The following is a 48,899-nucleotide window of genomic DNA, read 5'->3' on the forward strand; positions in this document are numbered from 1 at the left end:
TAGAAAATCAGCAGCAGCGGCAGGAAGATGGCGATGGCGGCCAGCGTCACCACGACGCCGCGCGTCCAGTTGATGCTGCGCCGGCCCGAGCCCGGGAGAGTCAGAGTTTGCATAGTATTTCCGATGAGGCGGATGGGATGTTGCGGCCCGCGCGGCGCGCGGCGAATGCGCGCGGCGTGCGGGCTGGCCTGTCAGCGATTACTTCTTGCCTGCGGTTTCTTTCCACTGCTTGAGGAAGGCCATGCGCTTGGCCGGCCCCAGGAACTGCAGCACGATAGGATGGACCGGCACCGGCTTGACGTTGTCCTTGCCGATCTGCTTGATCAAGTCGGCCGACGTGGTCTCGCCGGTGACGTCGGCGCGGATCGCGAACAGCTTGGAGTCGTTGGCGATGATGGTCTGGCCGCGGTGCGACAGCATGTAGTCCAGCCACAGCTTGGCGGCGTTGACGTTCTTGGCGGCCTTGTTGATGAAGAAGACGCGCGACATAATCAGCGTGTAATCCTTGGGCAGCACCACGCCGATCGACGGATCGGCCTTGGCGCGCACCAGCGCGTAGGAACCCAGCACGTTGTAGCCGATCAGGTTTTCGCCCGAGGAGATACGCTCCATCATGGTGCCGGTGGACGACTGCACGCGCACCTTGGCTTCGCCGAAGGCGTTTTCCAGTTCCAGGAACTTCGGATTCTCGCGCGCGTCCTGGGTCATGAACATGAAGCCGACGCCGGATTTCTCGATGTCGTAGGTGGTGACCTTGTCCTTGAATTTAGGCTGCGTTATCAGCTTGGCGAAGTCGGCGTGCGTCTGCGGCACTTCCTTGGCGTCCACCAGGCGCTTGTTATAGACAATGGCGGCCGGCTCGAACGTGGTGCCGTAGGCCTGGTCGTCCCAGATCGCCCAGCCGGGGATCTTGGACGCTTCAACCGATTTGTATTTGAGCGCGTAGCCGTCGGAGGCCAGGCGCATTTGCAGGTCCATCGCGGACGACCACATGGCGTCGGCCGTATTGCCGCCGGCCGCCACTTCGGAGATGAAGCGGTTGTACACCTCGGTGGAGTTCATGTCGTTGTATTCGACGGTGATGCCCGGGTACAGCGCGTTGAAGTCCTTGATCAGCGGCTGCGTGGCCTTGCTGTCGGTGGCGCCGTACATCACCAGCTTGCCTTCCTTCTTGGCGGCGTCGATGATCTTCTGGTAGTCGGCGGGATAACCGGCGGGAACCTGTGCAAAGGCCGCGCCGGCAAACAGGGTGGCGCATGCAGCGGCCAAGGTGGTTTTCAACATCATAATTGTCTCCGTCGTTATTGATATATTGGTGTTCAGCGCACCAGACCGAGTTCGGCGGCGCGCCTGCCGTAATCGTCTACGGCCTTTTTTACATATGCTGCCAGCGCATCGCCGGTCAGTCCGAATGGGAACAGGCCCGACGCCGCGCGCATCTGTGCAAACTGAGGACTGGCCAGCACGCGGTCGAAGTTCGACACCCAGTGCTGGTAATCCGCATCCGACACCTGTGGCCCCATCCATACGCCGCGGATGATGGGCCACACCACATCGATGCCCTGCTCGCGCGCCGTCGGCACATTGGCCAACACGCCCGGCAGGCGGTGCTCGGCCAGTATCGCCAGCACCCGTGTATTGCCGCCCGCCGCGTACAGCGTCGCCTCGCTGGCGTCGCCGGACACCACCTGCACGTAGTTCGCGTGCATCGCGGTGAAGGCTTCGCCGCCGCCTTCCAGCGCCACGAAGCGCAGCACCTTGGGATCGACGCCGGCGGTCTTGACCACCATCGCCATCTTCAGCCAGTCCTGGCTGCCGATGGTGCCGGAGACGCCGATCAGCACTTTTTCCGGGTGATCCTTCAGCGCCGCCACCAGCTCGCCCAGTGTCTTGTAGGGCGAATCGGCGCGCACCGCGATCATGCCGTAGTCGGCGCCCAGCGCCGCCACCCAGCGCACATCGGAAGACTTGGCCTTGCCGAACTTGCCCTGCGCCAGATTAAGCAGCGAGCCGCCCGAAAAAGCCACCAGCGTGTTCGGTTCCGCGCGCCGCTGCGACACCAGCGAATGCCAGGCCACCGCGCCGATGCCGCCCGGCAGATAGCTGATGTGCATATCCGACGGCGGCGGCTTCGGCGTGCCGCGCAAGCCCTGCAAACCCTTTTGCGCCAGCTTGCAAGTGAGGTCCATCGCGCCGCCCGGCTTGGACGGTACGATGCACTCCAGGCTTGCGGCCTGCGCTGCCGCGCACAAAAGGAGCGCGGCAATCAAAGCCAGCAAAACTTTAGTCATCTTGTGAGGTATCTTAGAACGGTGAAGCTTTCAAAGCGCTTTCAGAACGCGGCATTTTTTTACAAAATGCCGCGTTCCATTCTTCGGCTTAGAAGCGGTGCTGCATGCCGACGGTCACGCCGCGCTGGGTGTCGCCGTAGCCGGCGTCGTCACGCGACAAACCGGTCAGCTGGCCATTCTTGGCCTTGGCATAGGCAGCCGACACATGCAGGTCGGTGCGTTTGGACAGAGCGTAGCGATAGCGCGCCACGTACATGGTTGGATCGGCGTCCTTGCCGGCGGCGACGTTCTTGACGTTGACGTGGTAGATCGCGCCGGTCAGCGTGGTCACGTCGTTGGTCTTGTAGGCGATGCCGGCCCAGGTGGTGGTGGCCTGAACGTCCGGGGTCAGCGCCTTGCCGGCCACCAGTTTGTAGTCGCGAATCACGCCCCACAGTTTGACAGGACCGTCTTCATAGTTCGCGCCCAGGTGCCAGACGGTGTTCTTGTCGCGATTGCCGGTGGCCGGCACGGTGTTGCCGTTGTTGCGCTCCCAGGTCGCCATCAGATTGGCAGGGCCGATCTTGTAGACGCCTGTGAAGCCGACCTTGGCGCTGTCCTGCGCGCCGGTGGTCTGTTCGCCGGCGGCGTAGTTGGCGCCGAACTTGAAGTCGCCGGTGGAGCCGGAGTACTTGATGATGTTGTCGTACTGGGTGGTGAAGCCGTACTTGCTAGGACCGGTGGCCGGGCCCGAAGTCGCCCACGAATAGTAAGGCGCAAAGCCCATCGGGTCGAACGAGATCACGGTGTCGTACACGCTGGTGAACGAGCGGCCGATGATGACGCGGCCGAAGGCGCCTTCCAGGCCGACGTTGGCCTGGCGCTTGAACAGCACGCCGTCCTGAGCGCCGGTGTCCATCAGGATGCCGCCTTCCAGGTTGAACACGGCTTTCAGGCCGCCGCCCAGGTCTTCGGTGCCGCGCAGGCCCCAGCGCGAAGTGTTCATGCCGCCGGAGATCACACTGGTCATGCTGCCGCCGGTCGGCGTCTTGTGGTTGGCGGTTTCCACACCGACGTCCAGCAAACCGTAGACCTGCACGTTCGATTGGGCGTGGGCGGCGCCGCCGGCGGCTGCCGCCAATGCCATGATAGCGAGGGTCAACGAGGATTTTTTCATGTAGGTCTCCAGAGGATGTAGTTATTTGTGATGCCTGATCTTTGCGATCAGGCTGTCACTATAGGAGTCGCTTCCTTTCAATTGCCTTTCATTGCGTTCATTGCCACTGCGCGGCACGGATTCCTGTCGCCCATGCACCACAAATCAGGTAAGGGCTTCCCTTTTGGGGCGGCTGAGACCATGATTCTGGCCTTACACTGAACTTATTTCATATTGTTGGCAAGAATTTATGCGCATTCTGTTAGTTGAAGACCACACCGAGCTATCACATTGGCTGTCCAAAGCCCTGCGCGACGCCAATCTGACGGTGGAATGCGCCGACAACGGCGCCGATGCGGACGCCCTGCTGCACACCCAGGACTACGCGCTGCTGATCCTCGATCTGACCTTGCCGCGCATGGACGGGCTGGAAGTGCTCAAGCGCCTGCGCGCACGCGGCGGCCCGCGCGGCCAGACTCCCGTGCTGATACTGACCGCGCGCGGCGGCCTGGAAGACCGCGTGCAGGGCCTGAACCTGGGCGCCGACGATTACCTGGCCAAGCCCTTCGAACTGGCCGAACTGGAGGCGCGCGTCAAGGCCCTGCTGCGCCGCAGCGTCGGCAACGAGGCGCTGGTGCACAGCTGCGGCGCGCTCAGTTTCGACACCGTCACCCGCATGTTCACCTACGCCGGCACCGCGCTGGCGCTGACGCCGCGCGAACACGCGGTGCTGGAGACGCTGATTACCCGCTCCGGCCGCGCCGTCTCCAAGGAGAAGCTGTTCGACGAAGTGTTCGCGCTGGCGGACGACGCCAACCTCGATGCGATCGAGCTGTATATCCACCGCGTGCGCAAGAAGCTCGACATCGCTGCGCCCGATGCCGCCGTCATCACCACGCTGCGCGGCATCGGCTATCTGCTGCAACCGCGGCCCGCGTCCGCGCCTGCGCCGGCCGGCGCCAAAGGCGGCTGACGTTGGCCGAGGCGCCGCGCCGCCTGCCGCTGCTGAGCCGACTGGCGCGCCGCTTCGGGCCAAGCGCGCCGCTGGGCAGCCTGCGCGGCCAGCTGCTGCGCTGGCTGCTGGGGCCTTTGCTGGTGCTGGTCGCGCTCAACACCATCTCGGTCTACCGCAATGCGCTGGACGCGGCCGATGTCGCCTACGACCGTTCGCTGCTGGCCTCCACGCGGGCGCTGGCCGAACGCGTGTCCATCGTCGACGGCAAGGTGGTGGCGGACGTGCCTTACGTGGCGCTGGACAGCTTCGAGACCGATACGCTGGGCCGCATCTACTACAAAGTCACCGGCATCAAGGGCGAGACCGTGTCCGGCTATGCCGACCTGCCGCCGGTGCCGGCCAACGTGCCGCGCTCGGAGGCCTATCCGGCGCTGGTGCGCTTCTATCACGCCAACTACAACGGCCAGCCGGTGCGCATCGCCGCGCTGCTGCAACCGGTGTACGACGATTCGATGCGCGGCATCGCGCTGATCCAGGTCGGCGAAACGCTGGAGGCCAGGCGCGGGCTGTCGAACCAGATCCTGTTCGATACGCTGGCGTGGCAGGCCTTGCTGCTGCTGGCGTTGACGCTACTGGTGTGGTTCGCCGTGCGGCTGGTGCTGCAACCGCTGATGCGGCTGAAGATCGCGGTAGAGACGCGCAAGCTGAACGACTCCTCCGATGTCGATCCGACGCTGGTGCACAAGGAAGTGAGGCCGCTGGTGGCGGCGATGAACAGCTCGCGCTCGCGCTTGCAGATTTTGATCAGCAGCCAGCGCCGCTTCATCGCCGACGCCTCGCATCAATTGCGCACGCCGCTGACCGTGCTCAAGACCCAGGCCGAACTGGCGCTGCGCGAATGCGACCGGCCGAACGCCGATCCGCAAGCCACGCGGGCGGCGCTGCGCGAGATCGTCCACAGCATCGCCGCCACCACCGATTCCACCGTCAACCTGGCCAACCGCCTGCTGACATTGGCGCGCATCGAGCATGGCGGCGACGCCGACGGCGCGGCGGCCCAGTCGGAACCGGCCTCGCTGCGCGACATCGCGCGCCAGGTGGGGCTGGAGATGGCGATGGCGGCGGTGGCCAAGCAGATCGACCTGTCGCTGGAGGCGGACAGCGAATGCGTGGTGCAGGGCCAGGCCCTGCTGCTGCATGAGATGATCGCCAACCTGGTGGACAACGCGCTGCGCTACACGCCGCAGGACGGCACGGTGACGCTGCGGGTGCGGCCTGGCGCGGGCGCGGGCAAGGGCGGCGTGGTGCTGGAAGTGGAAGACAGCGGCCATGGCATCGCCGCCGCCGAGCGTGAGCGGGTCTTCGCGCCCTTCTACCGGGCCGCCGCGACGCTGGAGCGCAATCCCGGCGGCGCGGGCCTGGGCCTGGCCATCGTCCGCGACATCGCCACCCTGCACGGCGCCAGCATCACGCTGGACGAAGCGACCGGCGGCCAGGGCCTGAAAGTCACCGTAGCCTTCCCCCATACCTGACCCACCCCGCCGCTGCGGTAAAATACGCGCAACCGCATTAGCGCTACAGCACCAACCAAGGATAAGTACATGATTACCAAAGAAGACATGGTCGAGCTGTTTGCCGACATGAAGCAGAACGCACCGTGGGATATTTCGAAGCCGCTGTTGTGGGGCTACTTTTTCGCCGACCCGACCAAGAGCAAACTGGAAGGCGTCTCGGCGCTGCTGAAGGCCAAGGGCTATCAGATCGTCGGCATCTACGACTCCAAGCCGGAAGCCAGCGTACCGGCACTGTGGTGGCTGCACGTTGAGAAAGTCGAGCACCACACCGCCGATACGCTGCACGTCCGCAACCAGGAACTCTACAAGTTCGCCGAAGAGCACCAGCTCGAATCCTACGACGGCATGGACGTCGGCCCAGCCGTCTGATTCCCGCCGCCCGGCGCCTCCGCGACAGCCCTCCTGTCCATCGGCCAGCTGCTTCTGCTGCGCGGCGAAGCTACAGAGTGCGCAACGCTACCGCAGGCACCAGCCGGCTCGCCTTGACGGTCTGAGTCAACGTCGCCCCCAGCGCAACGACCAGGATCACGAGCAGCGCGGCCGCCAGCGGCAGCATGCCCAGCGGCGCCAGTTCGACAAACGTCGCCAGGTAGACGCGGCTCGCATACCAGGCGACGGGCAGGCCTGCCGCCGCGCCTGTCGCCGTCAACAGCGCGAACTCGCGCGCGATCAGCAGGCCGATGGCGCGCGCGTTGGCCCCGTGCAACTTACGGATGACGATTTCGCGCTCGCGGCGTTGCACCGTGCAGGCGGCAAGCACATAGATGCCGAAAGCAGCGATAGCAATCGCCATCACACTGCCAACCCCAAGTAATTTGACGAAGCGGACATCCTCGGCATAGCCCTGCGCATAGTGGCCATAGGCGCGGCGCACGTCTATCACGTCGTTCGGAAAATACTGCCGCAGCAAGCCGTTGGCGGTTTCCGCCAGCGCGGCCACGTCGCCGCTGGTGCGCGCCGTCAGCACCCCGACCTCCGTGCTGGTGGAATAGATGACGGCGCGAGTAGCCTTGTGCAGTCCCTCAAGCTTGATGTCCGGCGCCACGCCGACGATGGTGGCGCTGTTCGCGCCCAGCCTGACGCTCTTGCCGATGGCTGCTTCCGGCGAGGCGAAGTGCAAGGGCCGCAGCGCGGCGGCGCTGATCACGATGTTGTCCTGCGCGTCGGCCTGGTCGCGGCGGCTGTCGAACAGGCGGCCGGCAAGCGGAGCTATGCCATACACATCGAAGAAATTCGGCGTCACCGGCCGTGCGACGATGCTGGCGGAAGTGCCGTCGTCACGCGTGACCGTGTAAAAGCGCCCCGTGAAACCTACGCCAAGCGGGCTCTGTGCGCCAGCCACGCCGTCAACGCCAGGCGCCTGCGACAGCGCAGCGCGAAAGCCGGCCGCCTCACGCGTCGACAGATTGGCCGGCAGATTCACGACCAGCAATGGATCGGCGTTGAAGCCGGGATCGGACTGCATGGCAAACCGGGTTTGGTAGGCGATGGTCAGCGTCACGCCAGTCAGGCCGATGGCCGCCGCAAACTGCAGCACCGTCAGCAGGCGACGCATCGACGAGGCGCCGACCGTCTCGCCTGCGCCCCGGCTGGCCATCGCCTCCGGCGGACGCACCCGCAGCGCCACCCACAGCGGATAGAGGGCGGCAACCAGTCCCACCACCACGCCCAGCGCCAAACTCCACATCAGCATCGGCAGCGTGAACAGTTGGTCCACCTTGCGGTCGACGAGCGCGATGAACACCGGTTGCAGCAAGTAGGCCATCAGCAGTCCCAAAGCGGTCGCCAGCAGCGCGACGAGCAGCGACTCCGCCAGGAACTGCGCCGCCACCCGGCCGACGCCCGCACCCAATACCTTGCGCACCGCGACCTCACGCCTGCGCTGCAAGGTGCGCACCGTGGCGAGATTGACGTAGTTGATCGTCGCCAGCAGCAGGATCAGCAACGCGATGCCGGCCAGTCCATAGACGGCGCGAATGTCGCCATGCTCGCTGCTGTCGGGCGAGCCGGCAGTATCGGCATCGAAATACATGCCGGACAAGGCGCCAAGGCGGATCTCGGCCACGGCCTGGCGTCCCATGCGCGCCTGGTCTTCGGCCGACATCTCGTGCACCAGCGGCGACTTGGCGGCCGCGTCCTGCATGATGCGGCCCAGCACCGCCGCCGAGGCGTTGGGCTTGAGCTTCACGTAGATCTTGGCATAGATAAAGGACCATGACTGGAACAGCATCTTGCGCTCCTCGGCCGGCCACAGCGTCGTTTCAATGCCCACCAGGCCGTTATAGCTCACCGTGGAATTGGACGGCGGATCGGGCAGCACGGCGGCCACCGTCAGCGTTTTTCCGGTCACCTGCAAGGTCCGGCCCAGCACATGCTCCCGTCCAAACAGCTTGAGCGCCATGCCACGCGTGAGCGCCACCATATCCGGCTGCGTCAACGCCTTGTGCAGATCGCCTTCCAGCGCCGCGACGCCAAAGATCTGTTCAAAGCCGGGATGCGCCGCCGCCAGTTCCACCGCCTCGGCCAAGGGGCCGACCTTGGCCGTCACCTTCATCGCGTTCAGGGCGGTCGCGCTCTCGACCTGGCCACTGCGCAGCGCCACCTCCATCAACGGCAAGGGCGCAAGTTCGAACCACTGCGGCTTGGGAATCAGGTTGTATTTGTACTTGACCAGAAATATGCGGTCGGCATCCGGCACCGAGGCGTCATAGCTCGATACATAGCGCACATACGCGAGCATCAGCAGGCACACGCCAAAGCCGATCGACAATCCCAGGATGATGACGGCCGAGTAGCCGGGCTCCTTGGCGAGCAGACGCAGGCCGATACGAAAATCGCGCAGGTTGATCATGAGCGCTTGCACATGGAGATTTTCCTTGGATTGAGGTGACGGAAGCTATTCAGCAAATCCTGTGCCAACCAATTAGCGACGATTTCGCGCGTTTGCAACGGCATACGTTCGCCAGCTGTCCATTATCGAACATCTACCGCTGTCCGATAACGGACATTTACGCCGCCAGCGCCAGAGCGTATGACGCATCGTTGGCGCATGCCTGCAAGCGGCGCGAAGCCAGCACCGACACCGGCTGTTCATCGCCGAGCAGCAGCATCATCGCCGGCACGTCCAGGCCGTTGATCGCGGCCTGGAAACGGCGCAGCAGTTCGCGACAAAGTTTTTCTCCCGGCGGCACGTCGTCCTCGCGCAAGCGCCTGCGTGCGCGCGCCAGGTGCTGGCGGGCGCTCACCGTCTTGATGCCCAGTCTGGCCGCAATCTCCGCATGCTCGCATTCGAACACATCATGCAGCACCACCGCCAGCCGCTCGGACGGCGACAGGCACGCCAGCAGGCGCTCCAGCGCCTCGCCCAGTTCGGCGCGCCGCAGCAAGCCTTCTTCCGGCGTCTCGGCCGCCACATCGGACGTCAGCTCCATGGCCGCGTGCGCGGCCGCCGCATCGCGGGCGCGCCTGCGCAGCCGGTCGATCGACTGGTGCTGCACCACGGTGGTCAGCCAGGCGGCCGGCGTCGCCAGCGCGCTCTGCTCGGCGACCCGCCATTTGAGAAAACAATCCTGCACGATGTCCTCGGCTTCGGCCTCGCTGCCGACGATGCGACAGCTGATCGCTTTCAGGCGCGGACGCAGCCGCTCGAACAGGGCGCCATCGGTGTCGGCAATGCTGGGCATGGGAATCTCCTTGTATGAGGCTGGTGCCACTTGACGCTCGGCGCGGCCCAGGTGTGACACGCCGGCGATATATTTTTTTATTGTCACACAGCGCCGGTCCGCAAACGTCAAGCGATACCCAACTCTATCGCAAAAGGACCATCATGACTTCGCATTCTCCTCAGGCGCTCGGCCTGGTCCCCACCGTCATCGAACACACGGCGCGCGGCGAGCGCGCGTTCGACATCTACTCGCGCCTGCTGAAGGAGCGGGTGATCTTCCTGGTGGGAGAAGTGACCGAGCAATCGGCCAACCTGATCGTCGCGCAACTGCTGTTCCTGGAATCGGACGATCCCGGCAAGGATATTTCGCTGTACATCAATTCGCCTGGCGGCTCGGTGTACGCCGGCATGGCGGTGTACGACACGATGCAGTTCATCAAACCGGACGTGTCGACACTGTGCACAGGATTTGCCGCCAGCATGGGTTCCTTCCTGCTGACGGCGGGCGCCATCGGCAAGCGCTACGCCTTGCCCAACGCCCGCATCATGATGCACCAGCCGCACGGCGGATCGCAGGGCGTGGCGGCCGACATCGAGATCCAGGCGCGCGAAGTGCTGTATCAGCGCCACCGCCTCAACAGCATCTACGCCGAACGCACCGGCCAGCCGCTGGCGCGGATCGAAAAGGATTCGGACCGCGACAACTACATGTCGGCCCAGCAGGGCGCGGAATACGGCCTGATCGACCGCGTGCTCACGTCCCGCGATCAGGCCTAGGTTCCACTCAGCGCAGCGCCAACCGCGACGATGGCGCGGCGCGCGTCGCCTCCTCCAGCTTGAACACGCTGACCACTTCCGCCAGGTTGGCGGCCTGCTCCTGCAAGGAGCCCGCCGCCGCAGCGGCTTCCTCCACCAGCGCGGCATTCTGCTGCGTGGTGCTGTCGATTTCCGTCACCGCCAGGTTGACCTGGGCGATGCCTTCGCTCTGCTCGTGGCTGGCGGCGACGATCTCGCCCATGATGCTGGTCACTTGCTCGACCGACGAGACGATCTTGCTCATCGTGACGCCCGCTTCGTCCACCAGCACGCTGCCCGCATCGACCTTCACCACCGAATCGCTGATCAGTTCCTTGATTTCCTTGGCCGCGCTGGCCGAGCGCTGCGCCAGGTTGCGCACCTCGGACGCCACCACCGCGAAGCCGCGCCCCTGCTCGCCGGCGCGCGCCGCTTCCACCGCGGCGTTCAAGGCCAGGATATTGGTCTGGAAAGCGATGCCATCGATCACGCCGATGATGTCGACAATCTTGCGCGAGCTGTCCTTGATCGACACCATGGTCTGCACCACGCGGCCCACCACTTCGCCGCCCTCGGTCGCATAACCGGAGGCCGACTGCACCAACTGGTTGGCGTGCTTGGCGCTTTCGGCGTTCTGCGTCACGGTCGCGGTCAGCTCTTCCATCGCCGATGCCGTCTCTTCCAGGCTGGACGCCTGCGCCTCGGTGCGCGACGACAAGTCCAGGTTGCCGCTGGCGATTTCACTCGATGCCGTGGCGATGGTTTCCGTACTGTCGCGCACCTTGCGTATCGTCGCGTTCAGCGATGACACGAAGCGGTTGAAGCCATCGGCCAGCGCGCCCACCTCGTCCTCGCTCTCGACCGGCATGCGGCGGCTCAGGTCGCCATTGCCGTCGGCGATTTCGCCCAGCATCTGCGCGGCGCGCGCCACCGGCGCGGCGATCGCGCGGCTGACCAGGAAGACAACGAACAAGCCAATGCCGCCGCCCACCAGGCCGCCCACCAGCGCCGAGATCGTCACCGAGCGCGTCACCGCGCCCAGCACTTCGGACTCCGGCACTTCGGCGATCACGTACATATTCAACTCAGGCACGAAGGACGAGGCCACCAGGCGCTTGCCGCCCGGCGCCGAGTAACTGGCGCTGGCGTAGTTCTGGCCGCCCAGCAGCTTGGTGCTGAGCTCGGCGCTGAAGCCCGGCAAATCTTTCATGAAATGCTGGCCGTCCGCCAGCGCGGTCTCGCGGTGCACAATCAGCATGCCGTTCGGCCGCACCAGATAGACGAAGCCGGACTCGCCGACCTTGTAGCTGCGGATGTTCTCGGCCAGCTTGTTGACCGACAGCCCCAGGCTGGCCACGCCGATCTTGCCGTCGCCGGTATCGAAGCGGGTATTGATGAAGACGTTGTAAGTGCTCGCGCCCGGCTCCTTGTCCAGGTTCAGCGAATACGGCTTGCCGCTGGCGAGGAAGCCGTAGAACCACTGGTCGCCCGCCGCGCCCTTGTCCAGCGTGCGGTTGTAGCCCTTGTCGTCGAAATACTTGCCGGTGCTGCCGGAGACCCACGAGACGGCGGCCGCCTTCATGGTCTTGCGGATGCTGGCCGAATACGCGATCCAGGCCGGCACGCCGCTGTCCGGCAAGCCGGCCTTTTCCCAGTCCAGCAGGAAGGTATTGCCACTGACCGACAAGGTGGCCGCCAGCGGCTCGCCGATCTGGCGCAGGATGTCGTTGCGGATTTCACCCACCTCGGCCGGCAGCTCCTGGTTGACCACCCGCTCGCGGATGCTGTTGCCCGTCATGACCACGCTCAGCGTGGCTGAAATCGCCAGGAACAGCAGCAGGCAGGCCGCCATGCTGAGCATTAGTTTTTGCTGGATCGACAAACGCCGCAGAAGACTAGCCATGACACTCCCCAAAGGTTAAATCAGCACAACTACATTTGTAAATCAGCGTAATCGAAGAGTGTTGCCGTGCGCAACATAATATTCCGCTTCCGTGCCGAACAACAACGCAACCAATCGAACAGGCCGTAAGGCCGCTTTCACCATATCATTCAAACCATATAGAGACTAATTAACGACGATGCTAACGAAACTTTCGTTTCGCCAGCTGCTGCTGGGCGTCTTCCTGCTGATCGCCGTGCTGCTGAGCGCGGCCTCGCTGCACGCGTTGTGGACCCTGGACCGGCTCGCCGCCCACAGCCGCGACAGCGGACGCCACGCCCTGGCACTGACCGAAAACACCCAACAACTTGCCGAGCGCAGCGTCGCGATGGCGCGCAGCGCGCGCCAATTCCTGGTGCTGGACGATCCCGCCTTCCGCACGCGTTACGCCGACGCCTGGCGCGAGGCGCGCGCGGCGCTGGACGCGGTGGCCGCCGCCCTGCCCTACACGCCGCCCGGCACCTTCGACCGTTGGCGCCGAGCCGGCGAACAGGCCTGGGACATCCTGCAAGCACCGGCGCGGCCGCGTTCCAGCGCGCGCCAGCAGGCGCTGGAGAAAGTGCTGGCGCCGCTGCCGTCGGTGAACGCCGAGCTAGCCGACGAGGTCAAGCTGGAAGTGGAGCGCCGCAACAGCGTGCTGTTGAGCGAGCTGGACCAGCGGCGCGGCGTGCTGAAGGGGCAAGTGATGGCGTCCATCGTGCTGGCGGCGCTGCTGGCGGGCGGCTTCGGGCTGTGGCTGTCGCGCCCGCTCGCGCAGATCGAATCGGCCATCGACCGGCTCGGCGAGAACCGCTACGACCAGCCCATCGCCGTGCGCGGCCCCAGCGATTTGCAACGCGTGGGCCAGCAGCTGAACTGGCTGCGCCAGCGGCTGTCGGACCTGGAGGCGGACAAGGCGCGCTTCCTGCGCCACATCTCGCACGAACTGAAGACGCCGCTGGCCGCGCTGCGCGAAGGCGTGGCCTTGCTGGAGGATGGCGTGGCCGGCGCGCTGTCGCCCAACCAGCGCGAGATCGCCGGCATCCTCAACCAGAACACGGCGGCGCTGCAATCGCAGATCGAAGCGCTGCTGCGCTATAACGCCGCCACCTTCGACGCCCACCACCTGCAACGCGAACCGACCGACGTGGCGGCGCTGCTGGCCCAGGCCATCGCCACCCAGCGCCTGCAAACGCAGGCCGCCGGCTTGAGCGTCACGGTCGAGGGCACGGCCCGGACCATCGCCGTCGACGCCGAGAAACTGGCGGTCGCGGTCGGCAACCTGCTGTCGAACGCGGTGCGCTTCAGCCCGCACGGCGGACAGGTGGCCTTCCATCTCGCCGAGGCCGGCGGCAAGCTGCGCATCGACTGCATCGACCAGGGACCGGGCGTGGCGCCCGACGACGCGGCCCGCATCTTCGAACCGTTTTACCAGGGCGCGCGCCAGCCGCCCGGTGCGCGCCGGGGCAATGGCATCGGCCTGTCCATCGTGTACGAATACGTTGCCGCCCATGGCGGCGCCCTGCAACTGCTGCCCTCCGAACGGGGCGCGCATTTCCGAATCGAATTGCCTTATGACCTATGATTTAACTTCCGTTGCGGGACGCCGCTGGCTGCTGCTGATGCTCAGCCTGTCGCTGGCCGCCTGCACGCTGAACCCGCCCCGCCCCACGCTGCCGACGCCGGCCGAGGTGACGCTGCCTCCGCCACCGGTCATCGTCGAACTGCCGCCGCCGCCACCGCCGGACGAGGTCGGGCCGCTGCTCAGCTATCACCAGCAACTGCGCAAGATGACGCAGGGCGATATGCTGAAAGAGTTGAGCGGCCTGGGCCTGCAACAACGCAGCCCACGCGTGGCGATCCAGATGGGCATGGTGCTGATGCTGACGCGCGGCAGCGGCGACCTGGCGCGCGCGCAGGCGCTGCTCGACAGCGTGGCCACCGCCACCGAGACCGAGGCGCAGCCGTTCAAGGCGCTGGCGCAACTATTGTCCAGCAATTGCGCCGAGACGCGGCGGCTGGCCGAGCATGCCGACAAGCTGGCCTCGCAGCAAAAGGATAGCCAGCGCCGCATCGACCAGCTCAACGAGATGCTGGAAGGCTTGAAGACCATCGAGCGCACGCTGCCGGCCCGCCCGGCGGTAGGGCCACAGGCGGTGATCAAATGAGCGCCCGGGCCGATGACATGGCGACCGGCGCCGATCCGGCGGCGGACGGCCAGCGGCGCGAACCCGCCGCACTGCCCCGCGAGCCCGGCACGCTGACCCGCGAGCGCGACAACGGCGCCCCGCGCAGCGCAGCCGCCGGCCAGGGCGCCCATCTGCTGCTGGTCGACGACGACGCCGACCTGCTGCGCCTGCTGTCCATGCGCCTGACCGCCAACGGCTACCGCGTCACCGCCGTCGGCAGCGCCGAGGCCGCACTGGCGCGCATGTCGATCGAGCTGCCGCGCCTGGTCATCAGCGACATCCGCCTGCCCGACCGCGACGGCATGTCGCTATTCCAGGAAATCCGCAGCACCTACCCGGCCCTGCCGGTGATCCTGCTGACGGCCCACGGCACCATCCCCGACGCGGTCGAAGCCACCACGCTGGGCGCCTACGCCTATCTGACCAAACCGTTCGACGCCAAGACGCTGCTGGAACGCATCGTCCAGGCGCTGAGCCTGTCCGCGCCCGAGCCCGGCCCCGCCAGCGGCGACCACGCCTGGCGCGCCGGCCTGATCAGCCGCAGCCAGTGCATGGACGAGCTGCTGGCCGAGGCGCGGCTGGTGGCCGCCTCCGACGCCAGCATCCTGATCCGCGGCGAAAGCGGCACCGGCAAGGAGTTGCTGGCCAACGCCATCCACCGCGCCAGCCGGCGCAGCAAGGCGCCCTTCATCGCCGTCAATTGCGGCGCGATACCGGAGGCGCTGCTGGAGTCCGAACTGTTCGGCCACGTCAAGGGCGCCTACACCGGCGCGGTCGCCAGCCGCGAAGGCTTGCTGCAGGCGGCAGACGGCGGCACGCTGTTCCTCGACGAGATCGGCGACATGCCGCTGCTGCTGCAAGTAAAACTGCTGCGCGTGCTGCAGGAGCGCGTGGTGCGCCAGCTGGGTTCGGATATCGCGCGCCCGGTGGACGTGCGCATCCTGTCGGCCACCCACCGCGACCTCGACGTGGCGATGCAGGAAGGCCAGTTCCGCGAAGACTTGTACTACCGCCTGAACGTCATCACGCTGACCTTGCCGCCGCTGTCGCAACGCCGCGAAGACATCGCGCCGATGGCGACCCAGTTCCTGCAGACGCTGGCCGCCAAGTATGGCAAGACCGTGCGCGGCTATGCGCCCGGCGCGCTGGAGGCGCTGACCACGGCCGCCTGGCCCGGCAACGTGCGGCAGCTGTACAACGTGGTCGAACACGTGTGCGCGCTGGCGACGGCGCCGCTGGTGCCCTTGTCGCTGGTGCAGCGGGCGCTGCGGGTGCCGTCGCTGGAGGTGCTGAGCTACACCGAGGCCAAGCAGCGCTTCGAGCGCAACTACCTGGTCCAGCTGCTGAAACTGACCGACGGCAACGTGGCCGACGCCGCCCGCCTGGCCGAACGCAACCGCACGGAGTTCTACCGTCTGCTGCAAAAACACGACCTGGACGCCAGCCTGTTCCGCGCCGACGGCGCCGCTGTCGCCGCAGAGCGACAGGAATAATCCCTTACAAATCAGCCACTTGCGGAATGGCGACGGAAGCTTGTCGCCATCTCCCGACAAAACCCAGGCAATATGGCCTGAAATACCACGGGCAGACGATTTCCAATAGGAAAATCACGCATAAGTCATTGATTTCAATCTAATTTTCAGAGCTGGCACGGGCTTTGCAAAGGAGAGGATAACGTCACTGACGTTTCACCCTCAAACTGAAAAAAGGAAGCAAATCATGATGACTACCAAACTGATCGCCCGCCTGATGGTTGCCGCCACCCTGACCGCCGCTGCCGCCACCGGCACCGCGTTTGCCGCCGGCCAGACCGAAGCCGCCATGGCTGGCGCCGCCAAGACCGGCACCGCCACCAATGACGAAGCCATCACCAGCAAAATCAAGGCTTCCCTGGCAGATCAAAAACAAATTGGCGTGACCACCACCGACGGGGTGGTTGTGCTGAGCGGCTCGGTAGCGAGCACCGACATCGGCACCAAGGCGATTCAGGTCGCTTCGGCCGTGCCTGGCGTGAAAGAAGTGAAAAGCGAACTGACCGTCGCTTCGAAGTAAGCAGTACCGCAGTACCGTAGTAGCAGCAACCCCGTGTAACTAGGAGAAACCCTTCACCGGACAGCGTGCGTAGACGCCGTCCGGTTTTTTTTCGTCTACAGCGCTGGGGTCAAGTCTGACATTCGGACACGAGCTCTACCGTAACGCTGGTTACGGTAGAGCTCGTGTCCGAATGTCAGACTTGACCCCAGCTTTAAATCAGCTCAGGTTTTCCAGGCGGATCTTGGTGACGTTGCCGCACACCGTGGCCAAGCCTTCGATCTTGGCGATGGCCGCCAGCACGTTCTTCTCCTGCGTCTGGTGCGTCAGGAAGATGATATCGGTGCGGGTCTCTCCTTCCGCCGGTTCCTTCTGCATCATGGCGTCGATCGAGATGGTGGCGTCGGCCAGGATGCGGGTCAGGTCGGCCAGCACGCCCGGCTGGTCGCTGACGTTCATGCGCAGGTAGTAGCTGGTGGTGATCTCCGCCATTGGCAGGATCTCGATATCGGTCATCGCGTTCGGCTGGAAGGCCAGGTGCGGCACGCGGTGCTCGGCATCGGCGGTGGCCAGGCGGGTGATGTCGACCAGGTCGGCGATCACAGCCGACGCGGTCGGCTCGGAACCTGCGCCCTTGCCGTAGTACAGGGTGGCGCCGACGGCGTCGCCATGCACCAGCACGGCGTTCATCGCGCCTTCGACGTTGGCGATCAAACGTTTCGATGGGATCAGCGTCGGATGCACGCGCAGTTCCACGCCTTCCACGCCGTTGACCTTGGCGCGCTTGGCGATGCCCAGCAGCTTGATGCGGTAGCCCAGCTGCTCGGCGTAGCGGATGTCGATGGCGTTCAGCTTGGAGATGCCCTCGACGTGCGCCTTGTCGAACTGCACCGGAATGCCGAAGGCAATCGCCGACATGATGGTGGCCTTGTGCGCCGCGTCCACGCCTTCGATGTCGAAGGTGGGGTCGGCTTCAGCGTAGCCCAGTTCCTGCGCCTGCTTGAGCACGGTCGCGAAATCCAGGCCCTTGTCGCGCATCTCGGACAGGATGAAGTTGGTGGTGCCGTTGATGATGCCGGCCAGCCATTCGATGCGGTTGGCGGTCAGGCCTTCGCGCAGCGCCTTGATGATGGGGATGCCGCCGGCCACGGCCGCTTCGAACGCCACCATCACGCCCTTGGCTTGCGCGGCGGCGAAGATCTCATTGCCGTGCACGGCCAGCAGCGCCTTGTTGGCGGTGACCACGTGCTTGCCGTTGGCGATGGCTTGCAGCACCAGCGCCTTGGCCTGGTCATAGCCGCCGATCAGCTCGACGACGATGTCGATCTCGGGATCGTTGACGATGTCGAACGGGTCGGCCACCACTTTGACCTTGCCGCCGGTGCGCGTCTTGGCGCGCTCCAGGTTGCGGGCCGAGACCGCCACCACTTCGATGCCGCGGCCGGCGCGGCGGCGGATTTCTTCCTGGTTACGGGCCAGCACATCGAACGTACCGCCGCCGACATTGCCGACGCCTAACAAACCTATTTTGATGGGTTTCATATAAATCGTTTCTATAGTTTGAACCCCGTCATTCCCGCGCAGGCGGGAATCCATAGAACCCGTGTCATTCGGCTCAGTATGGATTCCCGCTTTCGCGGGAATGACGGTGCAGTTAGAAGCTGGCGCCGTGACGTTTCCGGTAGCCTTCCATGAATTTGGCGATGCGGCCGAAGGCCTCGATCATATCGTCCGAATTCGGCAGGAACACGACGCGGAAGTGATCCGGCGCGATCCAGTTGAAACCGCTGCCCTGGACGATCAGCACTTTTGTTTCAGCCAGCAGCTCGTAGGCGAACTGCTGGTCGTCCGCGATCGGGTAGATCTTCGGATCAAGGCGTGGGAACATGTACAGCGCAGCTTTCGGCTTGACGCAGGTTACGCCTGGAATATCGGTGAGCAGCTTGTAAGCCAGGTCGCGCTGCTTGAGCAGGCGTCCGCCCGGCCCCACCAGGTCGTGAATCGACTGGTAGCCGCCAAGCGCGGTCTGGATCGCAAACTGGCCCGGCGCATTGGCGCACAGGCGCATCGAGGCCAGCATGTTCAGGCCTTCGATATAGTCTTTCGCATGGTTCTTCTCGCCCGACACCACCATCCAGCCGGCGCGGTAGCCGCAGGCGCGGTAGTTCTTCGACAGGCCGTTGAAGGTGACGAACAGCACGTCGTCGGCCAGCGAGGCGATGGACACGTGCTCGGCGCCGTCATACAGCACCTTGTCGTAGATTTCGTCGGCGTAGATGATCAGCTGGTGCTGGCGCGCCAGTTCGATGATCTGCAACAGCAGCTCGACCGGGTACAGCGCGCCGGTCGGATTGTTCGGGTTGATGACGACGATGGCGCGCGTGTTGGAATTGATCTTGCGGCGCATGTCTTCGATGTCCGGGAACCAGTCCTGCATCTCGTCGCACACATAGTGCACCGGCGTGCCGCCGGACAGCGACACGGCGGCGGTCCACAGCGGATAGTCGGGCGCCGGCACCAGCACTTCGTCGCCGGTGTTGAGCAGCGCGTTCATCGACATCACGATCAGCTCGGACGCGCCATTGCCGAGATAGACGTCCTCGATGGTCACGCCGGGAATATTCTTGCCCTGGGTGTAGTGCACCACGGCCTTGCGCGGCGCGAACATGCCCTTGGAATCGGTGTAGCCCGCCGCGTTGGGCAGGTTGATTTTCATGTCCTGGACGATTTCATCCGGCGGATCGAAACCGAACACGGCGAGGTTGCCGATATTCAACTTCGTGATCTTGTGGCCTTCTTCCTCCATTTGCCGGGCTTTTTCCGGCACCGGGCCGCGGATCTCGTAGCAGACTTCCGCTAATTTGTTCGATTTTTGAATCGGTCGCAAAATAAAATCCTGTCTTGGTGAGGCAAACCGCTCAGGACTGCCAAAATCCCCCCGGCGGCCCGTGCTGCAATGCGAAAAGACCCATTCTGCCGAAAGGCTCCCATTTAATCAACCTTTCAGACTGGAACACCCCGGAAAAACGCTACAATGGCGCTTCTTTTGCCGACTAAAACCGCGATTTCTGTCATGAAGCTCCACGCCAGCGATACTCAAAAATACCAGACCGTTACCGGTTACGATGAAACCGGGGTCGAAATCAACGCCCAGCGCTATAACTACAGCCTGATCGTGCTGCCGGAAATCCCGCCGCGCGCCTGGGATGCCCCTACCTTCGAATCTATTACCGCAGAGCACTTCGTCACCATCGGCGATGACAACCCGGACGTCGTCATCCTCGGCACCGGCGCCAGGCAGCGCTTCATCCATCCACGCCTGACCGCCGCGCTGACCATGCGCCGCATCGGCGTCGAATGCATGGACAGCCAGGCCGCCTGCCGCACCTACAACATCCTGATGGGCGAAGGCCGCAAGGTCACGCTCGCTCTGATCATCGACCACACCGAGGGCAAACCAGCCTGATGAACGACCTGTACAACTCCAAGAAAATCGTCTGGTCGCTGCTGGCCGCGTTCATCATCGTCTGGCTGTACGTGCTGGGCGTGCGCACGCTGGTGCCGCCCGACGAGGGCCGCTACGCCGAAATGGCGCGTGAAATGTTCGTCAACGGCGACTGGATCACCACGCGCCTGAACGGCATCAAGTATTTTGAAAAGCCGCCGCTGCAAACCTGGATGAACGCGGCTTCGTTTGCCGTGTTCGGCCTGGGCGAGTGGCAGGCCCGCCTGTGGACCGGCCTGTGCGGCCTGGGCGGCGTGATCCTGACCGGCTACGCGGGCAACCGCGTGTTCGGCGCGCGCGCCGGCTTCTACGCCGCGCTGGCGCTCGGTTCCAGCCTGTTCTGGGTGGCTTCCGGCCAGATCGATTCGCTGGACATGAGCCTGTCCGGCATGATGACCATCGTGCTGTGCGCGGTGCTGGTCGCCCAGCGCGACGGCGCCTCCGATAGCGAACGCCGCAACTGGATGCTGCTGTGCTGGGCAGGCATGGCGCTGGCGGTGCTGGCCAAGGGCCTGATCGGCCTGGTGCTGCCGGGCGCGGTGCTGGTGCTGTACTCGGCGTTGTCGGGTGACATCGCCATCTGGAAGCGCCTGCACCTGGGCAAGGGCCTGCTGCTGTTCTTCGCCGTCGCCACGCCGTGGTTCGTGCTGGTGGCGCTGCGCAATCCCGAGCAGCCGCACTTCTTCTTCGTGCACGAACATTGGGAACGCTTCTTCCTCAAGACCCACCACCGCGAAGGCCCGTGGTACTACTTCTTCGTGATGCTGATCCCCGGCATCATGCCGTGGCTGGGCCTGCTGCCGCAGGCGCTGTGGGGCGCCGTGCGCCGCGACCGCGCCGGCGTGTTCCAGCCCAAGCTGCTGCTGCTGATCTGGGCCGTGTTCATTTTCTTCTTCTTCAGCTACTCCAGCTCCAAGCTGCCCGGCTACATCCTGCCGGTGTTCCCGGCGCTGGCCCTGCTGATCGCGGTCAACCTGGAAAACGCCTCGCGCCGCAGCCGCATGATCGCCGCCGGCCTGCTGGTGCTGATCGGCGTGGGCGGCGTGGCCGCCGTGCCGCAGATGGTGCACATGGCCGTGCGCCATCACGAGGAAACCGCGCTGCTGGAAGCCTATCAGCCGTGGGTGCTGATGGCCGGCATCGTCGCCGCGGCCGGCGGCGCGCTGGCGCTGCTACATGCGCGCCACCTGCGCCGCGACCTGACAGTGCTCACCATGGCCGTGGCCGGCTTCATCGCGACCCAGCTGATACTGACCGGTTTCGAGCCGTATGGCAAAATGCGCGCCGGCAAAGCGGTGGCGATGAAAACGCTGCCCGAGCTCAAGCCCGATACCAAGATCTACTCGGTCGACACCTACGAGCAGTCGATGACCTTCTACCTGCAGCGCACCGTGGTGCTGGTCGACTACTGGGATGAGTTCACCTTCGGCCTGCGCCAGCAGCCGGAGCTGTCCATCCCGACGGTCGAGCAGTTCGTGGTGCTGTGGAACCAGCACACCGCGCAAGGCGTCAAGGCGCTGGCCATCCTCAGCCCGGAGAAGTATGCCGAGCTCAAGGAAGACGGCCTGACCATGCGCGTGGTGGCCGAAGATACGCGCCGCGTCGTGGTGGCCAACCTGTAGTTTATAAAAATCTTATAAATAATATTAATGAATATTGCAACTTTCAGCTTTATCGTCTTCGGCGTGCTGCTCAACGCGGTGGCCCAGCTGCTGCTCAAGGCCGGCACCAAGAACATCGGCGAGATCCACCTGACGCTGAGCAACCTGTTCTCGGTCGGCCTCAAGGTGGCGAGCCAGCTGCCCATCATCGGCGGCCTGACCTGCTACGTGCTGTCGGTGGTGCTGTGGATCATCGCGCTGTCGCGGGTGGACGTGTCGATCGCCTATCCGATGCTGTCGCTGGGCTATGTGGTGACGGCCATCGGCGCCTGGTACCTGTTCGGCGAAGCGCTGACGGTGCAGCGCCTGGTCGCCATCGGCATCATCCTGGTGGGCGTTGCCTTGCTGGCGCGTACCTGACGAACAATTTAGAATGCGGCCATAAGCCAAAAACAACGAGAGCGAACTACCCAATGACCTCCGCCTTACCCTTCTTGCCTTTTTCGAAACCAACGATCGATGAGGCAACCATCGCCGCCGTCAGCGACGTGCTGCGTTCCGGCTGGATCACCAGCGGCCCGAAAGTGGCCGCCTTCGAAGCCCAGATGTCCGAGTATTTCGGCGGCCGCCCCGTGCGCACCTTCAATTCCGGCACCTGCACGATGGAAATCGCGCTGCGCATCGCCGGCATCGGCGCCGGCGACGAAGTCATCACCACGTCGATCTCGTGGGTCGCCACGGCCAACGTCATCATCGAAGTGGGCGCCACGCCGGTGTTCGCCGACATCGACCCGGTCACCCGCAATATCGACCTCGACAAAGTGGAAGCCGCGATCACCCCGCGCACCAAGGCCATCATTCCGGTCTACCTGTCCGGCCTGCCCGTCGACATGGATCGCCTGTACGCCATCGCCAAAAAGCACAATCTGCGCGTGATCGAGGACGCGGCCCAGGCCTTCGGCTCCGAGTGGAACGGCAAGCGCATCGGCTCGTTCGGCGATTTCGTCTCGTTCAGCTTCCAGGCCAACAAGAACATCACCACCGGTGAAGGCGGCGCGCTGGTGCTGAACAATCTCGAAGAAGCCAAGCTTGCCGAGAAGTACCGCCTGCAAGGCGTGACCCGCAGCGGCGTCGACGGCATCGATGTCGACGTCCTGGGCGGCAAGTACAATATGAGCGACATCATGGCCGCCATCGGCCTGGGCCAGTTCGCCAATATCGCCAACATCACCGCGCACCGCCGCAACCTGGCGCGCCATTACTACCAGGCTTTCGGCCCGGATTTCGAAGCCCAGTCCGGCGCCCAGCTGCCGCTGCAAGCCTTCGAGACCAGCAATTACCACCTGTTCCAGATCGTGCTGCCCGATAACGGCCCGACCACGCGCGCCGACTTCATGCGCGCCATGCAGGAGCGCTACAACATCGGCACCGGTTATCACTACGCACCGATCCACCTGTTCACCATGTACCGCGAACGCGGCTTCAAGGAGGGCATGTTCCCGGTCTCGGAAAAAATCGGCCGCCTGACGGTCACCCTGCCGATGTTCTATGCCATGACCACGGCCGATGTCGACCGTGCCGTCGCAGCCGTGAAAGCGATTTTGATCAAATGAGCGTGTCGTTGATGAAACCTGAAATTACCGTCGTTATCCCGATCTACAACGAACAGGCCGGCCTGCAAGCGCTGTTCGACCGCCTCTACCCGGCGCTCGACAAGCTGGGCACGACCTACGAGATCGTGTTCGTCAACGACGGCAGCCGCGACAACTCGGTCTCCATGCTGGCCGAGCAGTTCCGCGCCCGTCCCGACGTCACCCGCGTGGTGCTGTTCAACGGTAACTACGGCCAGCACATGGCCATCCTGGCGGGCTTCGAAGCCTCGCGCGGCGACATCATGATTACGCTGGACGCCGACCTGCAAAACCCGCCCGAGGAAATCGGCAACCTGGTCGCCAAGATCCGCGAAGGCTACGACTACGTCGGCTCGATCCGCCGCAAGCGCCAGGATTCGGCGTGGCGCACCTACGCGTCCAAGGCCATGAACCACCTGCGCGAGCGCATCACCAACATCAAGATCACCGACCAGGGCAATATGCTGCGCGCCTACGGCCGCAATGTGATCGACCTGGTCAACCAGTGCGGCGAGGTCAACACCTTCGTGCCAGCGCTGGCCTACCGCTTCGCCCGCAAGCCGACCGAGATCATCGTCGAGCACGAGGAACGCGCGGCCGGCGAATCGAAGTACTCCTTGTACAGCCTGATCCGCCTGAATTTCGACCTGGTCACCGGCTTCTCGCTGGTGCCGCTGCAGTTCTTCTCGATGTTCGGCATCCTGCTGTCGCTGGCCTCCGGCCTGCTGGTGTTTGTGCTGCTGATACGCCGCCTGTTCCTGGGCGCGGAAGCCGAGGGTCTGTTCACGCTGTTCGCGATTGCCTTCTTCTTCATGGGAACGATCCTGTTCGGCATCGGCCTGTTGGGCGAATACGTCGGCCGCATCTTCCAGCAAGTGCGCGCGCGCCCTCGCTACGTGGTACAAACGATACTGGAACAAAAACCCGGCCAGTCGCTCGACGTGCCGGCCGGTGTGGAAAAACGTACCGTAGGCCGAGGCCATGACTGATTTCGATAAACCGCAACGCGCCGTCGTCTTCGGCTACCACAACGTCGGCGTACGCTGCCTGAAGGTGCTGCTGGCCGGCGGCGTCGATGTCGCGCTGGTGGTCACGCACGAGGACAGCGACAACGAAAACATCTGGTTCGAATCGGTGATTTCGCTGTGCCAGGCCGAGGGCATCCCCTACATCACGCCGGCCGACGCCAAATCGCCCGAGCTGCTGGAACAGGTCAAGGCGGCCAAGCCGGACCTGATGTTCAGCTTCTACTACCGCAACATGCTGCCGGCCGAGCTGCTGGCGGTGGCGCCCGCGTTCAATATGCACGGCTCGCTGCTGCCGGAATTCCGCGGCCGCGCGCCGGTCAACTGGGCGGTGCTCAACGGCGCCACCGTCACCGGCGCCTCGCTGCACGAGATGACCGTCAAGCCCGACGCCGGCGCCATCGTCTCGCAGATGGAAGTGCCCATCCTGCCGGACGACACCGCGCACGAAGTGTTCGGCAAAGTCACCGTGGCGGCCGAGCAGGCGCTGTGGCGCGTGCTGCCGTCGCTGCTGGACGGCACGGCGCCGCGCATCAAGAACGACCTGAGCAAGGGCGGCTACTTCGGCGGCCGCAAGCCCGAGGATGGCCGCATCAACTGGCTGATGCCGGCGCAGGATGTGTACAACCTGCACCGCGCCGTGGCGCCGCCCTACCCGGGCGCCTTCACCGATATCGGCGGTGTACGCTATGTGCTGCAACGGGCCCGTTTGTCTGGCAATTTCGGCAATGTTGTATCGCTAAGTTTGCCACCGGGCTTGACAGTAGTGGATAATTGCATCTTTGGCGTGTGCGGCGATGGCCGCATGCTGACGATTTCCGCCTTGACGGCCGACGGGGAACCCGTAACGGCTGAGCAGTTGCAATCCCGCCTGGCGGAGCTGTCCGCTGGCGGACAATGAACATTACCTGGGTAACTATCAAATGAAAAAAGTCCTCATCCTCGGCGTCAACGGCTTCATCGGCCATCACCTGTCGAAGCGCATCCTGGAAACGACCGACTGGCATGTCTACGGCATGGACATGAGCACCGACCGCATCACCGACGTGCTGGAGAACGAGGCCTACAAGTCGCGCATGCACTTCTTCGAAGGCGACATCACGATCAACAAGGAATGGGTCGAGTACCACGTCAAGAAATGCGACGTGATCCTGCCGCTGGTCGCCATCGCGACGCCATCGACCTACGTGAAGGCGCCGCTGCGCGTGTTCGAACTGGACTTCGAGGCCAACCTGCCTATCGTCCGCTCGGCCGCCAAGTACGGCAAGCACCTGGTGTTCCCGTCTACCTCGGAAGTGTATGGCATGTGCCACGACGACGAGTTCGATCCTGAAAACTCGGAACTGGTCTGCGGCCCGATCAACAAGCCGCGCTGGATCTACTCCAACGCCAAGCAGCTGATGGACCGCGTGATCTGGGGCTACGGCATGGAAGGCCTGAACTTCACGCTGTTCCGTCCGTTCAACTGGATCGGCGCCGGCCTGGATTCTATCCACACGCCGAAAGAAGGCTCGTCGCGCGTGGTGACGCAGTTCTTCGGCCACATCGTCCGCGGCGAGAACATCTCGCTGGTCGACGGCGGCGCGCAGAAACGCGCGTTCACCGACATCGACGACGGCATCGACGCGCTGATGAAAATCATCGCCAACAAGGACGGCGCTGCTTCGGGCAAGATCTACAACATCGGCAACCCGGTCAACAACTACTCGATCCGCGACCTGGCCGGCATGATGCTGAAGCTGGCCGAGGAATATCCTGAGTACGCCACCGGCGCCAAGCAGGTCAAGATCGTTGAAACCACCTCGGGCGCCTACTACGGCACCGGCTACCAGGACGTGCAGAACCGCGTGCCTAAGATCACCAACACCTGCGAAGAGCTGGGCTGGAAGCCGACCACCTCGATGGCCGACGCGCTGAAGAAAATCTTCGACGCCTACCGCGGCCAGGTGGCCGAAGCACAAAAACTGATGGACTAAGATTTGACCGAGACTTTGCAAACGCAAGCGCCGCTGATGGTGTTGAAGATTGATGTCGACACCTACCGCGGCACCCGTGAAGGCACCATGAACCTGGTGCAGATGCTGAAGGCCCACCAGGCCCAGGCGACTTTCCTGTTTTCGCTGGGGCCGGATCACACCGGCTGGGCGCTGCGCCGCGCGCTGCGTCCGGGGTTCTTCAGCAAAGTCTCGCGCACGTCCGTGGTCGAGCATTACGGCCTCAAGACGCTGATGTACGGCACCCTGCTGCCGGGTCCGGACATCGGCAAGGATTGCGCCGGCGAGATGCGCTCCGTGCGCGACGCCGGCTTCGAATGCGGCATCCATACCTGGGACCACGTGCTGTGGCAGGACAATGTCGCCAAGCGCGACGGCGCCTGGTCCACCAGCATGATGCGCAAGGCCGCCGCCCGCTTTTCGCAAGTGTTCGGCACGGCGCCGCGCACCCACGGCGCCGCCGGCTGGCAGATGAACAACGCCGCCTTCGCCGAGCATGACGCCGCCGGCTATGCCTACGCGTCCGACGGCCGCTGCGTGTTGAACGACAACGGCACGCTGGCCAATCCGGCCGACGGCCCTCACCGTTTATCCGATGGCGACAAGGTGCTGTCCCACATCCAGCTGCCGACCACGCTGCCGACGCTGGACGAGCTGCTGGGCCGCGAAATCGACGGCGTCACCATCGGCACCGGCAACATCGCCGCCTTCCTGCTGAAGCTGACCGCCGGCGCCACGCGCGACCACGTTTATACTTTGCATTCCGAACTTGAAGGGCAAAAACTCGCCCCCATATTCGAGCAGTTATTGGCTGGCTGGAAGGCGCAGGGTTACACATTGGCGTCGATGGCCGATTACCATCAGAAGGTCCGGCATCAGACCATGCCGGTTTGTCCGATCACCTGGGGCGAGCTGCCCGGTCGTTCGGGACAGCTGATCGTACAGGGCGCCGCCCGTTCTTAATGCGTATCGTTCAGGAGAGTGCCTGTGGCTGATAGCCCATCCGTCGTACCCGATTTTTCCGCCGCCATGACCAGCGGCCAGACCTTCCAGCTGTCGGGCCGTCCCGCCCGCCATACCGTGCTGTTCTTCTACCCCAAGGACAACACCCCGGGCTGCACCACCGAAAACATGGCGTTCCGCGACCTGCACGAGCAATTCCAGGCTGCCGGCGCCGAAGTCTATGGCATCAGCCGCGACTCGCTGCGCTCGCACGAAAGCTTCAAGACCAAGCTGGGCCTGCCCTTCGAGCTGATTTCCGACCCTGACGAGGCCGTCTGCCTGCAGTTCGGCGTCATGAAGATGAAGCAAATGTACGGTAAGACTGTACGCGGCATCGAACGCAGTACGTTTGTGATTGACGCTACCGGTCAATTGGTGAAAGAATGGAGAGGCGTGAAGGTAGCGGGTCACGTCGATGAAGTGCTGGAATTTGTAGCGCGTCAGGCTTAGTTTCAGGATGCGCGTTGCAGCTTCCGGAGTTGCCCAACCGAACCAAGCCTATTCAGCTATTTTGAGTCATCACTGTAATTCACACCACCACCCTACATGGTGGCCAGCCGGCCACCACGCGGTACTTTCTCCGGGCATGATGAGCGCCCGTCGGCAGTCTTTAAACCCTGTTTTACCCAGCATCCACCCCATCCGGTCCCAACGTTTCCTTGACCGGGAAGCGTGCTGCGCCTATGGGCGGATTCCTCCAGATATTCTTCAAATGAGATCCTGATGCCACTGCCAAAATTACCTAGTAAGCCAGCGACTTTACTTCTGGCGAAAGATTATCCAAAAGCGACAGGGCCGCGCCCAGTCCCCGCCATCGCAGCGGTGGCTGAAGTCGCGCCCGCGCCGAAGAAAGCGGCGCCTGTCAAAGCAGTGCCTGTAGCAAAAACCAAAGTCGAAGCACCGAAAACCAGCAGCAAGTCCAAAGCCGTGGCGGCCGTACTGAAGGCCGCCCCTGCCGTATTGAAGAACGCCGCAGCCGGCATCGCGCCAGCCGCCGCCCCTGCCAAACCGGCCGCCAAGGCCAAGCCGGTGCCGGCCTCACGCGGCAAGGTTACGCCGATCACCGCCGAGGCCCCGCATCCGGCCAAGCACAAGCCGCATGAAGTGGCGATCAAGTCCTCGACCAGCCGCCACGCCGACCAGACCGGCACCACCAAGCTGTTCGTGCTGGATACCAACGTGCTGATGCACGATCCATCGTCGCTGTTCCGCTTCGAGGAGCACGACGTCTACCTGCCGATGATGACGCTGGAAGAGCTGGACAACCACAAGAAGGGCATGACCGAAGTGGCGCGCAACGCCCGCCAGGTGTCGCGCACTTTGGATGCGCTGGTGTCCAACACCGACGACGACGCCATCGAGAATGGCATCCCGCTGTCCAAGCTGGGCAACAAGGACGCCAAGGGCCGCCTGTACTTCCAGACGCGCCTGCAAACGGCCGACCTGCCGGTCGGCCTGCCGGTCGGCAAAGCCGACAACCAGATCCTGTCCGTGGTCCGCTCGCTGGAAGCGGAACAGGAAGGCCGCCCTGTGGTGCTGGTGTCCAAGGACATCAACATGCGCATCAAGGCGCGCGCGCTGGGCCTGCCGGCCGAGGATTACTTCAACGACCACGTGCTGGAAGACACCGACCTGCTGTACTCGGGCATCGTCCAGCTGCCGGACGATTTCTGGACCAAGCACGGCAAGGATCTGGAGAGCTGGCAGGAAAACAAGAACGGCCAGAGCGCGACGTTCTACCGCGTCACCGGCCCGTTTGTGCCTTCGCTGCTGGTCAACCAGTTCATCTTCCTGGAACCGAAGAATGGCGAAACGCCATTCTACGGCCAGGTCAAGCAGATCAACGGCAAGACCGCCGTGCTGCAGACGCTGCGCGACTTCAGCCACAACAAGAACAATGTGTGGGGTGTGACCGCCCGCAACCGCGAGCAGAACTTCGCCTTGAACTTGCTGATGAATCCGGAATGCGACTTCGTCACCCTGCTGGGCCAGGCCGGTACCGGCAAGACCCTGCTGGCGCTGGCCGCAGGCCTGGCGCAAGTGCTGGAGACCAAGCTCTACAACGAAATCATCGTCACCCGCGTGACGGTGCCGGTCGGTGAAGACATCGGTTTCCTGCCGGGCACCGAGGAAGAGAAGATGTCGCCATGGATGGGCGCCTTCGACGACAACCTCGAAGTGCTCAACAAGTCCGATTCCGACGGCGGCGAGTGGGGTCGCGCGGCAACGCAGGACCTGATCCGTTCGCGCATCAAGATCAAGTCGCTCAACTTCATGCGCGGCCGCACCTTCGTCAACAAGTTCCTGATCATCGACGAAGCGCAGAACTTGACGCCCAAGCAGGTCAAGACGCTGGTGACGCGCGCCGGTCCCGGCACCAAGATTCTGTGCCTGGGCAATATCGCGCAGATCGACACGCCTTACCTGACCGAAGGGTCAAGCGGCCTGACGTATGTGGTGGATCGCTTCAAGGGATGGTCGCACAGCGGTCACGTGACGCTGGCGCGCGGCGAACGCTCGCGCCTGGCAGACCACGCGAGTGACGTTCTGTGATGTAGTAGAATAAGCCCGTACCTGTTAGCCCCGCCCGCAGCAATGCCGGCGGGGCTTCTTTTTTCTATCAGGCTTTGTTGTTGCGGCGACGGGCGTAGCCGCCGACCAGCGCCAGGCCGCCCAGCAGCATGGCATAGGTTTCCGGTTCAGGCACCGGGGCCAGGGTGTTGACGCTGAAGCTCTGGAACGCATTGCCGGCAGCGGCGTACTGCACCTGCTGGCCACCGTCGCAGCAGCCTTCCAGGCCATAGATGGTCAGCGTGTGGTTGCCGGCCGACAGGGCCTGGTTGTTGATGAGGAAGGAGCCGTTGGCGGTGTTGTAATTGTAGTTCCACCACATGTCGTTGGTGTTCAAGGCAACAGCGCTGCCGTCCAGGAACACGGCGCCGCCGCGGCCGAAGTCGACACCGGCGCGGAACGAGTAGGTGCCGGCGGCGCTCAGGCCGAAATCGATGGTGGACTTGAAGGCGATGTTCGTCGTGCCGGCGCCGAATATCGAGTTGTTCGATACATTGTCGTAGCTGCCCAGCAGGGTCGAGTGACCGCCCACGACGGCCGCGTCCACTACACTGCGGTAGTCTGCCGCGGTGGCCAATGGGCCGTCGCCGGAGCTGCCGGTCTGGAAGGTGATAACGGCTGCGTTGGAGCTGCCGATGGCGGCCAGGGCGAGTGCGACTGCTGCGAATTTAATGGTTTTCATGCTGATCCCGTGGAAAGTGATTTGGTGGAATATCTGAACGCGGGCTGGTGCGTGGATTGGGGACCGGCCGAATGTTTCTCTTTTGCAATTTAAGATGCAATTAAGAATTAATTAAATGGTATCGCAAGCAATTTGTAATGTCAATCGTTAATGCGGTGCACAATATCGGCGTAGTCAGCCACGAAATTGCTTGAAACCCGCATCAACCTGTATGACACTAGACATTCCAAGTCATTGATTTCGCCAGCCTTTCGGACCTATCGCCGAGGTAAGACCATGGACATCCCTATCCTGATCCGAAAAAAAGGCAATACCAAGTATGGTGTCACCGTGCCGGACATTCCCGGCTGCGTTACCACCGGCGAAACCGTGGACAAGGCCATGAGCAACGCCACCAAGGCCATCTACGGCCACGTCGGCCAACTGGTCGAACAAGGCAAGGCTTTCGAAATCAAACCCTCCGAAGTGGAATACCTGTCCCGCGAGCCGGACTACGCCGGCGGCATCTGGGCGCTGGTCAGCCTGGACCTGGCCAAGCTGGACGACCCGCCCGACGATTAAGCCGTCTCCCGCTACACCGCCTTGCGCGCACAATTCCGGCCGGCGCGCTTGGCCTCGTACAGCGCCGCGTCGGCCCGGCACAACAGATCGTTCATCGATTCGCCTATCCGGTGCTCGGCCACGCCCAGGCTGATCGACAGCTTGATCCCCGCCATGTCGCCATCGAATTGCGCCGCGCCCACAACCATGCGAAATCGTTCGGCAAACGCCAGGCATTCGTTCTCGCCCACGCCCGACTGGAACACCGCGAATTCATCGCCGCCGAACCTGACCGCGACATCGGTGCGGCGCGACTGCAGGCTCAGCAGCTCGCCGATACGGCGCAACACGATATCGCCGCTGAGGTGGCCGTACGCATCGTTGATGCCCTTGAAGCGGTCGATATCGAAGACCAGCAGCGCAAGCTGCGTCGACGCGTTCCGCTCATGCATTTCAATCAGGCGCGCGGCGGCGTCTTCCATGTAGTAGCGGCTGAACAGGCCCGTCAGCGGATCGCGCACCGCCAGCTGGTAGTAGTGGCGCCGGTCTTCCTCCATCGCCGCATAGCCGATCTGCGCCTGCCGCAAATCGTCGTAGGCGACCTGCAGCTCCTTGTTGGTCGCCAGCAGGCGCTGCTCGTGCTGCCGCTCCACCGTCACGTCCTGGTAGATGGTGACGAAGCCGATCACCTCGCCTCCCCTGCCGTGGATCACGCGGCCGGTGATGTCGAGGATGGTTCCATTGGGACGGGTGCGGACAAAGTGGTGGGGTTCGAACATCAGGGTGAGGCGTATGCGCTCGCGGACCTGCTCGTCGGCGTTGCCGGGGCCGAAATCCCCGCGCCGCGCATTGAAGTAAAACAGATCCTCCAGCGCCACGCCGGGACGCATGACTTCATCCGGAAAATCGAGCAGCCGGCTGAACGCATCGTTCCAGAACCGCATCGTCAGGCTGCTGTCGATAATCGTTACGCCCACGGGCATGCATTGAATTGCTTCGACCAACTCGTCGATGCTGAGTTGCGTCAGATCGCGCGCGGCAGGATGAGGATTCATGTATTCAGCACCCACAGAAAGTGAGCCGGAGGGCCGGCCTGACTGCGATTTCATACTATCACCAGCCCCGCTGGCGGTCCAGAAATTGTGGTATTCACAACAGGAAATTGGGGGTGTGGACGCAACGCGACGGAACATTTCTCCAGCGTCATTTCAATTGCAAAAATGCACTGATAAATTCAAAAAAGTAATGCAAATTTCTCACCGAATGCTAATCTGGATTCATTCGGAAGACGATGTGCTTAAGTCAATTTGCGTTACAAATAATCAACTAACCCCCTTGAACCGGTAGGAGATTTCTATGAAGCTCAACAAGATTACGGCACTGCTACTGACGGCTTCCTGCCTGATGGCCGGTGCTGCGTCGGCCGTCACGCTGACCGTATCGAACTCCAGCAACGTCATCGTCAGCCAGGATACCGACTGGTCCGACTTCCTGAACTTCCAGAAATTCAACCCTGCCCTGGGCACCCTCACCTCGGTCAAATTCGACCTGTATTCCAACCTGGCCGGCGGCGTCTTGCTGACCAACTACAACGACGACCCGGCCGATGTGCCCGTGACGCTGGACGTCAGCATATTCCTGGATCGTCCCGACAGCAGCAACCTGGTGCTCATCAGCGCTACGCTGTTCAACACGGTCGTCACCGTGCCGGGCGGCGGCGGCACCGGCGGCACCAGCAACGGCTTCCTGGCCCACAACTCCGCCACCTACAGCGGCCCGGCCGACCTGGCCCTGTTCAGCGGCCCTGGCAGCATCAATACGCTGATCACCGCACAGGCCAATTCCACGGTATTCGGCGATGGCATCGACGTGCAGTTCGCCACCACGGCCGACGGCTACGGCACCGTGACCTACGCCTACACTCCCGCAGTGCCCGAGCCGGAAACCTACGGCATGCTGTTGCTGGGCATGGGCTTGATCGGCATGCTCGCCAAGCGCCAGCAAGCGCGCGCCAAGCAAGCCTGATCCACGGCCAACGTCAACGGATATCACGCGGGGAATGCCATGAAAAATCTCACCAAACTGCTGCTGGCCGGTACTGCTATTGCGGGATGCAACGCATACGCCAACGTCCCGACCCAGAGCTACACCGTCAACTCCAACGTCATTGCCAACGCCAAGGGCAACACGGCCGGCCTGGACTTCACCAAGTTCAACCTCAGCCTGGGTACGCTGCAATCTGTAAAGATCACGCTGTTCAGCGACTTCAACACCACCATCAGCGTGGAAAACCTGAGCAGGAACTCGGTCTCCACCATCACCGGCACGGCGGGCAGCCTGCTGACCATGACCGTACCGACGCTGACGCAAACGCTGACTTCGAGCGGCAGCCATGTCTTCTCGGAGGCCAAGTTCGACGGCGTGAGCAATTTCGCCGGCACCTCGGGGGGCGTGTTCACCTTCTCGGGAGCGCCGTTCAGCAGCACCATGAGCTATGTCGACCTGCCCACGCTGGCCTTGTTCTCGGGTGTGGGGAATCTGCACGCATCCCTGGTCGGCACGTCCAATAGCAGCGTCATCGGCACCTCCGGCAACACGCGCTCGCTGGTCCAGCCCATGTTCGATGCCTATGGCAGCGTCACCTATACCTACGCGCTCCTCGTGCCGGAGCCGGAGAACTACGCCATGCTGACGGCCGGCCTGGGTCTGCTCGGCGTGGCGCTACGCCGCCGCAAAACGCCCTGAGCCAAAGCCGCAGCGAAGCAGCACTTGACCTTCCCACCACTGGAAGGGCTACAGTACGTACATCGAAACTGTTTAGGGAGTACACGATGTATCAGCTGCAAGTGGAAAACATGAGCTGCGGCCATTGCGTAGGCGCCGTCACCAAGGCGGTGCAGGCGGTCGACGCGGCGGCGCAGGTCGAAATCGACCTGGCCAGCAAGACCGTCAGGATCGCCAGCGCCAGCGCGCTGGCGCCGTTGAAATCGGCCATCGCCGATGCGGGCTATCCCGTCACCAGCGCGGCCTGATTATTTGTCCAGTTCCGGATAGCAGCGGAAGATACCGTCTTCATTGAACGGTATCCGCCGCTTCGACCGGGCGTAGGCGGCGATGTTGGGCCGCAGCGCCACCTTGTCGCGCAAGGCGACCAGCGACGGATACGATGGCTCCAGCCGCGCCATCGTCTTCGGAAACGCATAGCGCAGGCCTTCGACCAGCTGGAACAGCGACAGGTCCACATACGTCAGCCGCGAGCCCACCGCATAGCCGCCCCGCCCCGGATTGCGCGCCACCACGCCCTCGAAGTAATCGAGGAACTTCGGTATGCGCTGCTCGCGGAAATCCCTGGCGCGCGCCTTCGCTTCCTTCTTCTGGTCTTCGTAATACAGGTTGGTGGAAATCGGATGGTGCGTGTCGTGCACCTCGTTGACGATGTCGGCGATGGTCAGCTGCAGCTGGTTGGCCCACAGCCGCCCCGCCTCCGCGCGCGGCGCCAGGCCGTGCTTCGCGCCGAGGTACATCAGGATGTTGGCCGTCTGCCCGATCAGCAGTTCGCCCGCGCGCAACACCGGCGGCGCGAACGATGGATGATCGACCTTGTCGCCATCCAGGCTGGCCAGCAGCTCCGGCATGCCCTTCTTCTGTCGCGCCACGTCCACATACGGCGCCGCCGCTTCCTCCAGCGCCAGCCGCACGAATTCGCCGCGGCCCTGCAGGCCGTCCCAATAGTAAAGTTGGTATGGTGTCGTCATGCCAAGATAGTAGCATTGACAAGCTTCACGCAGCGCCCGGAACGATAATCGGCACGCGGTTATAATCGACCGCTGCCCCGATCACTCCCGACCACTTACGAGCCCCCATGCCGCCAGTCCCGCCGCTTGAAATCCACATCGTCCTGATGGTCGCCGCTGCCGGTTTCCTGGCCGGCGTGCAGAATGCACTGGCCGGAGGCGGCTCCTTCATCACCTTCCCGGCGCTGCTGCTGGCCGGCCTGAATCCGCTGGCCGCCAACATGACATCGACCATCGCGCTGTTCCCCAGCCAGACTACTTCCGCCTACGCCGGCCGCAAGCTGACGGGCGACGTCGGGCCGCTGACGTTCAAGCAGATGCTCATCATCAGCGCCATCGGCGGCATCTTCGGCGCCATCCTGCTCCTGAATACGCCGCCGTCGTTCTTCGCGCGGCTGGTGCCCTGGCTGGTGCTGTTCGCCACCAGCGTGTTCGCGTGGGGCAGCTTCCGCAAGAAGCCGCTGCACGCAGCGGGCAGCATGCCGCGCTGGACGCTGGTGCTGGTGCAAAGCTGCATCGCCATCTACGGCGGCTACTTCGGCGGCGGCATCGGCTTCCTGATGCTGGCCGCGCTGACCATCGCCGGCCAGCAGGTGCGCACCGCCGCCGCCACCAAGAACGTGCTGGCGATGGCGATGAACGCCGCCGCCACGCTGATCTTCGCCACCTCCAGCTTGATCAGCTGGCCCGCAGCACTGGCGCTGTGCGTGGGCGGCATCGCCGGCGGCTTGTGCGGCGGATGGCTGATCCACCGCTTGCCGGAAAAAGTCATGCGCGGCTTCGTCGTGATCGTCGGCGCGGTGCTGACGATCTGGATGTTCTCTAGAACGTAGCCTTCAGCGTCAGACGGAAGGTGCGCGGCTCCACCGGATGGTAGTGGATGTCGTTGACGCCTTCTGCCGGCTCGCCCGGCAAGCGCGATGGATAGTAGTAGTCCACATCGCTGGCCTTGCGGTCGAACAGATTGAATGCATCCAGCGACACGGTCCATCGGCGGTCGATCTTGTAGCCGATGCGCGCATACGCAATCGCCGTCGTCGCCGAACGCTGGCTGTTATCCTCGATCAGCGGACGCGGGCCGAAGTAGCGCATCTGGAACGCGCCGGACCACGGGCCGATATCCGCAATGGTCGCACCGAACGAAGCCACCTTGCCGACCGCGCCGGGAATGTAGTCGCCCGCCTCGTCATGCTCGGTGTAGTGGGCGCGCGAATACGCCAGGTCCAGGTCGAACAACAGCCATGGCGCGGCGATGTAGTGGTTGTTCCACTCGATGCCCGAACGGTAGCTGCCGCGGCTTGCGGCCGTATCGCCGGCGTCGCCGGAGAACACCAGCTCGGACGCGGAGCGCAGCTTCCACAAGGCGATCGAGCTTTGCAGGCCGGGCACGAACTCGGTACGCATCCCCAGTTCCGCGCCGCGCGTCTTGACCAGCGGCGTGACCGGATCGATAGGCTCGCGCTCCTTCGGCGTCAGGTGCACCGTGGTGCCGCGCGCGTCGTTGCTGTGGAAGCCTTCGCCGTAGTTGAGGAAGAATTCCGTCTTCGCCCATGGACCCAGCACCATCGAGATTTTCGGCGAGGTCACGCCGTCGCTGACCTTGCCCGTGTTCTCGGCGATATTGCTGCTGACATCAAAACGATAGCGGTCGTAGCGCAGGCCCGCCGTGGTGCGCAGCCACTCGCGCCACTGCACCGTGTTCTCGAAGTAGACGCCGGCGCTGGCTTCCTTGACCTTGGACTCCGTAATGGTGCCGGTGATCTGGCGCTTGACGGTGCTGTACAGCGCCAGCGGCGACAGGTAGTCATAACGTCCCTGCACGCCGACCTTGTTGTTCACATCCAGCCCGCCCCATTTGCTGAACCACGTATGCGCCACATCGAAGCCCGTCATGCGGCGCTTCTCGGTCTGGCGCGACTGGTCGCCGTTGACCGGATCGTCGAGGAAGTAGGTGAAGTCGTTGTACAGGTCCAGGCTCGATTGCACCACATAGGCGTTGGCCTGCAACAGCGTATCGCTGCTGCGCTTGCGCAGCGTGGCCGACAGGCTGTAACGCGACGTGATGCCGCCGTCGGTGGCATCGATCGCGCCGTAGGGATCGATCTCGCCGCTCTGCACCGCGCGCAGCGGAATCTGGTTGCTGGCATACCAGCCGCCCTTGTAGGCCATGCCGGTGATGCTGAACTGGTTGTCGCTGCCGCCCTGGCTGTAGCGCAGCACGCCCAGGCTTTTGTGGAAGGCTTCGCGGTTGGTCCACGGGCCGTTGTTGTGGCCCAGCTCCGCGCCGTAGACCAGGTTGCCCTCGCCCAGCGGGGTGGAACCGGTCAGGTTGGCGCGGTAGTACTGGTGCTCGCCGACGGTGACGCTGGCTGTGTTTTCCTTCAGCTTGTTGGCCAGGCCCATATGCGCCGCGCCGGCCGACGCGAAGTCGCCTTCGTCCGCGTAGTACGGGCCTTTCTTGTAGTTGATGCGGTCGACCAGTTCCGGCAGCAGGAAATTCAGATCGGTGTAACCCTGGCCGTGCGCGTGGGTGCGCATATTGACCGGCATGCCGTCGACGAAGGTGGCGAAGTCGGTGCCGTGATCGAGGTTGAAGCCGCGCAGGAAGTACTGGTTGGCCTTGCCGTCGCCGCTGTGCTGCGTGACGATCACGCCTGGCACGAACTCCAGCAGCTCGCCGGGACGCAGCGCCGGACGGTTGGCGATCAGCGCCGCCGTCACGGAACCCTGGCTGGCGGCGCCGGAGGTGCCCACGCCATTGTCGTAGTGGCCGCGGACTTCCACAGCTTCCACCACAGTGCTTTCACTTGCGACCAGCGGCACTACAGCCGCCAGCGCGACAATCGATGAAACAATCATAGATACTCCTTCAGTTTACGTAATTTATTCCGGCGTCCGATGTAACCGGCGCCTATCAGGCCGGCAGCCAGCGCCAGCAAGGCCAGCGTGCCGATGGTCTTTTGCACCGGCGTCAGCTTGGCCAGGGTTTCCATTTCAAAGCCACTGATCTTGGCGTCGGCGGCATCGGCCGGGGGCTTGGTCTTGGCCGCAGGTTCGGCCGGTTTGTCTTTCGCGGGGGCCGGCGCGGGCGAAGGCGAAGGTGTCTCTTGCGCCTTGGCCTGCAAGGCTTGCAGCTGCGCCGCAGCAGCACCGCGTGCGATCGCCGGGTTGGTGCCGACGTTGGGCACGAACTGGCCGCTGAACTGCGGCGCGATCTTCATCGTCGCCTTGCTGCACGAATCGGCGCTGCACGACACGCCGCCATCCTTGATCGCCTGCGCGTTCTGCTGCGTCAGTTTTTCACGCACCGCGTCGCTCGGCTTCCAGTAGCCACGTTCGATCGCGCTCAGCATGCGGTCGGTGATGGCCTGGAAGGCGCGCAGGTTGCCGCTGTTGGCGAAGCGCTCGCGCACCTTCAGGCCGTGGCGGTCTTCGACATAGGTGTCGTACATGCGCTGCCATTTGCCGCCGTCCACCACTTCCGGCACCGTGACCTGCCAGGCCCACAGATAGTCGACCACGCGGTTGATGTAGCGCGCTCCCGAATAACCTTCCTTCAGCATGCTGTCGGCCCAGCGCGGGTTCAGGTAGCGGGCCTGCATTTCCTGGCCCATGTACTGCTCCAGCGTCTTGTGGCCAGGCTTGCGCGGGTTGGACAGGTCGCTGACCATCACCTCCGGCGTCTTGCCGTCCACGCTGCGGATCGCCATCGCGGTACCGCCCAGGTACTGGAAGAAGTCGTCGTTGTCCAGCGTCGCGAACAGATTGCTGGAACGGCTGTGCAGCGCGATCTTGCTGCCGCTGATGGCCTGCTTGAACAGCTCGCGGCGCTGGCCCGGATCGGCCTTGTCGTCGCCCCAGTAGCCGGCGCCGAACGGATGGCTCATGCGGTTGATGAACACGTCCGCCACTTCCTTCTCGTTCTGCCAGGCGTTGGTCAGCGGGATCAGCTTCTCGATCTGCGTGCCATAGGCGCCGCTCGGCAGACCGAAGATACGCACCGACGCCATGCGCTGCGCCTCCTCGGCGGAGATGCCCCTGGCCTGCAAGGCGGCCACGGTTTTCTGGCTGTGCGCCTGCATCACGTTGCCGCCTTCGCCGGGACCGTTATCGTCCTGCTTCTGCGCCAGCTGCACCGCCTGGTCCATCAACGTCAGCAGATTGCCGAACAGGTCGCGGAACAGGCCGGACGAAATCAGCGTCACGTCCACGCGCGGACGGCCCAGCTGCTTGCGGGTCAGCGCTTCGACGCCGGTCACGCGGCCACGCTCGTCCCACGTCGGACGCACGCCCATCAGCGCCATCGCCTGCGCTTCCATAATGCCTTCGTGGCGCGAGGTTTCGACGCCCCACAGGTTCATGCTCAACTTGTCCGGCCAGGCGCCGTGGCGCTTGCGGTAGTCTTCCGCCAGCTGCTGCGCCAGTTTGTAGCCGGCTTCGTAGGTGGTCTTGCTCGGGATGCGCGAGGGATCGAGGCCGAAGAAGTTGCGGCCGGTCGGCAGCGCGTCCGGATTGCGTACCAGGTCGGCGCTGGCGCCGGTCGGGATGTAGCGGCCCGACAGCGCCTGCATCAGGCGCTCCAGTTCCAGCCCGGCGCTGCGTTCGATATCGCCCTCCAGCTGCGCGATGCGTTTGGTTTTCTGCTCCGCCGTCGACGTGGTGTCGAGACTGACCACAGCGCGCGCGGTGGCGTTACGCAGCTCCGGCTTCGGCGCCACGCCGAAGGTGTGCAGGCCGAACGGCGTCAGCTTGCTGCCGGTGTCGTCCAGGTATTCCTCCAGGCCTTCCATATCGGCTTCGGTTTTGAGCTCGGTCTTTTTCATGTCCTTCAACACGCCGCTCTTGGCCGCCAGGCGGTTGATCGCCGTCAGGTGGCTGCGCGCCAGCAGCGGGCTTTTTTGTTCGGCCACGCGATAGTCGTTCAGCAGCGCGCCCAGCTCGCGCAGGTCGGGATTGAGGCCCGCCACGTCGAACGGTGGCGTCATGTGGTCGATGATGACGGCCATGCCGCGCCGCTTGGCCTGTATGCCCTCGCCCACATCGTCCATCACATACGGATAGATGTTGGGCATGGCGCCGATCAGCGCTTCGGTCGGATCGCTGTCGGACAAGCCGGCCTCTTTACCGGTCAGCCATTCCTGCGTGCCGTGGGTGCCGATGTGCATGACGGCGTTGGCCTGGAACCCCTTTTGCAGCCACAGATAGAACGCGATGTATTCATGCGACGGCGGCATGCTCACTTCGTTGTGCAGCTTCTCCAGGTTCTGCTCCCATGCGCGGCCGGGCTGCGGCGCCATCAGCACATTGCCGAAGCGGCGCGCCGGATAGACGAAGAACGGCTCGCCCTTGGCGTTGCGCCACAGGACAGGCGCGTTCTCAGGCTTGCCCCAGGATTTTTCTATCGATGCGCGCAGCGGCTGCGCCAGCGTGGCGAACCATTTCTGGTAGTCGGCCAGCGGCACCAGCAGCGCCTGGCCGCTTTCGGCCAGATGCTTCAGGCCCGCCATGTAGTCGCCCTTGGACTTGCCGGGGTAATTGCCCCACTGCTGGATCTCGCCTTGCAGCTCGTCCTGCGACGGCGGCAGCGCGGCGCCGGTCTGATAGCCCTCCTGCTTCAGGCGCTGGACGATCTGCCACAGGCTCTCCGGCAGCACGTTCAGGTAGGCCGCGCCGATGGTTTCGGAACCGTGCGGATAGTTAAAGTAGATCATGGCGATGCGCTTGTCGCCGTTGGCCTTCTGGCGCAAGGCCATCCAGCTGGCGACGCGTTCGTTGAGGCGCTCGATGCGCTCGGGGATCGGCGTCTCCTCGACGTAGGCCAGGCCGGTCTGCGCATCGCTGATGCGTTCGCGGCTGGCGACCACGGTCGGCTGGATCAGGCCCGCCACTTCGGCGCCGGCCAGTTGCCAGGTACGTTCGATGATATCGAGGCCGATCTTCGATTCCTGCCATTGCGCCAGCGACTGCTGGCTCAGCGTGATGGCGTTGATGGCCGGGACGCCGATCTTGTCCAGCAGCGCGCCGGTGTTGGCGGTGCCGCCCACCTTCATGCCCAGCGCGACGATCAGCTCCACACGGCTCTTGCCGTTTTCATCGAGCAGGAAGCGCAGCGGCACGTCGTACGGATAGCCGAACACCGGCAGCACGTTGTAGCCGCTGGCCTCCAGCCGCGCGACGATGGCCGCCAGCGGCAGCGTTTGTCCCGCCACCAGGCTGGCGCGGTAGAACGGCACGGCGATCCACGGCGCGCCGGCCTTGTAGCTGGCGTAGCCTTGCAGGTACTGCTCGTAGCTGCTCGATGTGCGGTTGGCCGCCACGTCGTACAGGCCCACTTCCGGCATCGCATGCACCGGCGCCACGGACAGCTTGGCGCCGAAGTGGTTGCGCAGGATGTAGCGCAGCAGATTGCCCACGTTCTCCACGCCGCCTTCGCGGTGGTAGGACTGGATGGCCGCGTCATCGCGCACGCCCTGCTCGCGCAGGCTGTCGTCGATGGCGCCGCCGACCGCGAACACCGGACGGCGCGCCTTTTGCAGCGCCAGCAGTTCAGCGCTCAGGCCCACCATGGCCTGGCGGCCCTTGGCGTTGACGACAGCCACGTCGGCGCTGGTCAGCGCCGCGCGGTCGGCCGGCGTCATGCCGTTAGCGGGGATGATGCGCACGGCGACATTCAGCTCTTTCAACTCGGCCTGCAGGCCGCGCACCGCCAGCACGGCCGGGCGCGACTCCACATCGCCCAGCATCAGCGCCAGCGTGCGCGGCGCCTGCGCGGAGTGCACATAACCGCCGATGCACAGGGACGCCAGCAACAGCAGCAGCGCCCACAGCTTGTTATTCCGGTACATAGACGACCTTCCCATCCGGCAGCTGATACGCAGTGCCCAGGCGCTTGCCGGAGCCCGACAGCGGCTTGTCGCTGACTTTGCTGACCTTGATTTCAGAGCCCTTCTTGGTCAGCACCTCGACGTGGCCGTCGGCGCTTTTCTTGGCGATGGTGACTTCGGAGTTCGGATCCAGCAGGTCCATCATGTTCCAGGCCGAGAACAGCGCCAGCATCATGGCGACGATGAAGACGATGCTGGCGTCGAACAGGTTGGCGACGCCGGACAGCGGGTCTTCGTTATGCTCGCCGATGCGGCTGAAGCGGTGGCGGTTCATATAGCGCATCTCAGGCTCCCGCGCGCACCAGGTGCGGCTTGTGGTCCTGCGCCGCCAGGTGGGATTCGGCCACGTAGGCGATCTCGGTCAGGTCGGTGCGCAGCCAGTGCTCGCGCACCAGGCTCAGTACATACGCGCTGACGCTGCACGCCAGGCCGACCACGGTGGCGGTGAAGGCGGTGGTCATCGACTCGGCCATCTTCGGCAGATTGCCCTGCGCGAGGCCGGCCAGCGAGATGCCCATCGGGATCAGGGTGCCCATCAAACCCAGCGCCGGGCCGACGCGTACCACGAAGCGCACGCCGTCCAGGCGGCGCACGCCGTTAGCGTCGGCGCGCTGCACCAGGCGTTCGAGGCGGGCGTCCAGTCCCGGCTCGCCTTCCTGCGCGGTCAGCACGGCGGCCATTTCTTGTTTGGCGGTGGCGACCAGCACGCGCACGCCGCGGCGGCGCTCCAGCCATTCGGCGCCGAAGGTGCCGAAGCACACCAGCATATGCAGCACCAGCGCTGCAATCCCTAGCAGCACAGGCAGATACAGGACGGTGGAGATGGAGTACAGCAGTGTCTCGATGGAGTGCACGGCCGCGTCGGTGGGCAGGTTAAACATGGGATGGTCCAATAGGCAGGGGGAGAAACTCAGGGCGTGCGCGCACGCGGACGGCGCGTGCGCAAAGCACGGCCGCCAGTCGGCAAGGCCGTGGCGCGAAAAATCGATGCATAGGTGTAGATCAAAACAGATGCAAGCCGCTCACCTCCCCGTGAGCGGATTGAACAGAAATGCCTGGGCATTTCCACCTGTCTTGGCCGGTATCCGGGCTGGCAAGCGACACCGCCTGACCTTCCCATGCGCGGGCACAGTGGTCTGAAGAGGCGGATTTGTCGTCAACGACGACGCTTGTTTACCGTTGCGGGGGCAGCACATGTGGGCTGGCGTGGCCAGCTTCATGTTTCCCGTTTAACTGCGCATCTGGACAGACGCGCGGGCACCAAAACCGGGCGATTATACTTTAACCGGCAAGAGTTTGGAGAATCGGGCAGTCGGGGCGATGATCGCCGTGGCAGCAGCCGGCCAGAGTTTGCAGGGTGTCGCGCATTTCGGTCAGCTGGGCGATACGCTGGTTCAGCTCCGCCACGTGGCCCAGCGCGATGGTCTTGACGTCGGCGCTGGCGCGTTCCTTGTTCTGCCACAGCGAGAGCAAATCGCGGATCTGGTCGAGCGAGAAGCCCAGTGCGCGGGCGCGCTTGACGAAGCGCAGCGTGTGCAGATCGTTGTCGCCGTAGATGCGGTAACCGGCTTCGCTGCGTTTGCCCGCCGGGATCAGGGCGATGCTTTCGTAGTAGCGGATCATCTTGGCGGAGACGCCGCTGGCTGTTGCCGCTTGTCCGATGTTCATGCTTGTCCTTTCAGGTGGTCCGGCTTCCAGCGGCGCAGCAGCAGTGCGTTGCTGATGACGCTGACGGAGCTGAGCGCCATCGCGGCGCCTGCGACCATGGGGTTGAGCAGGCCGAAGGCGGCCAGCGGGATGCCGACCAGGTTGTAGATGAAGGCCCAGAACAGGTTCTGGCGTATTTTGCTGTAGCTGCGGCGCGAGATCGAGATGGCGGCTGCCACCAGTGCCGGGTCGCCGCGCATCAGGGTGATGCCGGCGGCGTGCATGGCGACGTCGGTGCCGCTGGACATGGCGATGCCGACATCGGCGGCGGCCAGCGCGGGGGCGTCGTTGATGCCGTCGCCGACCATGGCGATGCAGCTTTCTTTGCTCTTCAGCGCGGCGACGGTGGCGGCTTTGTCGGCGGGCAGCATGTTGGCGACGATGCGGCCTACGCCCAGTTCTTTGCCGACGGCGTCGGCGCTGCCCTGGTTGTCGCCGGTGAGCAGGATGGTTTGGATATGCATGTCGTGCAGCGCTTGCAGGGCGGCGCGGGCTTGGGGTTTGATGCGGTCTCCGAAGGCTAGCAGCCCCAGTAACTGGGTTGGCTGCGGTGCGTTTGAAACGGCGGCCAGCCAGGAAATGGTCAGGCCTTGTTGTTCCAGTTCTGCGGCGCGGGCACGCAGGGCATCCAGTGCGACGCCCTCTTCTTGCATCAGCCGCGTGCTGCCCAGGATCAGGCGCGCGCCATCGACGGTGGCCGCGACGCCGCGGCCGGGCAACGCGGCGACGCCGGTGACGCTCGGCGCGGCGGCGATGGCGCCGTCGCCGGCCGCGGCGTTCGCGCTGGCGGCGGCATCGGTAACGGCGCGGGCCAGTGCGTGTTCGCTGCCGCGCTGGATGGCGGCGGCCAGTTGCAGCAGCCGCGCCTTATCGATGCCGGCCGATTCAGCCGGCTCAAACGCCACCAGCGACGGCTTGCCTTCGGTGAGCGTGCCGGTCTTGTCGAAGGCCACGGTGGTGATGCGATGCGCCAGTTCCAGCGCTTCCGCATCCTTGATAAGTATTCCGTAACGCGCCGCCACGCCGGTGCCGGCCATGATGGCGGCGGGCGTCGCCAGTCCCAGCGCACATGGGCAGGCGATCACCATCACCGCCACCGCATTGATGATGGCCCGCTCCGCGTCGCCGGTCGCCAGCCACCAGCCGGCCAGCGTCAGCACCGCCAGCACCAGCACCACCGGCACGAACACGGCGCTCACACGGTCCACCAGATGCTGCACCGGCGCCTTGGCCGCCTGCGCATCCTCGACCAGGCGGATGATGCGCGCCAGCGTGCTCTCCGCGCCCACCGCCGTCACCCGCACCAGCAGCAGGCCTTCGCCATTGATGGCGCCTCCAGTCACGCGGTCGCCCGCATGGCGCGCCACCGGCAGGCTCTCGCCGGTGATGAGCGCTTCGTCGACATGGCTGGCGCCCTCCACCACTTCGCCGTCGACCGCGACACGCTCGCCCGGCCGCACCACTACCAGATCGCCCGGCAGCACCTCGGCGATCGGCACATCGACATCCTGCGTACCGCGCCGCACCCGCGCCGATTCCGGCCGCAGCACCTGCAGGGCGCGGATCGCGGACGTGGTCTGACGCTTGGCGCGCGCCTCCAGCCATTTGCCCAGCAAGATCAAGGTAATCACCACTGCCGACGCTTCAAAGTACAGATGCGGCATGGCGGCCGTCGATGCCAGCAGCTGATAGACGCTCAGGCCATACGCGGCGCTGGTGCCCAAAGCCACCAGCAGGTCCATATTGCCGCTGCGGGCACGCACGGCCAGCCAGCCGGCGCGATAGAAGCGCGCGCCCAGCCAGAACTGCACCGGCGTCGCCAGCAGCATCTGCACGCGGCCGTCCAGCATCCAGTGCACGCCGGCGAATTCCAGCAGCATGGGCAGCAGCAAGGGAAGTGACAGCACTGCGGCCAGCAGCACCGCGCGGCCGCCAGCCGGCGCCCCCAGCAGATGCGGCACCACGCCGTGAGCGGGAGCCGGGTCCGGGGCGGACAAAGGCTGTTCCGGCGTGGCCTGATACCCGGCCTTGTCGACCGCCTGCACCAGCAGCGCGACATCGAGCGGCGCGGTAGACTCCACCCGCGCCGATTCGGTCGCCAGATTGACGCTGACCTTGTCCACGCCCGGCACGGCCGCCAGCACGCGCTCGACACGGCCCACGCAGGAAGCGCAGGTCATGCCCTCGATTTTGATCGACAGTGTTACAGGAATAGCGGAAGTGGACATGGCAAACCCAATGGACGACTCGATGACGACAGCATCAAGTATCCCACGATGGGAAGGTCAAGTCCTTTTCAGCGCACTTCGCAATCGACGGTATTCGATTTGCCTGGGCCGGTGCTGGACGACGGCCCGGTGCTCTGGCTGAACGCCGGCGGCGGCGTGAACGGAATGCCGGGATTCGCCGGCAGGATGATAGGCGGCGTCCTGAAGCTCGGCGTAAAGCCGAACTGGCCGGCGCTGAAGTTGGCCGTGCCGGAAGGGTTGGTCACATGGATCAAGCCGTCGAGCACCTGCACATACAGGCCGGGCGCGCGGGCGGCGGTCGGCGACGGAAGAGTCAACTGCGCCAGCATCAGCGGCTGCACCGGCGCGGCCGCCGGGTCCAGCGCGGCGGTGCTGGCCAGGTTGTAGGCCATGCGCGAGGCAACCGCCTCCGCGCTCGGCTCGACGATGTCGGCGATGAAGGTGGTGCCGCGTATGCCGATGGTGGCGCTCGGCGTCTTCATGGCGAATTTTTCCTTGTTGCGCTTGCCCAGCAAACCCGTCACCGAACGCAGGCCACCCTTGACCAGGTTGAAGGACGCGCTGTCCGCATCCGGCTTGCCGGCGTCGTAGCTGAAGTTCTCCACCTTGAACGTGGTGCCCGGCTTGAGCGTGATCTCGCTGTTGTCGATGAACTTGACCATGGCGTAGGTGTTTTTCTCCGTCACCAGCGTATCGCCGCTCTCGACCTCGGAACGCATCGACAAAATACGCACCACGCCATCCGCCTTCTTGGCCAGCAGCGGCCCGCTCAGCTGGACGATGGTGCCCGCCACCTGCGCGGCCCAGCTTGCGCCGGCCATGCCGCACAGCGCCAGCAACAGCAAGCCCTGAAACAGGGTCTTGAGTACGGTAGAGTTTTTTGGCTGTAGCATTTTGATTTCCAGTGTTTTCAGTGCCGCGTCAGTAGGCCAGGCCCAGTCGCAGGTGCAGGCGGTTGGCGTTGTCATGGCCAGTGGCGCCGGCACGCACCACATGGCCGTAATCGAGTTGCAGGTTGACGTAGGTGGACAGCACGAAGCGCGCACCCAAGCCCACGCTGGCGATGGAGGTACTGGTCAACTCGCCCGCCAGCGCATGGTTGCGTTTGACGTAGGCGGTGTCGTAGAAGGCCAGGAAGCGGCAGTTCCAGCCCACGTGGGTGCACACATTGGGCGTGTAGGCTTCCAGGTTGACGCCGAGGCCGGAATCGTTGGAGATTTCACGCTCGACGAAACCGCGCACCGAGGTCGCGCCGCCGGCGCCGAACTGTTCGCCGGGGATCAGCGCATCGCTGCTGTACTGGCCGTTGGCGATGGCGCGCAGCTGCCAGTCGTTGGCCATGGCGCGCGTTACGCTGCCGGCCAGGCGCAGAATGGTGTAGTCGGCCTTGGCGCCGTCGCGCGCCAGCGTGAAGGCGGTCTGGTCGCCCTTGGTGCCGCCGGAGATATTGCGCAGCAGCGTCACCTGCCCGCTCACTTCTCCCTGCTTGATCGGCAGCGTGCCCTGGTAGCTGATGCTGAGCGGATGCACGGTAACGTCATTGCCCAACTGCTGGCCCGGTCCCTGGTCCAGCACCTGCACATTGTTCTTGAAGGCCTTGTAGTCGATGCCGTAGCTGAGTTTGGATTCCAGCTCGCCGCGCTTGGCCAGGCTCTGGTTGTAGCGCGCACCGTACACCGCGCCCTTGCCGCTGACGGCCAGGTTGACGGCGCCGGCCGACACGGTGCCGGAGTCGACGTTCGAATAGCTGGCGAAGAAGTCCAGCGAATCGCCCAGCGCGTACAAGGGGATGTGGTAGCCGGCGCCGTACACCTTGACGCGGCCCGGTTCCTCGGCCGACGTGGTGTACTGCAGCGAGGCCAGATGGTCGAGGTTGAACAGGTTGGCGTTCTGCAGGATGAAGCCGAGGTGGGTCTTGCCGGTCTGCTGGGTGCCGGTGTTGTCGATGTTGACCATGCCCTTCCAGATGCGCTGGTCTTTCACGTCGAGCACGGCGTCGACTTCCTCGTCCTTGTCGCCGCTTTGCAGCTTGAGCGTGACTTCCTTGGCGGGACTCTCGTTGCCCTGCTTCAGGTTGGCCGAGACCGCCTTCAGGTCCGGCGTGCGGCCTTCCTGCAAGGCCGGCAGGCTGCGGCGGATATTGTTCTCGTCGAAGTACAGGTTGTTGCGCACGCTGATGCGGCCGATGCGCGTTTCCACCACGCGCAGCACGACCACGCCACGGTTGAGTTCCTGTTCCGGCAGTTCGATCGTCACCACGTTGTAGCCGCGCTGGTGGTAGACCTCTTCCAGCGCTTCCAGCGCGCGCTGCACGTCGCCGAAGTCGCGCTCCTTGCCGGTGAACTTGGTCAGCAGCGCATCGATCTCGGCCTGCTGCAACAAGGTGTTGCCCTTGACCTCGAAACGGGAAATCTCGAAACGGATGGGGGCGCCATCGTCGGCCGGCTGGGCGGCCCAGGCAGAGGCCACGGCGGCGGCAAGAAGGGAACCTGCTAGGAGGCGCGTTAAGCTTTTTCTCATGGGTAGGCTCTTAGTTTTATCGCGTGTATTTTGCTAACTTGGAAAGTTTGTCGTCCACGATGACACAGTTTGCAAACGCTCTTCCGATGCTAGCATAGCCGCTATAAGCAATGCCTATTTGAAACGTTGAATTTGATAGGGCAGGAGCATTGTGTAGCATTTCAGCTCACAAACGGGCCCGTCCCGGCGACGGGCCCCTTGCGTTCGATGCGGTTTCAGTTGCAGTACATCTTTTTGGTCGGTTCAAGTTTGCTAGCGGTTTGTTCCACCTTGCTGGCGCCCTTGTCCTTCTCATCCGGCACCTTGTCATCCGGTTTGCTGTTGCCGCCACCACCACCGGACGTATTGGACGCGAGCACCGTATCCGGCGTCGTGGCGACGACCGGCGACGTCTTGCCCGTGGTGGCCTGGGTGATGGTGTTGATGATGTTGACCGTGCTATTGAGCGCCTGGTTCACCGGCGTGGCGGCCTGGTTGCCCGCTGCTGCGGCGGCGTCGGCTGCTGCCTTGGCGGCCGCATCGGCAGCGGCCTTGGCGGCGGCATCGGCGGCGGCTTTGGCAGCGGCGTCCGCAGCGGCCTTGGCGGCAGCATCGGCGGCGGCTTTGGCGGCGGCGTCCGCAGCGGCATGGGCGGCGGCA

The 48,899-nt window shown here is 64.1% G+C and carries 44 protein-coding genes and 1 riboswitch (1 of these 45 running past the window's edge); of the genes, 23 read left to right on the plus strand and 21 right to left on the minus strand.

Going from position 1 to position 48,899, the window contains the following annotated elements; translation table 11 throughout:
* The 4 genes from GEV02_RS15995 to GEV02_RS16010 form a co-directional block, all read right to left on the minus strand.
* A protein-coding gene (locus GEV02_RS15995; protein WP_152838921.1) for an ABC transporter permease crosses the window boundary here: on the minus strand, window positions 1-113 show its start. Its footprint begins 1,663 nt before the window's first position; the window shows 113 of its 1,776 coding nt (coding positions 1-113); it begins with the start codon at window positions 111-113; the stop codon falls past the left edge of the window.
* An 85-nt stretch (window positions 114-198) separates the two neighbouring features.
* Complete coding sequence (locus tag GEV02_RS16000; RefSeq protein ID WP_152838922.1) at window positions 199-1,287, minus strand: ABC transporter substrate-binding protein; 1,089 nt, start codon at window positions 1,285-1,287, stop codon at window positions 199-201.
* A gap of 32 nt (window positions 1,288-1,319) precedes the next feature.
* On the minus strand, window positions 1,320-2,291 hold the full coding sequence (locus GEV02_RS16005) for a tripartite tricarboxylate transporter substrate binding protein (protein WP_152838923.1): 972 nt from the start codon (window positions 2,289-2,291) through the stop codon (window positions 1,320-1,322).
* A gap of 88 nt (window positions 2,292-2,379) precedes the next feature.
* Window positions 2,380-3,447 carry a porin gene (locus GEV02_RS16010; protein ID WP_152838924.1) on the minus strand — a complete coding sequence of 356 codons (1,068 nt, stop codon included), beginning with the start codon at window positions 3,445-3,447 and terminating at the stop codon, window positions 2,380-2,382.
* Between the two features lie 229 nt (window positions 3,448-3,676).
* Between GEV02_RS16010 and GEV02_RS16015 the strand changes: the two genes are divergently transcribed.
* The 3 genes from GEV02_RS16015 (at window position 3,677) to GEV02_RS16025 (ending at window position 6,324) form a co-directional block, all read left to right on the plus strand.
* Window positions 3,677-4,399, plus strand: coding sequence for a response regulator (locus GEV02_RS16015; RefSeq protein ID WP_152838925.1), 723 nt, complete (start codon window positions 3,677-3,679; stop codon window positions 4,397-4,399).
* 2 nt (window positions 4,400-4,401) lie between these two features.
* The gene (locus GEV02_RS16020; protein WP_408014852.1) at window positions 4,402-5,913 is read left to right on the plus strand and encodes a sensor histidine kinase; all 1,512 of its coding nucleotides are present in this window, start codon (window positions 4,402-4,404) and stop codon (window positions 5,911-5,913) included.
* A 69-nt stretch (window positions 5,914-5,982) separates the two neighbouring features.
* Window positions 5,983-6,324, plus strand: coding sequence for a ribonuclease E inhibitor RraB (locus GEV02_RS16025; RefSeq protein ID WP_070357759.1), 342 nt, complete (start codon window positions 5,983-5,985; stop codon window positions 6,322-6,324).
* A gap of 70 nt (window positions 6,325-6,394) precedes the next feature.
* On the opposite strand, the gene GEV02_RS16030 is transcribed toward GEV02_RS16025, so the two are convergent.
* Both GEV02_RS16030 and GEV02_RS16035 read right to left on the minus strand, forming a co-directional pair.
* Complete coding sequence (locus GEV02_RS16030) at window positions 6,395-8,818, minus strand: ABC transporter permease (RefSeq protein WP_152838926.1); 2,424 nt, start codon at window positions 8,816-8,818, stop codon at window positions 6,395-6,397.
* Between the two features lie 145 nt (window positions 8,819-8,963).
* On the minus strand, window positions 8,964-9,638 hold the full coding sequence (locus GEV02_RS16035) for a sigma-70 family RNA polymerase sigma factor (protein ID WP_152838927.1): 675 nt from the start codon (window positions 9,636-9,638) through the stop codon (window positions 8,964-8,966).
* 143 nt (window positions 9,639-9,781) lie between these two features.
* Between GEV02_RS16035 and clpP the strand changes: the two genes are divergently transcribed.
* The gene (clpP, locus tag GEV02_RS16040) at window positions 9,782-10,396 is read left to right on the plus strand and encodes an ATP-dependent Clp endopeptidase proteolytic subunit ClpP (RefSeq protein ID WP_152838928.1); all 615 of its coding nucleotides are present in this window, start codon (window positions 9,782-9,784) and stop codon (window positions 10,394-10,396) included.
* A 7-nt stretch (window positions 10,397-10,403) separates the two neighbouring features.
* Here the strand turns inward: clpP and GEV02_RS16045 are convergent, their stop codons facing one another.
* Window positions 10,404-12,317 (minus strand): methyl-accepting chemotaxis protein, encoded by a 1,914-nt coding sequence (locus GEV02_RS16045; protein WP_152838929.1) that lies wholly within the window; start codon window positions 12,315-12,317, stop codon window positions 10,404-10,406.
* A gap of 178 nt (window positions 12,318-12,495) precedes the next feature.
* Between GEV02_RS16045 and GEV02_RS16050 the strand changes: the two genes are divergently transcribed.
* From GEV02_RS16050 to GEV02_RS16065, 4 genes are all read left to right on the plus strand, one after another.
* Window positions 12,496-13,920, plus strand: coding sequence for a sensor histidine kinase (locus GEV02_RS16050; RefSeq protein ID WP_152838930.1), 1,425 nt, complete (start codon window positions 12,496-12,498; stop codon window positions 13,918-13,920).
* Entirely contained in the window at window positions 13,910-14,503 is a 594-nt protein-coding gene (locus GEV02_RS16055) for a hypothetical protein (protein WP_152838931.1), read from the plus strand. Before GEV02_RS16050 ends, GEV02_RS16055 begins: the two co-directional genes overlap by 11 nt.
* Entirely contained in the window at window positions 14,500-16,017 is a 1,518-nt protein-coding gene (locus GEV02_RS16060) for a sigma 54-interacting transcriptional regulator (RefSeq protein WP_268878637.1), read from the plus strand. Before GEV02_RS16055 ends, GEV02_RS16060 begins: the two co-directional genes overlap by 4 nt.
* Window positions 16,018-16,243: 226 nt before the next feature.
* Window positions 16,244-16,576, plus strand: coding sequence for a BON domain-containing protein (locus GEV02_RS16065; RefSeq protein ID WP_152838932.1), 333 nt, complete (start codon window positions 16,244-16,246; stop codon window positions 16,574-16,576).
* A 198-nt stretch (window positions 16,577-16,774) separates the two neighbouring features.
* Here the strand turns inward: GEV02_RS16065 and GEV02_RS16070 are convergent, their stop codons facing one another.
* Both GEV02_RS16070 and GEV02_RS16075 read right to left on the minus strand, forming a co-directional pair.
* The gene (locus tag GEV02_RS16070; protein ID WP_152802704.1) at window positions 16,775-18,097 is read right to left on the minus strand and encodes a homoserine dehydrogenase; all 1,323 of its coding nucleotides are present in this window, start codon (window positions 18,095-18,097) and stop codon (window positions 16,775-16,777) included.
* Between the two features lie 112 nt (window positions 18,098-18,209).
* Window positions 18,210-19,442: a pyridoxal phosphate-dependent aminotransferase gene (locus GEV02_RS16075; RefSeq protein WP_152838933.1), complete on the minus strand. Its 1,233-nt coding sequence runs from the start codon at window positions 19,440-19,442 to the stop codon at window positions 18,210-18,212.
* Window positions 19,443-19,628: 186 nt separating this feature from the next.
* Here GEV02_RS16075 and GEV02_RS16080 point away from each other — a divergent pair, with 186 nt between their 5' ends.
* The 10 genes from GEV02_RS16080 (at window position 19,629) to GEV02_RS16125 (ending at window position 29,866) form a co-directional block, all read left to right on the plus strand.
* Window positions 19,629-20,021: an Mth938-like domain-containing protein gene (locus GEV02_RS16080; protein WP_152838934.1), complete on the plus strand. Its 393-nt coding sequence runs from the start codon at window positions 19,629-19,631 to the stop codon at window positions 20,019-20,021.
* Window positions 20,021-21,682 carry a glycosyltransferase family 39 protein gene (locus GEV02_RS16085; protein WP_152838935.1) on the plus strand — a complete coding sequence of 554 codons (1,662 nt, stop codon included), beginning with the start codon at window positions 20,021-20,023 and terminating at the stop codon, window positions 21,680-21,682. The genes GEV02_RS16080 and GEV02_RS16085 overlap by 1 nt, the downstream gene beginning before the upstream one ends.
* Before the next feature lie 27 nt (window positions 21,683-21,709).
* Window positions 21,710-22,081, plus strand: coding sequence for an SMR family transporter (locus tag GEV02_RS16090; protein ID WP_152838936.1), 372 nt, complete (start codon window positions 21,710-21,712; stop codon window positions 22,079-22,081).
* A 53-nt stretch (window positions 22,082-22,134) separates the two neighbouring features.
* On the plus strand, window positions 22,135-23,274 hold the full coding sequence (locus tag GEV02_RS16095) for a DegT/DnrJ/EryC1/StrS family aminotransferase (protein WP_152838937.1): 1,140 nt from the start codon (window positions 22,135-22,137) through the stop codon (window positions 23,272-23,274).
* Between the two features lie 11 nt (window positions 23,275-23,285).
* The gene (locus GEV02_RS16100) at window positions 23,286-24,281 is read left to right on the plus strand and encodes a glycosyltransferase (protein ID WP_152838938.1); all 996 of its coding nucleotides are present in this window, start codon (window positions 23,286-23,288) and stop codon (window positions 24,279-24,281) included.
* On the plus strand, window positions 24,274-25,218 hold the full coding sequence (locus GEV02_RS16105; RefSeq protein ID WP_070357771.1) for a formyltransferase: 945 nt from the start codon (window positions 24,274-24,276) through the stop codon (window positions 25,216-25,218). The genes GEV02_RS16100 and GEV02_RS16105 overlap by 8 nt, the downstream gene beginning before the upstream one ends.
* A 22-nt stretch (window positions 25,219-25,240) precedes the next feature.
* Entirely contained in the window at window positions 25,241-26,293 is a 1,053-nt protein-coding gene (locus GEV02_RS16110) for a bifunctional UDP-4-keto-pentose/UDP-xylose synthase (RefSeq protein WP_008450881.1), read from the plus strand.
* A gap of 36 nt (window positions 26,294-26,329) precedes the next feature.
* Window positions 26,330-27,274 (plus strand): polysaccharide deacetylase family protein, encoded by a 945-nt coding sequence (locus GEV02_RS16115; protein WP_152838983.1) that lies wholly within the window; start codon window positions 26,330-26,332, stop codon window positions 27,272-27,274.
* Between the two features lie 24 nt (window positions 27,275-27,298).
* Window positions 27,299-27,763, plus strand: coding sequence for a peroxiredoxin (locus tag GEV02_RS16120; protein WP_008450886.1), 465 nt, complete (start codon window positions 27,299-27,301; stop codon window positions 27,761-27,763).
* A gap of 273 nt (window positions 27,764-28,036) precedes the next feature.
* A complete protein-coding gene (locus GEV02_RS16125) occupies window positions 28,037-29,866 on the plus strand; it encodes a PhoH family protein (RefSeq protein ID WP_152838939.1) in 1,830 nt (609 codons plus the stop codon).
* Between the two features lie 67 nt (window positions 29,867-29,933).
* Here GEV02_RS16125 and GEV02_RS16130 read toward each other — a convergent pair whose 3' ends face one another.
* The gene (locus GEV02_RS16130) at window positions 29,934-30,566 is read right to left on the minus strand and encodes a CCXG family PEP-CTERM protein (protein WP_152838940.1); all 633 of its coding nucleotides are present in this window, start codon (window positions 30,564-30,566) and stop codon (window positions 29,934-29,936) included.
* Window positions 30,567-30,842: 276 nt separating this feature from the next.
* On the opposite strand from GEV02_RS16130, the gene GEV02_RS16135 reads away from it, so the two are divergent.
* Window positions 30,843-31,127 (plus strand): type II toxin-antitoxin system HicB family antitoxin, encoded by a 285-nt coding sequence (locus GEV02_RS16135; protein WP_152838941.1) that lies wholly within the window; start codon window positions 30,843-30,845, stop codon window positions 31,125-31,127.
* 11 nt (window positions 31,128-31,138) lie between these two features.
* Here the strand turns inward: GEV02_RS16135 and GEV02_RS16140 are convergent, their stop codons facing one another.
* Window positions 31,139-32,161, minus strand: coding sequence for a sensor domain-containing diguanylate cyclase (locus tag GEV02_RS16140; RefSeq protein ID WP_235922793.1), 1,023 nt, complete (start codon window positions 32,159-32,161; stop codon window positions 31,139-31,141).
* 301 nt (window positions 32,162-32,462) lie between these two features.
* On the opposite strand from GEV02_RS16140, the gene GEV02_RS16145 reads away from it, so the two are divergent.
* From GEV02_RS16145 to GEV02_RS16155, 3 genes are all read left to right on the plus strand, one after another.
* On the plus strand, window positions 32,463-33,131 hold the full coding sequence (locus tag GEV02_RS16145; RefSeq protein WP_152838942.1) for a choice-of-anchor E domain-containing protein: 669 nt from the start codon (window positions 32,463-32,465) through the stop codon (window positions 33,129-33,131).
* A 39-nt stretch (window positions 33,132-33,170) separates the two neighbouring features.
* Entirely contained in the window at window positions 33,171-33,851 is a 681-nt protein-coding gene (locus tag GEV02_RS33285; protein WP_152838943.1) for a choice-of-anchor E domain-containing protein, read from the plus strand.
* Window positions 33,852-33,937: 86 nt separating this feature from the next.
* Window positions 33,938-34,138 carry a heavy-metal-associated domain-containing protein gene (locus tag GEV02_RS16155; protein ID WP_152802679.1) on the plus strand — a complete coding sequence of 67 codons (201 nt, stop codon included), beginning with the start codon at window positions 33,938-33,940 and terminating at the stop codon, window positions 34,136-34,138.
* Here GEV02_RS16155 and GEV02_RS16160 read toward each other — a convergent pair whose 3' ends face one another.
* Window positions 34,139-34,861, minus strand: a complete 723-nt coding sequence (locus tag GEV02_RS16160; RefSeq protein ID WP_152838944.1) for a glutathione S-transferase — start codon at window positions 34,859-34,861, stop codon at window positions 34,139-34,141. It lies immediately after the preceding gene.
* A gap of 107 nt (window positions 34,862-34,968) precedes the next feature.
* Here GEV02_RS16160 and GEV02_RS16165 point away from each other — a divergent pair, with 107 nt between their 5' ends.
* Window positions 34,969-35,733, plus strand: a complete 765-nt coding sequence (locus tag GEV02_RS16165) for a sulfite exporter TauE/SafE family protein (RefSeq protein ID WP_152838945.1) — start codon at window positions 34,969-34,971, stop codon at window positions 35,731-35,733.
* Here the strand turns inward: GEV02_RS16165 and GEV02_RS16170 are convergent.
* From GEV02_RS16170 to GEV02_RS32920, 9 genes are all read right to left on the minus strand, one after another.
* Window positions 35,723-37,759 (minus strand): TonB-dependent receptor, encoded by a 2,037-nt coding sequence (locus tag GEV02_RS16170; RefSeq protein WP_152838946.1) that lies wholly within the window; start codon window positions 37,757-37,759, stop codon window positions 35,723-35,725. The genes GEV02_RS16165 and GEV02_RS16170 overlap by 11 nt on opposite strands.
* Window positions 37,756-41,745: a cobaltochelatase subunit CobN gene (locus GEV02_RS16175; protein ID WP_152838947.1), complete on the minus strand. Its 3,990-nt coding sequence runs from the start codon at window positions 41,743-41,745 to the stop codon at window positions 37,756-37,758. The genes GEV02_RS16170 and GEV02_RS16175 overlap by 4 nt, the downstream gene beginning before the upstream one ends.
* The gene (locus tag GEV02_RS16180) at window positions 41,732-42,067 is read right to left on the minus strand and encodes a DUF2149 domain-containing protein (RefSeq protein ID WP_008450906.1); all 336 of its coding nucleotides are present in this window, start codon (window positions 42,065-42,067) and stop codon (window positions 41,732-41,734) included. Before GEV02_RS16180 ends, GEV02_RS16175 begins: the two co-directional genes overlap by 14 nt.
* 1 nt (window position 42,068) lies before the next feature.
* Window positions 42,069-42,665, minus strand: coding sequence for a MotA/TolQ/ExbB proton channel family protein (locus GEV02_RS16185; RefSeq protein WP_152838948.1), 597 nt, complete (start codon window positions 42,663-42,665; stop codon window positions 42,069-42,071).
* Between the two features lie 178 nt (window positions 42,666-42,843).
* Window positions 42,844-43,064, minus strand: a riboswitch (cobalamin riboswitch).
* 1 nt (window position 43,065) lies between these two features.
* Window positions 43,066-43,452 carry a Cu(I)-responsive transcriptional regulator gene (gene cueR, locus GEV02_RS16190; RefSeq protein WP_152838949.1) on the minus strand — a complete coding sequence of 129 codons (387 nt, stop codon included), beginning with the start codon at window positions 43,450-43,452 and terminating at the stop codon, window positions 43,066-43,068.
* The gene (locus GEV02_RS16195) at window positions 43,449-45,719 is read right to left on the minus strand and encodes a heavy metal translocating P-type ATPase (protein WP_152838950.1); all 2,271 of its coding nucleotides are present in this window, start codon (window positions 45,717-45,719) and stop codon (window positions 43,449-43,451) included. Before GEV02_RS16195 ends, cueR begins: the two co-directional genes overlap by 4 nt.
* Before the next feature lie 68 nt (window positions 45,720-45,787).
* On the minus strand, window positions 45,788-46,633 hold the full coding sequence (locus GEV02_RS16200) for a FecR family protein (protein ID WP_152838951.1): 846 nt from the start codon (window positions 46,631-46,633) through the stop codon (window positions 45,788-45,790).
* Window positions 46,634-46,661: 28 nt separating this feature from the next.
* Window positions 46,662-48,260 (minus strand): ShlB/FhaC/HecB family hemolysin secretion/activation protein, encoded by a 1,599-nt coding sequence (locus GEV02_RS16205; protein WP_152838952.1) that lies wholly within the window; start codon window positions 48,258-48,260, stop codon window positions 46,662-46,664.
* Between the two features lie 215 nt (window positions 48,261-48,475).
* The coding region (locus GEV02_RS32920; RefSeq protein WP_217433138.1) for a hypothetical protein at window positions 48,476-48,899 on the minus strand (424 nt) is incomplete at its 5' end.

It is taken from the genome of Rugamonas aquatica, assembly GCF_009380215.1.
Lineage (GTDB): Bacteria > Pseudomonadota > Gammaproteobacteria > Burkholderiales > Burkholderiaceae_D > Rugamonas > Rugamonas aquatica_B.

Coding starts and splice junctions, on each gene's coding strand:
- GEV02_RS16160 (WP_152838944.1), bottom strand. CDS start 34,861: ATGACGACACCATACCAACTTTACTATTGGGACGGCCTGCAGGGCCGC.
- GEV02_RS16185 (WP_152838948.1), bottom strand. CDS start 42,665: ATGTTTAACCTGCCCACCGACGCGGCCGTGCACTCCATCGAGACACTG.
- GEV02_RS16145 (WP_152838942.1), top strand. CDS start 32,463: ATGAAGCTCAACAAGATTACGGCACTGCTACTGACGGCTTCCTGCCTG.
- cueR (WP_152838949.1), bottom strand. CDS start 43,452: ATGAACATCGGACAAGCGGCAACAGCCAGCGGCGTCTCCGCCAAGATG.
- GEV02_RS16065 (WP_152838932.1), top strand. CDS start 16,244: ATGATGACTACCAAACTGATCGCCCGCCTGATGGTTGCCGCCACCCTG.
- GEV02_RS16165 (WP_152838945.1), top strand. CDS start 34,969: ATGCCGCCAGTCCCGCCGCTTGAAATCCACATCGTCCTGATGGTCGCC.
- GEV02_RS16205 (WP_152838952.1), bottom strand. CDS start 48,260: ATGAGAAAAAGCTTAACGCGCCTCCTAGCAGGTTCCCTTCTTGCCGCC.
- GEV02_RS16070 (WP_152802704.1), bottom strand. CDS start 18,097: ATGAAACCCATCAAAATAGGTTTGTTAGGCGTCGGCAATGTCGGCGGC.
- GEV02_RS16095 (WP_152838937.1), top strand. CDS start 22,135: ATGACCTCCGCCTTACCCTTCTTGCCTTTTTCGAAACCAACGATCGAT.
- clpP (WP_152838928.1), top strand. CDS start 9,782: ATGACTTCGCATTCTCCTCAGGCGCTCGGCCTGGTCCCCACCGTCATC.
- GEV02_RS16085 (WP_152838935.1), top strand. CDS start 20,021: ATGAACGACCTGTACAACTCCAAGAAAATCGTCTGGTCGCTGCTGGCC.
- GEV02_RS16100 (WP_152838938.1), top strand. CDS start 23,286: ATGAAACCTGAAATTACCGTCGTTATCCCGATCTACAACGAACAGGCC.
- GEV02_RS16135 (WP_152838941.1), top strand. CDS start 30,843: ATGGACATCCCTATCCTGATCCGAAAAAAAGGCAATACCAAGTATGGT.
- GEV02_RS16055 (WP_152838931.1), top strand. CDS start 13,910: ATGACCTATGATTTAACTTCCGTTGCGGGACGCCGCTGGCTGCTGCTG.
- GEV02_RS16010 (WP_152838924.1), bottom strand. CDS start 3,447: ATGAAAAAATCCTCGTTGACCCTCGCTATCATGGCATTGGCGGCAGCC.
- GEV02_RS16050 (WP_152838930.1), top strand. CDS start 12,496: ATGCTAACGAAACTTTCGTTTCGCCAGCTGCTGCTGGGCGTCTTCCTG.
- GEV02_RS16200 (WP_152838951.1), bottom strand. CDS start 46,633: ATGCTACAGCCAAAAAACTCTACCGTACTCAAGACCCTGTTTCAGGGC.
- GEV02_RS16195 (WP_152838950.1), bottom strand. CDS start 45,719: ATGTCCACTTCCGCTATTCCTGTAACACTGTCGATCAAAATCGAGGGC.
- GEV02_RS33285 (WP_152838943.1), top strand. CDS start 33,171: ATGAAAAATCTCACCAAACTGCTGCTGGCCGGTACTGCTATTGCGGGA.
- GEV02_RS16035 (WP_152838927.1), bottom strand. CDS start 9,638: ATGCCCAGCATTGCCGACACCGATGGCGCCCTGTTCGAGCGGCTGCGT.
- GEV02_RS16080 (WP_152838934.1), top strand. CDS start 19,629: ATGAAGCTCCACGCCAGCGATACTCAAAAATACCAGACCGTTACCGGT.
- GEV02_RS16155 (WP_152802679.1), top strand. CDS start 33,938: ATGTATCAGCTGCAAGTGGAAAACATGAGCTGCGGCCATTGCGTAGGC.
- GEV02_RS16025 (WP_070357759.1), top strand. CDS start 5,983: ATGATTACCAAAGAAGACATGGTCGAGCTGTTTGCCGACATGAAGCAG.
- GEV02_RS16170 (WP_152838946.1), bottom strand. CDS start 37,759: ATGATTGTTTCATCGATTGTCGCGCTGGCGGCTGTAGTGCCGCTGGTC.
- GEV02_RS16175 (WP_152838947.1), bottom strand. CDS start 41,745: ATGTACCGGAATAACAAGCTGTGGGCGCTGCTGCTGTTGCTGGCGTCC.
- GEV02_RS16130 (WP_152838940.1), bottom strand. CDS start 30,566: ATGAAAACCATTAAATTCGCAGCAGTCGCACTCGCCCTGGCCGCCATC.
- GEV02_RS16110 (WP_008450881.1), top strand. CDS start 25,241: ATGAAAAAAGTCCTCATCCTCGGCGTCAACGGCTTCATCGGCCATCAC.
- GEV02_RS16140 (WP_235922793.1), bottom strand. CDS start 32,161: ATGAATCCTCATCCTGCCGCGCGCGATCTGACGCAACTCAGCATCGAC.
- GEV02_RS16090 (WP_152838936.1), top strand. CDS start 21,710: ATGAATATTGCAACTTTCAGCTTTATCGTCTTCGGCGTGCTGCTCAAC.
- GEV02_RS16015 (WP_152838925.1), top strand. CDS start 3,677: ATGCGCATTCTGTTAGTTGAAGACCACACCGAGCTATCACATTGGCTG.
- GEV02_RS16005 (WP_152838923.1), bottom strand. CDS start 2,291: ATGACTAAAGTTTTGCTGGCTTTGATTGCCGCGCTCCTTTTGTGCGCG.
- GEV02_RS16000 (WP_152838922.1), bottom strand. CDS start 1,287: ATGATGTTGAAAACCACCTTGGCCGCTGCATGCGCCACCCTGTTTGCC.
- GEV02_RS16180 (WP_008450906.1), bottom strand. CDS start 42,067: ATGCGCTATATGAACCGCCACCGCTTCAGCCGCATCGGCGAGCATAAC.
- GEV02_RS16125 (WP_152838939.1), top strand. CDS start 28,037: ATGCCACTGCCAAAATTACCTAGTAAGCCAGCGACTTTACTTCTGGCG.
- GEV02_RS16115 (WP_152838983.1), top strand. CDS start 26,330: ATGGTGTTGAAGATTGATGTCGACACCTACCGCGGCACCCGTGAAGGC.
- GEV02_RS16105 (WP_070357771.1), top strand. CDS start 24,274: ATGACTGATTTCGATAAACCGCAACGCGCCGTCGTCTTCGGCTACCAC.
- GEV02_RS16060 (WP_268878637.1), top strand. CDS start 14,500: ATGAGCGCCCGGGCCGATGACATGGCGACCGGCGCCGATCCGGCGGCG.
- GEV02_RS16045 (WP_152838929.1), bottom strand. CDS start 12,317: ATGGCTAGTCTTCTGCGGCGTTTGTCGATCCAGCAAAAACTAATGCTC.